38 protein-coding genes and 2 pseudogenes (2 of these 40 cut by a window edge) are annotated in these 57,671 nt (G+C 44.8%); 20 read left to right on the forward strand and 20 right to left on the reverse strand.

The window, feature by feature from the left end; all coding sequences use genetic code 11:
* From HMPREF9007_RS03935 to HMPREF9007_RS03910, 6 genes are all read left to right on the forward strand, one after another.
* Positions 1-345 carry the 3' portion of a hypothetical protein gene (locus HMPREF9007_RS03935; RefSeq protein WP_008763239.1) on the forward strand. It extends 30 nt beyond the left edge of the window, so only the last 345 of its 375 coding nucleotides appear in the window; its start codon lies off the left edge, out of view; it ends in the stop codon at positions 343-345.
* Between the two features lie 52 nt (positions 346-397).
* Positions 398-1,411, forward strand: a complete 1,014-nt coding sequence (locus tag HMPREF9007_RS03930; RefSeq protein WP_008763240.1) for a low specificity L-threonine aldolase — start codon at positions 398-400, stop codon at positions 1,409-1,411.
* Positions 1,412-1,503: 92 nt separating this feature from the next.
* Positions 1,504-2,697 (forward strand): BamA/TamA family outer membrane protein, encoded by a 1,194-nt coding sequence (locus HMPREF9007_RS03925; RefSeq protein WP_032850720.1) that lies wholly within the window; start codon positions 1,504-1,506, stop codon positions 2,695-2,697.
* The gene (locus HMPREF9007_RS03920) at positions 2,684-4,387 is read left to right on the forward strand and encodes a lipid A phosphoethanolamine transferase (protein ID WP_008763242.1); all 1,704 of its coding nucleotides are present in this window, start codon (positions 2,684-2,686) and stop codon (positions 4,385-4,387) included. The genes HMPREF9007_RS03925 and HMPREF9007_RS03920 overlap by 14 nt, the downstream gene beginning before the upstream one ends.
* Before the next feature lie 192 nt (positions 4,388-4,579).
* Positions 4,580-5,545, forward strand: coding sequence for a J domain-containing protein (locus tag HMPREF9007_RS03915; RefSeq protein WP_008763243.1), 966 nt, complete (start codon positions 4,580-4,582; stop codon positions 5,543-5,545).
* Positions 5,546-5,559: 14 nt separating this feature from the next.
* On the forward strand, positions 5,560-5,874 hold the full coding sequence (locus tag HMPREF9007_RS03910; RefSeq protein WP_008767738.1) for a chaperone modulator CbpM: 315 nt from the start codon (positions 5,560-5,562) through the stop codon (positions 5,872-5,874).
* Between the two features lie 113 nt (positions 5,875-5,987).
* Here the strand turns inward: HMPREF9007_RS03910 and HMPREF9007_RS03905 are convergent, their stop codons facing one another.
* The 15 genes from HMPREF9007_RS03905 to HMPREF9007_RS28095 form a co-directional block, all read right to left on the reverse strand.
* Positions 5,988-6,458 (reverse strand): GAF domain-containing protein, encoded by a 471-nt coding sequence (locus HMPREF9007_RS03905; protein ID WP_008763245.1) that lies wholly within the window; start codon positions 6,456-6,458, stop codon positions 5,988-5,990.
* 7 nt (positions 6,459-6,465) lie between these two features.
* Complete coding sequence (locus tag HMPREF9007_RS03900) at positions 6,466-11,496, reverse strand: DUF4132 domain-containing protein (protein WP_008763246.1); 5,031 nt, start codon at positions 11,494-11,496, stop codon at positions 6,466-6,468.
* A gap of 30 nt (positions 11,497-11,526) precedes the next feature.
* A complete protein-coding gene (locus tag HMPREF9007_RS03895; protein ID WP_008763247.1) occupies positions 11,527-11,946 on the reverse strand; it encodes a hypothetical protein in 420 nt (139 codons plus the stop codon).
* 8 nt (positions 11,947-11,954) lie between these two features.
* A complete protein-coding gene (locus tag HMPREF9007_RS27295) occupies positions 11,955-12,131 on the reverse strand; it encodes a hypothetical protein (RefSeq protein WP_008763248.1) in 177 nt (58 codons plus the stop codon).
* 220 nt (positions 12,132-12,351) lie between these two features.
* A complete protein-coding gene (locus HMPREF9007_RS03890; protein ID WP_008763249.1) occupies positions 12,352-14,058 on the reverse strand; it encodes an acyl-CoA dehydrogenase family protein in 1,707 nt (568 codons plus the stop codon).
* Between the two features lie 17 nt (positions 14,059-14,075).
* A complete protein-coding gene (locus HMPREF9007_RS03885; RefSeq protein WP_008763250.1) occupies positions 14,076-14,747 on the reverse strand; it encodes an energy transducer TonB in 672 nt (223 codons plus the stop codon).
* 12 nt (positions 14,748-14,759) lie between these two features.
* Positions 14,760-15,779: an electron transfer flavoprotein subunit alpha/FixB family protein gene (locus tag HMPREF9007_RS03880; protein WP_008763251.1), complete on the reverse strand. Its 1,020-nt coding sequence runs from the start codon at positions 15,777-15,779 to the stop codon at positions 14,760-14,762.
* 2 nt (positions 15,780-15,781) lie between these two features.
* Positions 15,782-16,654 carry an electron transfer flavoprotein subunit beta/FixA family protein gene (locus tag HMPREF9007_RS03875; RefSeq protein WP_008763252.1) on the reverse strand — a complete coding sequence of 291 codons (873 nt, stop codon included), beginning with the start codon at positions 16,652-16,654 and terminating at the stop codon, positions 15,782-15,784.
* A 664-nt stretch (positions 16,655-17,318) separates the two neighbouring features.
* Entirely contained in the window at positions 17,319-17,999 is a 681-nt protein-coding gene (locus tag HMPREF9007_RS03870; RefSeq protein WP_008763253.1) for a hypothetical protein, read from the reverse strand.
* A gap of 92 nt (positions 18,000-18,091) precedes the next feature.
* Positions 18,092-20,149: a HAMP domain-containing sensor histidine kinase gene (locus HMPREF9007_RS03865; RefSeq protein WP_008763254.1), complete on the reverse strand. Its 2,058-nt coding sequence runs from the start codon at positions 20,147-20,149 to the stop codon at positions 18,092-18,094.
* Positions 20,150-20,153: 4 nt separating this feature from the next.
* Complete coding sequence (locus HMPREF9007_RS03860; RefSeq protein ID WP_008763255.1) at positions 20,154-22,115, reverse strand: HAMP domain-containing sensor histidine kinase; 1,962 nt, start codon at positions 22,113-22,115, stop codon at positions 20,154-20,156.
* Positions 22,112-23,962, reverse strand: coding sequence for a HAMP domain-containing sensor histidine kinase (locus tag HMPREF9007_RS03855; protein ID WP_008763256.1), 1,851 nt, complete (start codon positions 23,960-23,962; stop codon positions 22,112-22,114). The genes HMPREF9007_RS03860 and HMPREF9007_RS03855 overlap by 4 nt, the downstream gene beginning before the upstream one ends.
* A 235-nt stretch (positions 23,963-24,197) precedes the next feature.
* Positions 24,198-27,047: a TonB-dependent receptor gene (locus HMPREF9007_RS03850; RefSeq protein WP_008763257.1), complete on the reverse strand. Its 2,850-nt coding sequence runs from the start codon at positions 27,045-27,047 to the stop codon at positions 24,198-24,200.
* 37 nt (positions 27,048-27,084) lie between these two features.
* On the reverse strand, positions 27,085-28,215 hold the full coding sequence (locus HMPREF9007_RS03845) for a DUF4925 domain-containing protein (RefSeq protein ID WP_346962714.1): 1,131 nt from the start codon (positions 28,213-28,215) through the stop codon (positions 27,085-27,087).
* Positions 28,212-28,430 (reverse strand): DUF4925 domain-containing protein, encoded by a 219-nt coding sequence (locus tag HMPREF9007_RS28095; RefSeq protein WP_346962715.1) that lies wholly within the window; start codon positions 28,428-28,430, stop codon positions 28,212-28,214. Before HMPREF9007_RS28095 ends, HMPREF9007_RS03845 begins: the two co-directional genes overlap by 4 nt.
* A gap of 250 nt (positions 28,431-28,680) precedes the next feature.
* On the opposite strand from HMPREF9007_RS28095, the gene HMPREF9007_RS03840 reads away from it, so the two are divergent.
* The 3 genes from HMPREF9007_RS03840 to HMPREF9007_RS03830 all read left to right on the forward strand — a co-directional run bounded on the left by HMPREF9007_RS03840 (position 28,681) and on the right by HMPREF9007_RS03830 (position 31,618).
* Positions 28,681-29,532: an AraC family transcriptional regulator gene (locus HMPREF9007_RS03840; protein ID WP_008763258.1), complete on the forward strand. Its 852-nt coding sequence runs from the start codon at positions 28,681-28,683 to the stop codon at positions 29,530-29,532.
* Between the two features lie 152 nt (positions 29,533-29,684).
* Complete coding sequence (locus HMPREF9007_RS03835) at positions 29,685-30,890, forward strand: histidine kinase (RefSeq protein WP_008763259.1); 1,206 nt, start codon at positions 29,685-29,687, stop codon at positions 30,888-30,890.
* A complete protein-coding gene (locus tag HMPREF9007_RS03830) occupies positions 30,890-31,618 on the forward strand; it encodes a LytTR family DNA-binding domain-containing protein (RefSeq protein WP_008763260.1) in 729 nt (242 codons plus the stop codon). Before HMPREF9007_RS03835 ends, HMPREF9007_RS03830 begins: the two co-directional genes overlap by 1 nt.
* 102 nt (positions 31,619-31,720) lie before the next feature.
* On the opposite strand, the gene HMPREF9007_RS03825 is transcribed toward HMPREF9007_RS03830, so the two are convergent.
* From HMPREF9007_RS03825 to HMPREF9007_RS03815, 3 genes are all read right to left on the reverse strand, one after another.
* Complete coding sequence (locus HMPREF9007_RS03825) at positions 31,721-32,905, reverse strand: C1 family peptidase (RefSeq protein WP_008763261.1); 1,185 nt, start codon at positions 32,903-32,905, stop codon at positions 31,721-31,723.
* Positions 32,906-33,084: 179 nt separating this feature from the next.
* Entirely contained in the window at positions 33,085-33,426 is a 342-nt protein-coding gene (locus tag HMPREF9007_RS03820) for a DUF4907 domain-containing protein (RefSeq protein WP_008763262.1), read from the reverse strand.
* Positions 33,419-34,507: a kelch repeat-containing protein gene (locus HMPREF9007_RS03815; protein WP_008763263.1), complete on the reverse strand. Its 1,089-nt coding sequence runs from the start codon at positions 34,505-34,507 to the stop codon at positions 33,419-33,421. The genes HMPREF9007_RS03820 and HMPREF9007_RS03815 overlap by 8 nt, the downstream gene beginning before the upstream one ends.
* A gap of 196 nt (positions 34,508-34,703) precedes the next feature.
* Here HMPREF9007_RS03815 and HMPREF9007_RS03810 point away from each other — a divergent pair, with 196 nt between their 5' ends.
* Together HMPREF9007_RS03810 and HMPREF9007_RS03805 are read left to right on the forward strand one after the other, a co-directional pair.
* The gene (locus HMPREF9007_RS03810) at positions 34,704-36,041 is read left to right on the forward strand and encodes a DUF4270 family protein (RefSeq protein ID WP_008763264.1); all 1,338 of its coding nucleotides are present in this window, start codon (positions 34,704-34,706) and stop codon (positions 36,039-36,041) included.
* The gene (locus HMPREF9007_RS03805; RefSeq protein ID WP_008763265.1) at positions 36,038-37,243 is read left to right on the forward strand and encodes a hypothetical protein; all 1,206 of its coding nucleotides are present in this window, start codon (positions 36,038-36,040) and stop codon (positions 37,241-37,243) included. Before HMPREF9007_RS03810 ends, HMPREF9007_RS03805 begins: the two co-directional genes overlap by 4 nt.
* A 133-nt stretch (positions 37,244-37,376) precedes the next feature.
* Here the strand turns inward: HMPREF9007_RS03805 and HMPREF9007_RS03800 are convergent, their stop codons facing one another.
* Positions 37,377-37,898 carry a hypothetical protein gene (locus HMPREF9007_RS03800; protein WP_008763266.1) on the reverse strand — a complete coding sequence of 174 codons (522 nt, stop codon included), beginning with the start codon at positions 37,896-37,898 and terminating at the stop codon, positions 37,377-37,379.
* A gap of 187 nt (positions 37,899-38,085) precedes the next feature.
* Here HMPREF9007_RS03800 and HMPREF9007_RS03795 point away from each other — a divergent pair.
* From HMPREF9007_RS03795 to HMPREF9007_RS03770, 9 genes and pseudogenes are all read left to right on the forward strand, one after another.
* Positions 38,086-40,311 (forward strand): annotated as a pseudogene (locus HMPREF9007_RS03795) (cation:proton antiporter).
* The gene (locus HMPREF9007_RS03790) at positions 40,289-41,134 is read left to right on the forward strand and encodes a patatin family protein (protein ID WP_008763267.1); all 846 of its coding nucleotides are present in this window, start codon (positions 40,289-40,291) and stop codon (positions 41,132-41,134) included. Before HMPREF9007_RS03795 ends, HMPREF9007_RS03790 begins: the two are co-directional and overlap by 23 nt.
* A 238-nt stretch (positions 41,135-41,372) precedes the next feature.
* Positions 41,373-42,332 (forward strand): glycoside hydrolase family 71/99-like protein, encoded by a 960-nt coding sequence (locus HMPREF9007_RS27865; protein WP_277754706.1) that lies wholly within the window; start codon positions 41,373-41,375, stop codon positions 42,330-42,332.
* Positions 42,333-42,558: 226 nt separating this feature from the next.
* Entirely contained in the window at positions 42,559-43,467 is a 909-nt protein-coding gene (locus HMPREF9007_RS27870; protein ID WP_032850723.1) for a family 43 glycosylhydrolase, read from the forward strand.
* Positions 43,468-43,533: 66 nt separating this feature from the next.
* Positions 43,534-46,398 carry a glycoside hydrolase family 3 N-terminal domain-containing protein gene (locus HMPREF9007_RS03785; protein WP_032850707.1) on the forward strand — a complete coding sequence of 955 codons (2,865 nt, stop codon included), beginning with the start codon at positions 43,534-43,536 and terminating at the stop codon, positions 46,396-46,398.
* Positions 46,399-46,428: 30 nt separating this feature from the next.
* Positions 46,429-47,598 (forward strand): sialate O-acetylesterase, encoded by a 1,170-nt coding sequence (locus tag HMPREF9007_RS03780; RefSeq protein WP_277754707.1) that lies wholly within the window; start codon positions 46,429-46,431, stop codon positions 47,596-47,598.
* Positions 47,599-47,681: 83 nt separating this feature from the next.
* Entirely contained in the window at positions 47,682-48,146 is a 465-nt protein-coding gene (locus HMPREF9007_RS27875) for a hypothetical protein (protein WP_277754708.1), read from the forward strand.
* Positions 48,147-48,196: 50 nt separating this feature from the next.
* Positions 48,197-50,758 (forward strand): glycoside hydrolase family 3 C-terminal domain-containing protein, encoded by a 2,562-nt coding sequence (locus HMPREF9007_RS03775; RefSeq protein WP_008763269.1) that lies wholly within the window; start codon positions 48,197-48,199, stop codon positions 50,756-50,758.
* 214 nt (positions 50,759-50,972) lie between these two features.
* Positions 50,973-54,032: a glycoside hydrolase family 95 protein gene (locus tag HMPREF9007_RS03770; protein WP_032850708.1), complete on the forward strand. Its 3,060-nt coding sequence runs from the start codon at positions 50,973-50,975 to the stop codon at positions 54,030-54,032.
* Between the two features lie 455 nt (positions 54,033-54,487).
* On the opposite strand, the pseudogene HMPREF9007_RS03765 reads toward HMPREF9007_RS03770, so the two are convergent.
* A pseudogene (locus HMPREF9007_RS03765) lies at positions 54,488-57,671 on the reverse strand (sugar-binding domain-containing protein); it runs 511 nt beyond the window's last position.

The raw sequence follows: 57,671 nt of genomic DNA on the forward strand, positions 1-57,671 counted from the left end.
ACGGGCAATATGCTGAAACAAGCATTGGAACGGAGGCAAACGGAACGACTGTCTTCCAATTTTTCGTATCGGATGATGGAGCGTGTTCATCAGGAGGCTGAGAAGCAGACGAAGCGGAAAACGAGAGTCGGTTGGGCAGCTTTGCTGATATCGGCTTTGGCGTTGGTAGGGCTGGGTGTCTATGTGCTGACTTTCTATCTGGAATTTAACTTTGCCGATGTGATGCCGCAAATGAATGTCCGGCAGGATTCTTCTTTGTTTGGATTTTATGTCTATATCGCACTCCTTGCATTGGTCTTGCTCGGATTAGATTATTGGCTGCGCAAGAAGTATATCTGGAAATAATTCTGTTACTTTGCATGACAATTAAAACAATGTGAAGAAACAAGAAGAAACAATGAGAAGTTTTGCCTCTGATAATAATTCCGGTGTGCATCCGTTGGTGATGGAAGCATTGAGCCGGGCCAACGCAGATCATGCGTTGGGTTATGGTGATGATCAATGGACGGAAGAAGCCGTAGCCAAGATAAAAGAAACCTTTACACCGGACTGTGTTCCCCTGTTTGTATTCAATGGCACGGGCAGCAATGTGGTGGCTTTACAAGTAATGACGCGTCCGTATCATTCAATCTTCTGTGCGGAAACTGCCCATATTTATGTAGACGAGTGCGGCTCTCCCGTGAAAATGACAGGTTGTCAGATCCGGCCGATTGCCACCTCCGACGGTAAGTTGACTCCCGAACTGATGCAGCCTTATCTGCACGGCTTCGGCGACCAGCACCATTCGCAACCCCGTGCGCTTTACATCTCCCAATGCACCGAACTCGGAACGATTTATACACCCGAAGAGCTGAAACGTCTGACTGACTTTGCCCATCTGAACGGTATGTATGTCCACATGGACGGAGCAAGGATTGCCAATGCCTGTGCCGCCCTTCATCTTTCGCTCAAAGAGCTGACTGTAGACTGTGGAATTGACATTCTTAGTTTCGGTGGAACAAAAAATGGACTGATGATGGGGGAATGTGTGATTATATTTAATAAGGACCTGCAACGGGAAGCCCGTTTTGTCCGGAAGCAATCTGCCCAACTGGCTTCCAAGATGCGTTACCTTTCTTGTCAGTTCACTGCCTATCTGACGAATGACCTGTGGCTGAAGAATGCTGCTCATGCTAATGCTATGGCAGGTAAGCTTTATCAGGCGCTTAAAGAGTTGCCGGAAGTCACCTTTACTCAGAAGCCGGAGAGTAACCAGTTATTTCTGACTATGCCCCGTCCGGCTATCGACCGAATGCTGGAATTTTATTTCTTCTATTTCTGGAATGAAGCGAATAACGAAATCCGCCTGGTGACTTCTTTTGACACTACAGAAGAAGATGTGAATCAATTTATTCGACTTTTGAGACGTTAAAGGAGAAGAATGGAACAACAAAAGCGCCTGTAATACTGTTGTAATAAAAAGTTTGGGGCTAACTTTGTCCCCGTAATATTGCTTTTATTATGATGGATGCTAGACGAAACGGACTTGTATTATTGGCGCTATTGTTGTTGACACAAACCACTATAAGTGCGCAGACTGATTCTATGGGTAAAGATGTGCCGGTAGATTCTGTCTCTGTGGCAACCTCAGACTCGCTTCAGACAAAGCGTAGTTTCTTTAAGAAGTTTCTTGATTATTTTAATGACGCCAATAAGGAAAAGAAAAATAAAAAGTTCGATTTCAGTGTGATTGGCGGTCCTCATTATTCCAGTGATACCAAGTTCGGTCTTGGATTGGTGGCGGCGGGGCTGTATCGTACAGACCGCAATGATTCGATCCTTCCCCCTTCGAATGTTTCTCTTTATGGAGATGTCTCTACTGTTGGGTTTTATCTGTTGGGAGTAAGAGGCAATCACTTGTTCCCGCAAGAGAAATACCGGTTGAATTATAATCTTTATTTTTATTCTTTCCCCAGTCTTTATTGGGGAAGGGGATATGATAATGGAGCGAACTCTGATAATGAAAGCGACTACAAACGCTTTCAGGCACAAGTGAAAGTCGACTTCATGTTCCGTGTAGCGAAAAGTTTCTATATCGGACCGATGGCTGTATTTGATTATATAGACGGGCATGACTTTGAGAAACCGGAACTTTGGGAAGGAATGTCGGCACGGACCACTAATACGAGTCTCGGCCTTTCCCTTCTTTATGACTCCCGTGATTATCTGACCAATGCCTATCAGGGATATTACTTGCGGATAGACCAACGGTTTAGCCCGGCTTTTCTCGGTAATAAATATGCGTTTAGCAGTACGGAACTGACAACCAGCTATTATCATCCGGTATGGAAAGGCGGAGTCCTTGCAGGACAGTTTCACACTTTACTGAACTATGGCAATCCTCCGTGGGGATTGATGGCAACCCTCGGAAGTTCTTACTCAATGCGTGGTTATTATGAAGGGCGTTATCGTGATAAATGTGCGATGGATGCACAGATAGAACTCCGTCAGCATGTATGGAAACGAAACGGAGTGGCTGTATGGGCAGGAGCGGGAACTGTATTTCCGCGCTTCTCCGACTTTACGCCGAAGCATATCCTTCCTAATTATGGTTTCGGCTATCGCTGGGAATTTAAGAAGAGAGTAAATGTACGTTTGGATTTAGGGTTTGGTAAGCACCAGACCGGATTTATATTTAATATCAATGAAGCTTTTTAAGAACATAAAGAAATGGTTTGAAAATCAGGAACATTTGTTTTACTTGTTTCTGATCATCCTGATAATGCCCAACATCGTTCTGTGTTTCACAGAACCCTTGCCGTTGATGGCGAAAGTAAGCAACGTCTTGTTGCCTTTAGCCTGTTACTATCTGCTGATGACTCTGTCCCGCAACTGTGGCAAGATGCTCTGGATTTTGTTCATCTTCCTGTTTTTCGGCGCCTTTCAGATTGTGCTGCTTTATCTGTTCGGACAGTCCATCATCGCTGTAGATATGTTTCTGAATCTGGTAACCACCAATTCGAGTGAAGCGATGGAGTTGCTGGACAACTTATTACCGGCCATAGTCACCGTAGTCATACTTTACATTCCTGCTCTGATATTGGGCATGATTTCAATTATCCGCAAGCGCCGGCTTTCTGTGGCATTTATTCGCAGAGAACGGAAGAGAGCCTTCATCCTGCTTGGAATCTCTCTTCTCACTCTGGGCGGAGCTTACTGGGAAGACTCCCGCTATGAACTGAAATCCGATCTTTACCCCCTCAATGTATGCTATAATGTGGGACTCGCTTTTCAACGCACGGCATTGACGCAAAATTATCATCACACCTCAAAAGATTTTACTTTCCATGCCCAAGCCACTCATCCGGCAGACAAGCGTGAAGTGTATGTAATGGTAGTGGGAGAGACTTCCCGCGCATTGAACTGGCAACTCTACGGATATGAGCGGGAGACGAATCCGCTTCTGTCCCGTCAACCGGGGATTGTTGCGTTCTCCAAAGTCCTGACGGAGTCGAATACCACCCATAAAAGCGTACCCATGCTGATGTCGGATATTACAGCCTGTAACTTCGACTCCATTTACCATCAAAAAGGAATCATCACGGCCTTTAAGGAGGCAGGTTATCAGACAGCCTTTTTCTCCAACCAGCGCTATAATCATTCCTTTATCGATTTCTTCGGAAAGGAAGCCGATACATTCGATTTTATAAAAGAAGATTCGCTGGATTCCGCCTACAATCCTTCTGATGATGAACTGCTGGCATTAGTAGCGAAAGAATTATCCAAGGGAAATCAGAAACAGTTTATCGTACTTCATACATACGGTTCACATTTCAATTATCGTGAACGTTATCCGTCAGAAGACGCTTTCTTTCTGCCCGATTATCCGGTAGAAGCGGAAGTGAAGTACCGTGATAACCTGGTGAATGCCTACGATAACACCATCCGCTATACAGATAGCTTTCTGTCACGTCTGATTCATATGCTCGAAGAACAGCACGTGGATGCTGCAATGCTCTACACTTCCGATCATGGAGAGGATATTTTTGACGATTCCCGTCATCTGTTCCTTCATGCTTCTCCGGTTCCTTCTTACTATCAGCTTCATGTTCCGTTTCTGATATGGATGTCCGACACCTATCGGGAAGCTTATCCCGAACATTGGCAAACCGTGACCGGGAATAAGGATAAAGACGTATCTTCCAGCTGTTCATTCTTTCCTACCATGCTGGAACTGGGCGGAGTGCAAACTTCTTACCGCAACGATTCCTCATCTGTAGTCAGCCCTCTTTACACCATGAAGCCGAGAGTATATCTGAATGACCATAACGAACCACGCCCCTTGGATGATCTGGGAATGAAACAGCCTGACTTCCAGAAATGTCAAGTATTAGGTATTAAGTATTAGGTAATAGGTAATAAGTAATAGGTAATAAGTAATACACCGTAGCCGTACAGGCAAGGCTATACGAAGCTACGATTATTACCTATTACTTATTACCTATTACTTATTCATTAATCCTTGTTAATTCTTATATCCAAAAGCATGATTGGCGTGTTATTTGCGATATAAAAGTATGAACGATTAAATTCATAAAACATGGCTTATATAGATTATTATAAGATTCTTGGAGTTGACAAAAGTGCTTCTCAGGATGATATAAAGAAGGCTTTTCGTAAGTTGGCCCGGAAGTATCATCCTGACCTGAACCCTAATGACCCAAGTGCGAAGGACAAGTTTCAGGAAATCAATGAAGCCAATGAAGTACTGAGTGACCCTGAGAAGCGTAAGAAGTATGACGAGTATGGGGAGCATTGGAAGCATGCCGATGAGTTTGAAGCTCAGAAAAAAGCGCGGCAGCAAGCCGGTGGCTTTGGAGGTGCCGGAGGTTTTGGCGGATTCGGTGGTGGCGGTCAGGGATTCTCTGATGGTGACGGAACGTATTGGTATTCGTCCGACGGTGGCGGTGGATTCTCCGGAGGTAATGCCGGTGGTTTCTCCGATTTCTTCGAATCGATGTTCGGGCATCGGGGCAGGGGACAAAGTTCTGCCGGATTCCGTGGACAGGACTTTAATGCGGAGCTTCATCTTTCACTTCGTGATGCTGCTCAGACGCATAAACAGATATTGACTGTCAATGGTAAACAAGTACGTATTACCATTCCCGCAGGTGTGGCCGACGGGCAGGTGATTAAACTGAAAGGTTACGGAGCTGAAGGTGTGAACGGAGGTCCGGCCGGTGACTTGTATATCACTTTCGTCATTGCCGAAGACCCTGTATTCAAGCGTTTGGGCGATGACTTGTACGTAGACGTGGAAGTAGACCTTTATACTGCTGTATTGGGTGGTGATAAAGTCGTTGATACGCTGGACGGTAAAGTGAAACTGAAGATCAAACCGGAGACTCAGAATGGAACGAAAGTGCGTCTGAAAGGCAAGGGATTCCCGGTCTATAAAAAAGAAGGACAATTCGGTGACTTGATTGTTACCTATTCCGTCAAGATTCCGACGAATCTGACAGAAGCGCAGAAGGAGTTGTTCCGCCAATTACAGAGTATGAATTAAAATGAATGAGCACTATGCAGACCGAATTAATTATTGTCAGTGAATACTGTCAAAAGTGTCATATTGAACCTTCATTCATTGAGATGTTGGAAGAAGGTGGTTTGATTAATGTACGTACCGAAGCCGGCAAGCATTATCTGCTTGTTTCTGAACTTCCGAACGTGGAACGTTATAGTCGGATGTACTATGACTTATCCATCAATATGGAAGGCATTGACGCCATTCATCATATGCTGGAAAGAATGGACGATATGAGGCGTGAAATTACTTCCCTCCGCAAGCAACTTCTGTTGTTTCGGGAAAGGGAAATAGAGGAAGCGGACTGGTAAAAAAACGAAGCCTCTGTTTGATGCAAACGAAGGCTCTATTTATAGCAAACAGAGGCTCTGTTCACGTAGATCAGAGCCTCTGTTTTATTCGGACCGTTACAGTACAAAGAAAACTATCTGATGTACGTGCAGATTTCTTCCAGATAGCGTGCGTCCGTTTCATCAAAGCTGTCCGGTGTATCACTGTCTATATCCAGCACTCCGATGACGTTTCCTTCTTTTATAATAGGTACTACTATCTCTGACCTGGAATCGGAACTGCAGGCTATGTGACCGGGAAACAGCTCTACATCAGGAACAATCAGCGTCTGCGCTTCCTTCCATGCCGTGCCGCAAACTCCTCTGCCGAAACGAATGCGTGTACAGGCGATGGGACCTTGAAACGGTGCTAATACGAGTTCGTTGCCTTCCACCATATAAAAGCCGACCCAGAAAAAGTGGAAAGTCTGCTTCAGTGCGGCGGCAATATTTGCCAGATTGGCGATACGATTCGTTTCCGAGCTTACCAATGCTTGTAGCTGTGGAAGCAGTTCACGATATTTCTCTTCTTTATTACCTGTGTGAATCAGTAAATTTTCTGCCATCTCTTTTCTATTTGATTTGGTTTAGAATACTCGGGTCTTTTATTTTATCATCCTCTGCGAAGAAAATGATTTTCGTCAGTATCTCCGCTGTTTTCGGGTCTTCATCCACAAAAGGCAGGAACAGTCGTCCGCGACTTTGCGAGTGTACCGGAAGAACGGCTATTTGTGCGCCGCCTGCTTTATGGATAACACCACTGCCTAAATGAATGTTGTATTTGCCCAGCTTGCCTTCGATGTATGCAAAGTTCCCTTTCACCCTGACGTTGCTGAAGTGGAACAGGGGCAGGGTGAGTTCTACCAATGCACGGCGCATCTCGATGGTTGAATGGCTGGTTTCCGGATCGACACTTCCGGCGTGAGCCACACTGACGGCGAGGTCTACATCCCTCATCACTTCGGAGAAGATAACAGGTGGAATCTCCGAAATCTTCATCGGTTTATAATCCTTGCGGTTATGGAAGCAGACAAATTCCAGCGTGGGAGCTTCGATGTCGGCAGGAGAGAACCAGTCCGCCATCGCATAGATCGTGGCAATAATATTCTCTTTATAGTATATTTTCTGAAGTCCGTCCTCGTAATCGGCTACCCAGCGCCGTCCTTTCAGTACGGCAACCGTTTTCTGCGGTTGAATCTGATTTCCGGCATAACGGCGGGATTGTGTAGCGCTTTCCTCTTCCGTTGTCGGGATGTACAATTCGCGGAATACCTGCTTGAAAGGCTGGCGGATAGCTTTGTCAAACAAGAACTTCTGATAAGCATGCCAGTTGCCACTCGCATACAGGTCTGTGGGATGGGCGATGCGCAGTTCCTCTTTCGGAGTGAGCGGAAGGCAGATGCCGTCAGCCGTTATCAATAGGCCGTCGGTGTAGAAGCCTGTTCTGCCGTTGCTGGTAAAGACCAGATTTCTAAGTAGCGGCCAGATAACCGGATTCTTCATCAGTTTGCGCAGTTCGTTTTCCTCAAAACGGGTACAGTCTTCCATTGCCTGTTCGAGCATGATGCGGGAACGGGCGTGCTGTTCCTTCAGTTTTTTGTGTACCGCTTTCAGTTCTTCCACGTATGGATGCTTTTTCAGTTTGGGAGGCAGGCTGTTCAGCTCTTTTCCGGCTCTTACTTGTTTGATTTCCGGTTTGCCCTCATTGTTGACTTGCACATAGACTTCCACGCCTTCTATTTCTTTGGGGGTCAGGTAAGGAGTGATTTCTTTGATCAGTTCCGTTTCCATGCTCCATGTCAGACGGGTGACGTCTCCGTAACCGGAGTTACGTGCCAGGTTTTGCAGGGCGATGGTAACGGCTTTCTTCTCACTTTCCTGTCTCTGTGCACCAAATTCCTTGCTTTCTTTCAGGAACTTTTGCAGGAACTGATAGCGTTCGAGCAATTCCTTGTCGGCTTTTCGTCCCAGCGGGATAAGGCCGTAGCTCATCAGTAAGTCTTTATTTCGCTTCGCTATGATTTCTTTCTTCGCGTCTGCCGCTTTGGTCTTGCCGTTGACGGCATCGGCAAATTTACGGGCACGGGTATGGGTGTTGCTTAATGAAATGTATTTGGCTGCATTGTACACTACTTCGAAACGTTCCTTGCCGATGGTCTTGTAGGCTTCCTTGAACCAGTCGATGTCAAAAGCACCTTCCTGAAGGTCTTCTATGGCAATCGGGGTATATCGGGCGATGATCGCTTTCTTCTTGTCGTCGAAACACTCGCTGGTATGGGCGTGGAAGTAGTAAGCGGCGCTTTCCAGTCCTTTCCATCCGGTCGCTTTTTCGGTGAGTTCCAGCCATTGCGGGGCGAACATGGCAGCTTCCACCAGTCGTATATGGCTGATGTCGGCCTGACTGGCGAGGCTTTTGAGTGTATCGCTGTCGTCGTCCGGAGACGGGTAGCAGGCATGGAGCAGGCTGCTCAATACTCCCCGTTTGGTGTTGCGCCAGTTGTAACTGTCACGTATGAAGGTGTCTTTGCCGAACGCTTGCAGGATACGGATCAGTGTTTCCGCTCCGTAGACGCGGTGAAGCTCTTCCGCCAGACGGGTGACCTGAGTCTCGGAATCTCCCCGCTGCAATTCTATTTCCAGAATTCGGTTCACAACTTTCTGGGTCAGTGAATGGAAGAGGGAGTGGTTGCGCTCGTCCAGTGCCGAAGTGATATCTTTGATGCGTGTGGGCGAGTTGACACGTCCCATCAGTTCCCGGTATATTTCTTCGGTAGGAATCAGTCCCAGCATCCATGCGTGGGCAAAGTCCATGCTTTGCAGGTAGACTTCGGTTTCTTCCAGTTCGGGAGTATGCTCCATATAGTTGGTGAGCTTGTAGAGCTGGTACCGGACGGTGAAATAACGGGTGAAGAGAGCGTCATTGATGGGATGCTGAGGCGCGTCGAGCCAGAACCGTACGAACTTGTTGTTGTGTATCGGGTAAACAATCTCCCTTGCTCCATATTCCTGCTTGTCTCTGAGCCATGTATGCTTATTGGTGTATTGACGGAAGATATTCTTCGTATTGAGCAGAGGAAGCAACTGCAAAAGCATATTGACGGAGAACTGCTGATAAGTTGCCTCGCTTCTGTATTCATGTGCCAGTCCGTCGATAATATCTTCTATCTGCCTGTAATAGGTCAGCTTGCGGAGCGACTTTTGCAGCCCGCGGTAAGTGAAGCCTGCATACATCTTATTGATAATCGGTTCGAACGTGTTGAGCGATTGGATGGCGGCTTCCTTGTCTTCCTGTTCTTCTTCGTCAAATTCATCGTCTTCGTCCTCTTCTATTTCGTTGGGTGCTCCGGTAGAGGCCAGCATGAATTTCATCATCAGCAATTTGTCGTAACTGCCGATTTCCTGTTGATAGAAATTCTGCCAGAGTTCCGGAAGTCCGAGTTCGCTCAGTCCGTCGTAGTGCTTGTACCAGTTCAGTAAGACACTGTTGCCCACCAGGCGTACTTCACCGTATTTATCCGTGAATTCGTCTTCTTTATGCTTTTCGATGTATTTGTTCAGCTTGTCGAAGATCGCTTTGGCTTTTCCTAAACGAATAAACTCAAATGCTTTCTTCACATTGAATCCGGCATCGGGAGTAATCGGAGGCAGGCTGACTTCAAGCGCAGGATTGTATAGCCCGAAGCCATTCTCTAGGGTATAGTTGCTTGTCGTGCTCTGTTCCGTACCGTCTCCGATCAGCGATTCGATCAGAACCTTCTCTTTGGCGTTCGGTTTCTGAATCTCTCTGACGGTGGACAGTAGTTCCTGATATCTGTCTTTCAGAAAATCGACATTGCGGATGCTCTTCATCATATCCAGCCCGGCAAGGCGGCGTTCGGCATTCTTGTTGCTCAGCAACCGGCGGATACTGGCTGCCAGTTGTGCTTCCGGCTGTTTCATCAGCAGATTGATGGCATTGATACGCATCTCGCTATATTTGAAACGGAGCAGTTCTTCTATATTCTGATACTGTTCGGGGGACAGGGACATTTCGGACAATACTTTGTATGCTTCGTCCCGTATGTCTGACGAACGGTCGCCGAGTGATTGCAGTACATACTCCTGCTCCACCTTGCTTTCGGTATGGGCCAGAACGATTCCGATATAGCTGGCACGGCTGTAAGATTCGAGTGCGGGAAGATACGTGCAAAGTTCCTCTCTCAGTCGGATATCGTTGGTCATCCATGCGATGTATGCCATTTTGTGAACTACATCCGAACGGGTGAGCACTACACAATCCCACGGGAACACATAAGGCGAATAAATCTCCTTGGCGGAAATAGACTGATAGACTTGTTTCAGATATCCGTAGTGACGGACCGCCTCTTCCGGTGATTCAAAATAATCGCTGAGTGTGGGAGCTTCCTTGTTATCGCTGTATCGGCTCAGATAAAGACCGTCCATATAAAGAGGAAGGATAGCCGCCACCACTTTCGGGTCGTCGTGCCATACCTCGAATGCGTCTTTGCTGATCAGATGATTCATCTGAGAGGATTGCGTGCAGCGCAGGAAGTACAGTAATGTCTGTATCTGATGCTTGGCTCCCTTTCGGAGGATGTCCGGTACGATGGCTCTGATCTCGTCCGTATCATAGAATCCGATGCTCCATAAAGCCAGATAAAGTTCGACTGTATCCTTGCTTTGCAGGGCATTGCGGGCTGTTTCCGGATGATTCAGGAAATTCCAGATCAGTTCGACATACTTGTTGGTAATCCGTTCGCTGCTGTCCTGTTCGCCGATTCCGGTGCATACGGCGATGCTTCGCTTGACGGAGGCAAAACGTTGCAGTCCGTTGTTATAGATGATGGAGAATAGGTAGAGGTAACTTTCGGGACATCCTTCGTCCATCGTTTCCACGATGGCTTGGCGCAGTCCTTCCTGTAGCTTGGCTGCTAATAGCAGTTTGCCTTCCAGCTCCAGAAGCGGGCGGTATCCGCTGATGGAGATGGCGTGGAGATACCAGCGTTGCAGGCGGTGGACGTTGTTTTCGCTGGTCAGTACCTGATTCAGGTATTCGATTACTTTTTCGTTACCTTGTGCTATTTGTGCGGCCAGCCAGTAGGAAGAGTTCATATAGCCGCTGAATTCTTCTGTATCTTCGGGTGTATTTCCTCCTTTTAAGATCGCTTCTACTGAAAATCCGGTAGCGCGTAACTTCAGAAACTGTAGCCATGCGTCTCTGGCGTGGTCCAGATGATTGGACGGATTGGCGGAACGCTGGGCGCGCCGGTCGTATCCGATGGTATGCGGACAGCGTGCTTCGAGTTGCAGATAAGTATGGAACAGTCCGGCGAATTCGTCGCCCAACATATAGCGGAACAGCGTGTTAAGTCTGCCATCCATCAGATTGGCAATGCTTTCGATGTTTTCTTCCCGGATGATCTCCTCCAGACGAGGTTCCAGTATCTCACTGAATATACCATACCGTCCTCCCATGTCCAAATCCTCCATGAACAGGTCGAATAGGGTAAGCGTTTCCGGCTCCAGGCTTGATTTTTCCTTTAGTAAACTCTCCAAATAGGGGTTTAGCAGCTTGTTCAATTTGTCGTTGTAAGTAATTCTCATGACTTTAAGCTTTTAGAGTTTATATTGCAGTTACCAAAGTCTTCCTGACAGCATTGTCAGCCGGATAAAGGTAAGTGTAGATTCTTCTTTCAGTTGGACGGAGGAGGATAATTCTCCAAGTTCCGCATCGTCCAGAAAGATGCGGAAGATTCCGTCTTCATATGATTGTAAAGCGTTGATGATAGCTTCGGTTTCCGCAGCCGGTCTGCCGTTATAGTTTGCTTCGAAGCCTACTTTGCCGGCGGCAGCCTTGTCTTCCATCTCTTCACTGGTGAGGTATTTCAGCATTTCACTTTGTTGCAGCCGTTCGTTGTACTCCTTTACTTGCCAGCAGACGACCGCTTCAATCAGTTCCTGCACACTGGCAGGAGGAGTAGGGAAATCGACCGGCATCTTTTCGATGCTGCATTTCCTTTTTCCTACTTGCTTGACTTGGATATATGCTTTCATACTTACTTTTATTTTTCGATTTGGCTCCTTTTGGGAACATAAAATATGACTTCACGAAGAGCGATTCCTTCGATATTCCATTCAAGTTTCTGAGACGCTTCGAGTGCCAGTATCAGAATTTGTGTATTTGATAAATCTGCAAAATGTAGCTTATCCTCGTGTAAAGGTCTGAGTCTAAACGCCATATTTCTCTCTTTTATTAAGTCGTAGATTGATATTACTCTCTTTTTGTACAAAAGTACAGAATAATAATGAAATAGAGGGTAAATGGGAGGGGGATATTTATGCGGACAACGAGAATACTAATACTTTGAGATTTAGTAAGTTCCTTTTGGAAAGAAGAGGACAAAAAAAGCATCCGCTTCGTTGGAAGGGATGCTTTTATCGTTAGTCACCCTTTTAGGGTTACTTTTTGTAGAAAGCAAGGTCTTCTTTATCCATATTTTTGATAAAGTTGGTATGCTTCGTAACTTCCGCTTCAGCAAAGTTCAGATATACATGTGCAGATTTGGAGAACAGGTCGGCAGCCTTGCTTGCGTCCTGAATCAGCAGGTGGCACATGATGATATCGGCAGCCATTTCCATCAGTCTGCGGGCTGTGAAGTCGAGCAGTTCCTGATCCTGAGCTTCTTTAACGGCGTTGGTGCTGGCTTCGAACAGGTCTGCCATCTTCTTCAGACGTGACATCAGCGGTTCCATTTCCGGTGAACAAGGTACTGTTTCGAATTCGCGGATCGTAGCAAGGTAAGAACCGTTGGTTACATAGCGGATAGCGGCTACAGTCTGCAACTGGGTGGTACCTTCGTAGATGCTGGTGATACGTGCGTCGCGGTAGATGCGCTGGCAGGCATATTCCATCATGAAGCCCGAGCCTCCGTGAATCTGTATACAGTCGTAAGCGTTCTGATTCGCATATTCGGAGTTCATACCTTTGGCAAGCGGAGTGAAACTGTCGGCTAACTTTGCGTATTTCTTCTGTTCCAGACGTTCTTCCGGAGTCAGCTTGCGTTCGCGTGAGATGTCGTCCAGTGCTTTGTAGATGTCTACGTAGCGGGCTGTCTGATAAAGCAGCGCACGGCCGGCATCCAGCTTACCTTTCATAATGGCGAGCATGTCATACACGGCAGGGAAGTCGATGATTGCTTTTCCGAACTGCTTGCGGTCTTTGGCATAGGCCAGTCCTTCATTGTAAGCAGCCTGGCTCAATCCTACAGATTGTGCGGCGATACCCAGACGGGCACCGTTCATCAATGCCATTACATATTTGATCAGACCGAGTTTGCGGTCACCGCAAAGTTCGGCTTTGGCATTCTTGTAAACCAATTCGCAGGTAGGAGAACCGTGGATACCCAGCTTGTGTTCGATACGGCGTACATCCACACCACCCTGCCGCTTGTCATAGATGAACATGGACAGACCGCGACCGTCTCTCGTTCCTTCTTCCGAACGGGCAAGTACCAGATGGATATCTGCATCGCCGTTGGTGATGAAACGTTTCACACCGTTCAGCAGCCAGCAACCGTCTTTTTCGCTGTAAGTAGCTTTCAGCATCACTGCCTGAAGGTCGGAACCTGCATCCGGTTCGGTCAGGTCCATAGACATGGTTTCACCCTGACATACGCGGGGGATGAAGCGGCTGTGCTGGTCGGCATTACCGAATTCATACAGTGTTTCGATACAGTCCTGCAAAGACCAGATATTTCCGAAACCTGCATCGGCGGCAGCAACGATCTCGGCACACATGGTGTACGGAGTGATCGGGAAGTTCAGTCCGCCGAAACGGCGTGGCATTGTCATTCCGTTCAGACCGGCTTTGACCATCGCATCCAGATTTTCTTTAGTGCCGGAAGCGTATTCCACCCGTCCGTTGGCGCAGTGTGGACCTTCTTCGTCAACACCTTCAGCGTTTGCATTGATAATTTCGCCTGTTATTTCTCCGGTGATCTCCAATACTTTATCGTAAGAGTCCAGTGCGTCCTCAAAATCCAGAGGAGCGTAGTCGAATTCATCTTTATCTCTGTAGTTGCGTTCTTTAAGTTCGCAAATACGTTTCATCATCGGATTGTTCAAGTGATACTTGAGTTCCGGTATTTCTGTGTAAAAATTAGCCATCTTAATAATTGTTGTTTTTAAGGTAAACGAAAATTTGCAGGAACGATATACTGAACTTGTACAGCTTCTCCTTCTATTTTTCCGGGACTCCATACATTCTTTTTAGATTTGGCTACCTGCTTGAGTGTGGTCAAAGCTGCCTCATCTAGCATGGGATGTACAGACTTCACTACTTTCGGTTGTATAATATGCCCGTCTGTATCAATGATGAATTGCAAGACTACTATGCCCTGTATTCTATTGCGTACAGCTTCTTGTGGATATTGAAGAGTAGTTGCCAGTTTTCGTGCAAAGTTCATTGGTCCTCCGGGGAAGTCAGGAGCTTCATAGTAAGGCGTAAACGGAAGTTCGCTACCGTCTTCTGCCCAAAGTTTCCCTTCTATACAGTGATCGTGTTCGTAGAATTCTTCTCTGCGTATCTTTCCATCCGGATAAAATTGCACTAATTTACCGTTTCTTATTTTTTGATTAGCGTTATAAGGAGAATAGTTTTCAATTCTTTTGGGCTTGCCGTCCAGCGTATAGAATTCAACCTTAAACTGATTTTTGTCAGTTTTGGTCATGACCGCACATTCTACTGCGTTTTCCTTATCTGTCCATTGTGCAAGCTTGTCCACATAAATCGTATCTTGTGCGAACGAAGTATGTGTAATCCCTAAGGCTGCCAATACCAAAATAAGTCCTTTCATTTTACCTTGTTTTTACTTGCTATTCTGTTTATAATACTTAATCATCTTCGGCACAACTTCTTCGATGGTTCCGTTGATTACATAGTCTGCAATCGTGTTGATCGGAGCATCCGGATCGTTGTTGATAGAGATGATAATACCACTTTCCTGCATACCGGCGATATGCTGGATTTGTCCTGAGATACCACAAGCAATGTAGAGTTTCGGACGAACCGTTACACCTGTCTGACCAATTTGGCGGTCGTGTTCTGCAAAACCTGCGTCAACAGCAGCACGGCTTGCACCTACTTCGGCGTGAAGTTCCTTTGCCAGGCTGAACAGCAGGTCGAAGTTTTCTTTCGAACCTACTCCGTAACCACCGGCAATGATGATCGGAGAGCCTTTCAGGTTGTTCTTCGCTTTTTCTACGTGGCGTTCGATTACTTTGACCACATAGTCTGTGTCGGCTACGTACTTCTTCACGTCGTGGCGGATCACTTCTCCCTGATAAGCCGGAGAAACGATTTCTTTCTTCATTACACCTTCGCGAACGGTTGCCATCTGTGGGCGGTGTTCGGGGTTGACGATGGTTGCAACGATGTTACCGCCGAATGCCGGACGGATTTGGTACAACAGGTTCTTATAAACTTTTCCTTCTTTCTTATCTTCGTGGTCACCGATTTCAAGAGATGTACAGTCGGCAGTCAAACCGCTGGTCAAAGCCGAAGAAACACGCGGGCCGAGGTCACGGCCGATAACGGTAGCGCCCATCAGACAGATTTGCGGCTGTTCTTCTTTGAAGAGGTTTACGAGGATGGAAGTGTGAGGAAGTGAAGTATAAGGATAAAGTCCTTCAGCGTCGAAAACGTGGAGTTTGTCTACTCCATAAGGAAGGATTTGCTTTTCAATTTCTTTGAGGCCGGTGCCGGCAACTACTGCTTCGAGTTGGCAGTTGAGTTCGTTAGCCAACGAACGACCTTTTGTCAGAAGTTCCAGGCTGACGTCTGCGACGATGCCTTCTTCTATTTCGCAATATACAAATAAGTTATTCATGATTATCCGATGGTATGGTTAGCTAACAGTTCAACAATCAGTTCTTCCACATCACGGTCGCTGCCGCTGATGGTTTTGCTCTCTTTGGCCTGGAACACGATGTTCTGGATGGCTTTTACTTTCGTAGGCGAACCGGACAGACCGCATTGGGCGAGGTCGCCGTTAACGTCGGCTACGCTCCATTCGGGCAGGTTGAGGTAATCGCGCTTGTCATACAGATCGGTATAGTCGAGGTTACCTTGTTGTTTTTCCGTAACGGTTTTGGCGTGTTTGTACTTCTGTACCAGCTTGGCGTTACGCGGACGGCAGGGAGCAGCCGAGCCGTTGACTGTGATAACGATGGGCAGCGGACCTTCTACCGTTTCAACGCCACCGTCGATGTGACGTTTCACTTTGATTTTGCCGTCACCTACTTCCAGAATCTCTTCAGCGTATGTGATTTGCGTCAAACCAAGTTTTTCTGCCACCTGCGGACCTACCTGTGCCGTATCACCGTCGATAGCCTGACGACCGCCGATTATAATGTCGCACTCACCGATTTTGCGGATAGCAGTTGCCAGGGCATAGCTTGTAGCCAGTGTATCTGCACCGGCAAAAGCGCGGTCAGTCAGCAAATAACCATTATCGGCACCACGGAAAAGTCCTTCACGAATAATATCAGCGGCGCGTCCCGGTCCCATTGTCAGAATGGTTACGGTAGAGCCTGGGTGAGCATCTTTCAGACGAAGAGCTTGCTCAAGGGCATTCAGGTCTTCGGGGTTGAAGATGGCAGGGAGTGCCGCACGGTTAATAGTTCCGTCGGCTTTCATGGCATCTTTCCCAACGTTACGTGTGTCGGGAACTTGTTTTGCCAATACAACAATTTTCAAACTCATGCTATTAATTTTAGTATTAGTATTTCTACACATTAGCAGCCAGTAGTCAAGTAGTAATAATCTTGCTATCCAAACTATCCGGTTAACTATCAGCGTGCAAATTTACTCAAACACTTGGTTCTGACAAGAAAACCGAGTAAAAAATGCACATTATTAAGTTTTTTGAGCAAATGAGGGGAAAGTTTATGGGTTTAGTTTAGTCCTGTGGTGGTTTGGGGGAGAAGGGGTATGGGAACGGAAAAAAGAGACACTACCATAGGAATTGTTTTTTATAAAAACATCTGTCACTGTCACCATTCAAAGGGTAACTGTCTGACTATAAATGATTCATCTGGTGACAGCAAGTGGTGACAGCAGTGTGACGGAAGAAGTTGCCGTCACAACGTGATAGGAGGGACAACGGATAAAAAGCAGGTAAAGTAACAAGGGATGGAGGCTCTTGTTTTTATTCCATATACAGGCGATTTCAGGAATGTTTTAGTCTAGTTGGTTTCCATTCGATGAAACTATAGTTCCAAAGCCTTGAAACCAATGGTTCCAAGCCGCAGAAACTTTAGTTCCAAGCTGTAGAAACTAAAGTTTCAAGCCGCAGAAACTCTGGTTCCAAGACGATGAAACTGTAGTTTCAAGCGGTAGAAACTAATGAAAGCTATATATGCTTGGGTTATAAGGTAAGGCCGACTACAAAGTAGACTTGTTCTTCATAAGGATTGGCGATCACTTTTCCGAAGATCGGCAAAGAGAAAGTAGAGGTAATCTTTAGTTCTTTAGTGGCCGAAAGTCCGATGTTGACAACGTTGAATTTATTGGAATACATGCCGTCCCAGGGGGTAAAGCCTGCTTCAAGGGCAAGGTCCACCTTCTTTATGCTGAACGGATAACTGAGTTCGCAGTAACTGGACCACGCACGTTTCCCGTTTTCGCGGTAATCATTTCCCGCAAATGTGGTGTACCAACTGACTGAAAGCGGGAACTTTTCACTGATCACATATCCGGCTCCGACTTCAAAAGTATGTCCGGTGGAGTGTGAACTGTAATTGAAGTACTTGAAAGGTTCTTCTTCCGTTTGCGTGAAGTAGTTGTTGGCGTATAAGGTCAGATTCTTGTATTCGTACTCCAATGACAAATCTATTTCATTATTCTTATGGCGAAACTCGGTCGAACCCCAGACATAGGCAGTCAGTCCTTTCCAGTTGACGCCTAATGACGGCTGTACGCTGGCGTTACCGCTGTCCATACCCCTCCATATATAGCTGCTGACGAAATCCGCTGTTACAAAAACATCCTGTGCCTGTGCTAAAACGGAACAAAATAAGAGTGCAATAAGTAAAATTCGTTTTTTCATTTTGACGACTTTATTGTATTCGGGCGGCAAAGATACGAATTGTTGACGAATCTGAAAGAACCCGTAAACAGAAAAAGCATTCGGAAAGGTGGCTAAACAGGAAGAGTAACCACCATTTTGCAGCCGGAAGTATAGCCGGTATCTATTCTGATCTGCCCTCCGAGACGTTGTATGATAATGCGGCAGATGTACAGACCGAGTCCGGTGCCCGGTTTGAAGTCGTCTACTTTGGTAAAGCGTTCGAATACCCATTCCTGTCTGTCGGCAGGGATGCCGATGCCCGTATCGGTGACGGAGATTACCAGTTGTCTTTTTTCTTTCTCGATGTTGCAGGTCACCGTGATTGTTCCGCTTTCTGTAAACTTGGCGGAGTTGCTTAGTAAATTGCCAATTACGCGGGAAAGATAAAAGGCGTTTGTTGGTGCCGTCGCTTCGTCTTTATCACCTGTGATGATACATTCGATATTCGGATTGTGCAGAGTTTCTTTAAGTTTGGCCATTTCTTCAACACATAGTCTGTATATGTCGGTAAATTCTACAGGAAGAGGTTGTTCGGAACTGACAAGTTGTGACAGTTCCAGTATATTGTCCATCAAAGAAGCTAATGCGACAGAGTTGCTTTGTATCAACTGCCGGAACTCTTGTCTGGTGGCCGTATCCAAAGATTCATCGAAGATCAGTTCGGAGAATCCGGCGATTGAATTGAGCGGCGTACGTATTTCGTGACAGATAGAATTGAGGAAAGCTGTTTTCATTTTCTCACTTTCGGTAGCTTTGATGCTTTGTTTTCTGACTTCTTCGTTTGCAATCATCAGTTCCCGATGTATTTTCTTCAGCCGTTTTACCATGATACGCTGATAGGTACTCCAACCGATTACTGCCAATAATAGGGCGAAAGTAGCAGCTAGTGCTATCTGTTTGTTTCTGTTGGACAATTTGCTTTTTTCCAGTTCCAGTTTGTTAACATCAAAACGGGTCTGCATTTCTGCCATTTGTTCCTCTTTCTTTTGTGACTTGTCTGACATCTGATACTTAATACTTTCTTTCAGGGTCAGATAAGCATTTTTGAAATCATTCAGTTCATAATAAAGACCGGCTTTTATCGAATATATGGAGACCAGATTGACCGGTTTGAATCTCCCTTGTACGATGGCGGAATCGAGATAGGCTATTGCTTTTTTATATTCACCCATTGTCTTATAGTATCTGGCACTGATTTCATAGGTGGTATTTATGATTTTCTTTTTGCGTGCCAGTTGAATATATTTCTGATAATATTTCTTGATTTCCTCATTAGAAATAATATCTTTCATAAAGATCATCTGAGCATATTTGGCCATATAATAGTGTGATTCATCAAGGAACTGCCGGTCGAAAGTGGTATTCAGGTTGTTCCACTGCTTATGCAGTTCGATCATTTTCTTGATTTCGTCCGGTGCTCTTTTATCTTCGGTGGAAGTGTACAAATCTGCTAATTCATAACGGCACAATGTTTCGAAATGAATTTTGTCCTGGAAGGGGTAAACTGATAAGTTCGTCAACGCACGCTCAACATAAGGAATGGCTTTGGAAATATCATTGTATGAATGTGTAAGTATAGCCGAATAATCCAGTGATACTCCGGTCAGATATTCCCACTGAATCTGTGCTTCGGGTGTCATTGGTCCGCGACTTTCGCTTTTCAGTTTGTTCAGTTCCTGTTCGATTGTCTCCAGAGAATTGTTCTTCCGCATTTCTGCCCAGATATTATAACAATATAAATAATACCGGAACAAGGTGTTATGTTCTTCCGGAAGGTTTTGCCGGGCGAATGATATGTATTTTTCTACTTTCTCTTTATCTTTAGGAGAGTATCGCTGTATGAGCATATCCAGTGCAAGTTTCATCATATATTCGTCTTTGGCTTTGGCGGCTTCGGTAAGCGCTTTGTCCCAATATACAGGGGCTATATTGATGCTGTCCACATAAATATCTGCCAGATGGATATAGATGATAGCTCGTTGTCTGGCATCTGTGTCGTTTTTCAGCAGAGTTTGCAGGCTGTCGACGGAAGCCGGAAGCGTAGAGGCCTTCATGGCAGAGAATGCTGACAAGAGTATACCGATGAGGAGCATGTAACGTATTCTTCGAGTTATCAGATTATTGGTCATATAATTATAGATTGTTTGTTTGAGTAAATGGATATGTGAAAAGGAGGGTAGGACCTTCCGGGGCGTTCGGTTGAATCGTGTATGTACCTTTGAAGTATTCGATTGTCAGTCGGTTGATGCTATGGCGTATTTCTGCTTTTTGTGTTTGTAAAGCCGGATCGGCTAGCGGACTGTTGACAATCTGGAATACAAATAGTTCTTTTTGGGTGTCACGGTTCAGATAGAGAGACACTGTCCTTTTCTCTTCACATGGGTCTGTGTAGACCAGTGTGCTGAGTATCAACTGGGTAAATCGGGCAGTGTCTACCTGTAATGGTTGGCTTTCTATTTCTGTATGAAAGTCTGTCTGTATCTTATCTCCGTATTTCATGCGTACCATACTGAGAACATCCGAACACAGGGAGATGATTTCGTGCTCCTGCATCTGCCATTTGGTTCTGCCTGCTTCCAGTCTGGAGAGGTCGAGTACGTCGTTAACCAGTTGTATCAGTTCAGCGGAATTGGTCTGGATGATTTCCGAATATTCTTTCCATTGGGCGGCATCCATGCTTTCCGGGTCTGTAGTCATGAGTTGTGAAAAACCTAAGACGTTATTCAACGGGATACGTATATTGTAGCTCATGTTAACAAGGAAACGGCTTTTTACTTCGTTTGCTTCTTCCGCTATCCGGCTCATTTTGCGGATTTCCTCTTCTTCTTTTTTTAGTTTTTTGCGTACATAATAGATGCGTATGACGGATGGGGTTAAGATTAATAATGCGATGGCTATCAAACCTAGTCCGGCGTAATGAACCATTGCTTTGTATTGTTCCTTTTCGAGAAGCAGATTGTCCATGTTACGCATCTGATAAATTTCGTTCGTTTGGGAGATGGATAATGCCCGGTAGAATGAATCTTTCTTTGCCAGTAAACTTTGGAACAGTGGTATTGCCTTATCTGCTTGCCCCGCATCTGTGAGAATACCTGCATGTGCTATTTTATTTCTTAATCCCTCATCGTCTGTAACTGCTGATAGAAGTTCGATTGCGTTTTGAGAACATGCCAAGGCCTTATCGTATTCTTTGATTATCCGATAATAATGGGCATACACATTATAATACAGTCCGCGACATGGAATATAAGTGGTTGGTGAGAAGTACTCATCCATCTTTTTCAGATGAAGACGGGCTTCTTCCAGTTTGCCTTCGTTCAGAAAATAATCGGCATATAAGCTCTCCAGCAGTAAGTAGCTGTAGCTTTCCGGTCTGTTTTTCCGGTCTGACAGGGTATCAAGTACTTTTTGGTATTCCTGTAAGTAGGCTAGGAAATCTTTGTTTTTTATACCGTAACATGCCAGAGCTATCTCTTGCAGCACGCTTTTGCGTGATTCCAGCGTGGCAGTTGGCGGCAGAAGGCGATAAGCTTCGAAACCGGCTTCTTCCCCTTCTTTAAAGCGTGCAGTAGACAAGTAGGCTGTCATCAGGCATAGTTTTGCTGACGACATTCCTTTGGCACTATTTAATTTTTGTGCCAGCTTAAACATCTCTTCGGCTTGGGTGATGCTGTATTCTATCTGGTGTTTTATGATATAGATAGTTATTTCAGCCCTTTTTCCTTCGAAATACAAGTCATACTGTTTGTTTTCTATAGCTGTTTCAGCAAGCTTGTCCATCCAGCTTGCTGTATTTTCTTCATCTTGGTGGTTGTAATAATAAACGACATGAGCATATAGGGCGAGACATTGATAGTATTTGTTGCCATGTTGGGTGGCTTCATCCAGCAATTTTCCCAGATAATAGACGCAGGAAGGCGACATCGGGTCCAGATATGCTAATGAATAAAGCGTAGCGAAACGGGATTCGCCGACCGGCAAAGTGTCCAGGACCTGGAGTAAACTATCTTTGGCCGATGCGGTATTGTAGGCAAAAGTTCTGGTTGTACCTCCTGCCAGTGCCGCTATAATAAAGAGAATCAATAATCGCTTCATGACTGTGCTTCCTTTCCTTGCTTTGTGGGATTGATGGGGTGAGTAAAGTAAAATCGGCATCCGGTGGTGTAGTTCGGATCTATCCAAATCTTGCCGCCGATTCGTTCAATAATCAGTTGGCAGATAGAAAGTCCGAGTCCGGTGCCCTGCGCCCCTTCGTTCAACTTCTCGAAACGATTGAAAATCGAGCTTTGCTTTTCCAATGGGATTCCGCAACCGGTATCGGTGACGGAGAACAAGGCGAAATCTTTTGATTCCTGCTGAACTTCGAGAGTTATATTTCCCTGTGGGGTGAATTTGGTAGCGTTAATCAATAAGTTGATCAGTAATTGTTGCAAGCGTGAATCATCGGTATATAACTTTAGAGATGGTAATGATGTGTTGAATCGGAGTTCTGCCTGCGTTTGCTTCACTTTATTGACGGTATCAATTACATTATTACAAATGGCTATGGCGTCACAATAGTTGAAATTAAACTTCATATTTCCGATTTCCAGGTTGGAAAGGTCGATGACATCGTTGATCAGTTTTAACAATAAGTCGGAGTTCTGCTGTATGATATCACCGCACTGGCGGCGTGTTTCTTCGTCGAGTGCCTGTTCGGTGAGCAGGCTGGAGAAGCCGGAGAGAGCACTAAGCGGAGTCCTGATTTCATGACTCATATTGGACAGGAAAAGACTTTTGCTCTGCATGGCATTCTCTGCATTGAGCCGCGACTGCTCCATGCGGATTTTGGATTCGGCTATTTTTTTGTTTTGTTTTACTATGTGTATCACCAGATAAATCATGACACCCAGAACGATGATTCCGATAACAATGCCACCCAGGAAAATTCGGTTGAACTCAGCTTTATTCTCCACTTTCATCCGGTTCTCCTCATAAGAAGCCCGAAGATTGTTGATGCGGTGGGCATAACTGGGAGCTATTACGGAATCGGTGATCATACTGATTTCTTCATACAGGCGTGCCGCTTCCTTTTTATGGTCCATCTCTATCAGTAAGTTTGCTTTTATATAAGCTATTTGCAAGTAAATGATGGATTGCATCTTTTGTCGGATATCTGTCAGAATATTGTCATAGTATTGCAGGGCAAGTGTATGTTTTCCTATGGCTGCGTTATATCGTCCCTGCATATAATTGTACGTAGTACTGTAATAGGGTTGCTTGTCCGACAGGTAGATTTGCTCTGCTTGTAGAAGGCAGTTGTGAGCGTTTGGTAATTCGTTCTTTTGGATATAATAGGACACATCTGTAGCAAGTGTCAGGAATTGTAGCGTTTGATTGCTGTGTATGGATTTTGATTCGGAAAGCATTTTTCTGTATTTTTCTGCTTCCTGTGTCCTTTCTTTCAGTATGAGCGTCTGAATAAGTTTCAGAATAGTCATTTCTTTATAGTAATTGTTTTCCGGAGAGGCGGCAGGGTGGCGAATCGCTTCTTTATAAGACGCGATGGCTTCTTCAGGCATATTGGAGCAGAAATAGGCATCTCCGATAGCTGCACTTGAAAGAGCCATTCCAAAATCATACTTTATGGTTTCTGCCTTTTCATACATTTCTCTGGCTTCGTCGATGGCATTTCCGATATCTCCACGCAGGGAATAGAGATATACAACTAATTGCCTGATGCTGAAAGATAATTCCATCTTATTATCTTTTTCCAGTATAGGGCTTATTTGCTGTCCCCAAACGATGACACTGTCCATCGGCGCCAGGGAATCATATGCTATGTTACTGTCTATTAATCGTTTTAATGTGGACAGATGCTCAGTGTCTGAATTGGCGGAATGTAATGGGAGCATTCGGATAAGCAGACTTATAGCAAATAATATATAGATATTCCTCTTCATTAAAGGTGGTGTTTTGTTGTATGTGTTATACTAGTTGCCAAAAATAAACAAAAATCACACAGGAATGCAGAATCGGTAACAAATAATTCGTTTTTAGTGTTAATATACGTTGCTGGTTGTTGGAGGAAGTTTTTCTTTGTATGGAGATGGAATGATTGTTTTGTTTGACGGAAATGAATAAACCTGTCGGGGAGATTTCCCCGACAGGTTCAACCAGTCATTTTAGTGAGTTCTTTCAGAATGTGATATCCATTTTCACTACAAAAGTACGGGGTGCAGCAACTGCCATCGGGCGATAGCTGTATTCTTTATTCAACAGATTATTGACCATGAACTGGAAGGCGACTTCTTTGGTGGCTTTTACCCCAAAGCGTAAATCGACAGTCGCATAGTCAGTATTATGTTTTTTCCAGTATGTAGCCAGTGTTTCTCCTCTCGATTTTCCGAAGAGAACCGTGCGTACATAGTCCATTAGGTCTTGTTGTTGCTTTTCACGTTCATCCATCATGAGATAGTCCACTGCCAGTATCTTGCTCTTCCATGCAAAATTGGCGCCCAAGTTGATGCGTTTCCATTGAAAATCGACCGTTGCTTTAAAGCTGTGCTTCGGACGGTATTTCAGATACTTGCCTGTATTCGATTTTTCTTTCATCTGAAGAGCATCAGTGTATAAATCTTCTATTTCATTACGTTCTTTGTAGTCGGCATCGCGGGGTTCGGTATATACGTATCCCAGATTATAGAACAGTTTCGTGTTCTTGTTGAAGTCATAAACACCGTTTGTCGAAATTTCCATACCGTAGATTTGCGCTTTTGATACGTTGTGGAACTGTGCTCCGATGCCAAAGCCTTTGCCGTCCGTCAGCATCTGGATAGCATCGCTGATGCTGTTGATCATGCTGTAGTCTGCATTATTGAACAGGCCGAACTGAAATTCAACCATGTCTCTGTATTCGGTATAGAATCCCGCTACGTCTACAAACCCTTGAAAGTTGCCTATCTTATATCCTTGCTTGAATCCCAATTCAGCATTGTAACCTTTTTCCGGCTTGATGCCGAGGTTCGGATAGATACCCACTCCTCCGATATCCTTGCGAAGATATTTCTCGTTGATGGACGGGTTGCGGTAACCTTGTCCGGCACTGGCGCGGATAAAGCTGTAATCGGCTAACTGATAGTTCAGTCCGGCACGGAACACCGGACGGAACGGGACTTTGGCCCCGAATATTTTCGTTTCGGCTTCACGGTGATGATTGTTCACACGATAATATTCGGCACGTACACCTGCCGATACGCTCAGGCGGTCCCAGAAGCGTTGGTCGTACTGGAAAAAGGCGGCTACATTATCGCTTTTGTAAACTTGATCCATGATGGAGGAATTGTAGCGGACATGTTCATAAGTCATTCCGGTAGTGATCTGTGCGCCGCCGTCCCATTTCTTGTTGAACTGGTAGTCGAGATAATAATTGTAGTTCTTGTCCGTTTTCGTCTGGACGTTGTTTCGGGTCGGATTCATTACGTTGGACAGCCAGGGAATGAGATCACTGGGAACTTGTCCGTTTTGTATGCTGCTCATCAGGTCACTTGGCAGTCCGTTGTCCATCACCCATGAGATGAGGTCACAATAATCGGCGGTGGTGGCGTTAGGGAAGATGTTGCCCAAGGAAGTGAATACCCCATTCATGGCATCTTCCAGATTATTATTGATCAGGCCGGAGCCGATGCCGACCAATGCTGGGTAGAGCGAACTGTAATCGCCGCCTGCTATATTCTGTATAGTCTGGGCGTTCGTTCCCATATTCCCAAGGATATCAGTGATGGATGCTCCCTGACTGGGCTTGACTATGTTGTCGGCACTATGGTAGAAACGTCCTTTGATCTTGTGTGACGTTCCGTTTTCCGGATTCACATAGTTGATGAACGGGTCGATGTGGAAGTTGTTCTCTTCGCGTCCCATGTTGGTGAAAGGAGAAGGTTTGTAAACTTCTGTTGGTGATCTCCAGATGAAGAAATCTCCGTATTGATTAGAAAGAAAGTCAACATTCAGACCATAGTTCAATATCTTCATACCCATGTCCGGTTGATGATAAGTCAGATTGCCGCCCATGCGGAAACGTTTGTTGTATCCTTGCTGCCGGTATCCTTCATCGGTAAAGAGGTTTATGCTGCCGCTGACATCGAAGTTACCGATACGGCGGGAGTGGGAGAGATCAAAGCCCTCATAAATAGGATTTCGTATACCACTGAGAAGGTTTCCGCGCAGGATGGGTTTGACGGAATATTTGTCGTCCTTCCAGAAACTCTTGTCACTCCATTGGTATTCGTCATTCTCGGCATCGCCATATATGCCGATATAGGCACTGAAGCGGGTTTTTGGTGTCAACCTCGGACGGGCGGTACGGATATTGATAATACCGTTGAGAGCAGACGAACCGTACAAAACGGATGAGGCTCCCTTGATGACTTCTATCTGTTCGATGTTTTCTAGAGGTACGGTATTCCAGTTGATTTCTCCGGTCTTGGGATTCAGTGTGCTCATTCCGTCTACCAGAATCTGGCTGCGGGCACCTACTCCGTAAGTCCATCCGCTGCCGCCACGCATGGAAGGCTGTTTGTCCACTATATCCACACCGGGCAGCGTGCGGAGAGTAGAAGTGATATCCGTCGGGGCCTGACGGGCGATATCGCCCGCTTTCACCAAGTCCATGGATACGGTGACATTACTGAGCTTTTGCTCAAAGCGTCCGGCGCTTACCACTACCTCTTCCAGCAGCTTGGTACTTTCTTTCATGTACACGTCTTTAGTGATTACTTCACGTTTGCCGATAACAATGGGCATCAGAACGTCTTCATAACCGATATAGCTGAACACAAGGTCGACACCTCCCTCCGGAAGTTTGATTTCATACGCTCCGTTTATGTCGGACACGGTTCCTTGATTGCCGTGTAATTTGTACGTTACCGCTGCGCCAACCAAAGGTTCATTGGTATTGGCGTCATATATATGCCCTTTCAACGTTTGGGCAAAACTAGTCCCGAATCCGGCAAGGCAGATGAATAATGTCAGAATATATAGTTTCTTCATTGTTTCTGTAATTTATGTTTTTTTCTGGTGGAAAGTCTCATTCGTTTTTGTCTGTCAGGTCGAGTCCCAAGTCCAGTTGGGTGATGATAGACCAGTTATCATACAGTGGACCTATATAGGAATTGTACAACATCGGACCGAAGTTAGGAATACCTTCCATCGCTGGCTGAAGATTGGGGATGAAGGCTATGAGAGGGCTCAGTGCTTCCCTGTTCAGATAGATATGCGTATGTCCGTTCTCCTTTTCTATCTGCATGGGGATGCCTTCCTTTATCCACGAGAAGAACATCTGAAAACTTTGGTGATCCATATTGGCGATCATAGATAATAAAGAGTTATCCAATGATTCGCTCACAATTCCCAGTAGAGTCTTCAGTAAGAAAGGATTAGATTTCAGGATAGCATCTGCAATGCCTGCTATCAGATGAGCATCGACCGTCTGTCCCTGCCCTTGCATGGTCAGGCTGATAATACCCGGAAGGTTTAGTTTGACATAGAGAAGGTCATTTTTCAGATACCAGAAAGCCAGTCCCCGGGGAGACTTTGCATAATTGCGTCCCTGAGTTGCGTCAGTAATGTCATCGGCAGACAATGTATTGAACATTAACTTCATCATGATGAAATTAATGAGTTGTTGCTGGGATGCGGGATTATCCATGTCGATTTCGCTGAACTTCTGTTCCCCCAATTGCAGTTCGTCCGATGTATATTCGGCCGTAATGTTTCCGTCGGATTCCAAAGTGACACTTTTGAGTAATTGCGGTAAGAGGTATCCTCCCATGCCTTTTATAATAACGGATACGGTTGCGTACAAACTTCCCGCATCCTTTACCATCTCTAAATCCATGTCGGTATAGAGGGCTGCTGTCAGTATCTGATTGTCCGACTCTCCCCATTCATATTCGCCGGTTGTCTGATTGCGTACGACATCTTTTCCTCTGCCGCGTGTCAGTTCGCTCATCTGATAAGTTTTTATCCATTGATTTTGCGGCATCGTTACATTCAAATCCAGTTTCATCGTTTTCGGAGTAATGGAGCCGGCGTATTTCACGGTTGCTCCCGCGCACGAAACTGTTTCTCCGCTGAACGTATAGTTGTCTTCCTGCTCTGATAAGTTTATCCGGAATGATGTCTCTTTTTCTCCCGGAATGATATCGTTTAATGTCAATGTTCCTTTTTACTGTCTTCCGTCTGAAAGTTGACGGTTTTTCCGATTAACTTTTCTCCGCTGTAGGTCAGGTCCAGAGTGGATGGTTTGATATACGAGCCATATTCCTGGCTGAGTTCTCCCGGCCAGAACAGCTTGTCATTGTAGGTTTCTTCGCAAGATGCAAGGAAGAATGTTGTACAAGCTACATAAAATAGTTTTCGTAATGTTTTCATTCTCTTTTTTGTTTTTATTTCAACGTATTTATTAAAACATTGCAAATGTCGGTTAATATTGTTTCTACATCAAGCTCTATTCTTGGTATTCGATGTTCTATTTTAACTATTTTATATGCACGTGTATTTGAATAGATAATTGTAATGTTCTCTTTTAAATAATAGATGTTCTGTTTTTCATATTTTAATAAAGGACTTGGAGGAAATTCGAATGGAAAAAGATATCTTTGTGGAACTAAATTTCTTAATTATGATCATAGATGATGCTCTTCCCAAGTTTGACCTTCCGGTCGATTTTGTTACAGATGACAGCATAACCGGCGATATTCTGAATCAATACGGTCGTTTTCCCTGCCATATAAAGGCGGGAGTCTTTGTTCTTTGCACGCGGGGAACTGTACGTGCCACTATCAACCTGTCCGAGTATACCATTACCCATAATGACTTTGTGACTGTCCTCCCCGGATCATTCATACAGATTCACGAAGTATCTTCGGATACCCGTGTTTGCTTTGCGGGCTTTTCTTCGGAATTTATCTCCCGTGTGAGCTATGTAGAGACTTATCTGGATTTTCTTCCTATGATTTTGGACAACCCTATTATGACATTACAGGAGGAGGTAGCGCAATTATACCGAAACGCTTTCAGCCTGCTTATCCGTGCCTATTCTTTACCGAACACACTGGATAACAAAGAGATATTAATGTCTATTTTTACTATATTCTTTCAGGGGGTGGGTGAGTTGTATAAACGCTGTAAGCCGACTACCAACGAACCTATCAAGCGGGAACATGAACTTTATCGCCAGTTTATCCAGTTGCTGATGACTCACTATACGCAGGAACACGAAGTTTCTTTTTATGCGAAGAAGTGCGGAGTGACTCCGGCTCACTTTTCCGGTGCTATCCGTAAAGCCAGCGGGCATAGCCCTTTGGCGATTATCACGGGAATTATTATCATGAATGCCAAGGCACAATTGAAGTCAACCCGATTGCCTGTAAAGGAAATTGCTTTTTCATTAGGATTTAATAATCTTTCCTTTTTCAATAAATATTTTCGTAAACATGTGGAAATGACTCCACAGGAATATCGGGAATGCTAATGGATGACGGTAGTCAGACCGATGATGAATGGGGATGCTCCGGAGGATGGTAAAACAGCAGTTTACCGTTGAAATAAGTCCTTTGGTCGATTATATTTGTGGAGATGAAGCAGCGATTCTATCTTTGTATCAGTAATTTGGAACAATGAAGCATGGAAAGACTGCGTAAACAACAATTGCTGGAGCAGAGCATTTATGGGGCTATTTGGATTGTTATTTTTCTCCTCCCATTGATAGGAGGATACTTTGCCGTCAGTGGTGGACTTGAAAAAGAAGAAATCCGTGTAATTGTTTATGATTCGTGGTTGAGCATTCTTCCTTTTTTCGTATTGTTTCTGTTGAATAATTATGGATTAGTTCCGTATTTCCTGTTTAAGAAAAAGTACTGGTGTTATATTATTTCTTTGGTTTTTCTAATCTCTACTGCTTGTTGGGTTATTCCTGATCCCTCTATGGAGCGTTTTCCAAAGGAATTCAGATATGGCGATCTTCGCAAGGGTGAAGGAAAAATCCAGAGAGACCAGATTATTAAGATGAGAGAGAAGGCTCGGCAGGAAGAGTCTGTTCATTGGGAAACGCCTAGGGCAAACGATCCGGCTTTGGAAAAAATGCAACGACCGGGCGGCTTCCCTAAACCGACTCTTTATCCCATTCCTCCCTTCACCATCCGTTACCTTATTCATTGTGTAATTGCCTTTTTGATGGTAGGGTTTAATATTGCTGTCAAGCTGTTTTTTAAATCCTTTCGTGATGAGGAAATGCTGAAAGAACTGGAGCACCAGCGTTTACAGTCGGAATTGCAGTATCTGAAGTATCAGATAAATCCGCATTTCTTTATGAATACACTGAATAATATCCATGCACTAGTGGATATTGATACGGGAAAGGCTAAGAGTACGATTGTAGAACTTTCTAAACTTATGCGCTATGTGCTTTACGAGGCCAGTAATAAAACTATTCTGCTATTGCGCGAGGTTCAGTTTCTGGAGAATTATGTCACTTTGATGAGCTTGCGTTATCCAGAGAAAGTTTCTATTGAAAAGAATTTCCCTCTCGAAGTGCCCGAAGTTCAAATTCCTCCTTTACTTTTTATTTCTTTTGTGGAGAATGCCTTTAAACATGGAGTGAGCTACAGGAAAGAGTCATTTGTCCATGTTGTAATGCAACTGGAAGAAGGAAACCGTCTTGCTTTCAGATGTACCAATAGCACGGGGACTTCGTCTGACGAGCAGCATCACGGCATCGGTTTGGAGAATATACGCAAACGGTTGCGGCTGTTGTTTGGCAATGACTACACCCTCTCCATTACTGAGGAAGATGATAAATTTGATGTATTACTTATTATACCTTTATTATAATGAAATGTATAGCGATTGATGACGAGCCTTTAGCATTGAAGCAATTAACGGATTATATATCCCGTGTCCCTTTTCTATCTTTAGTCAAGTCCTGTCAGGATGCTTTTGAGGCGATGAAGGTGTTGGCAGACGAAGAGATAGACTTGATATTTGTGGATATCAATATGCCCGATTTGAATGGACTGGATTTTATCCGCTCTTTAATCAGCCGTCCGATGGTGATCTTTACTACTGCTTATTCTGAATATGCGGTAGACGGTTTCAAACTGGATGCTGTCGATTATCTGTTGAAGCCGTTTGAATTTCAGGATTTGCTGAAAGCAGCGGATAAGGCGCGAAAACAGTACGAATACCGGCTATTGGAACAGCAGGGAGAACTGGGAAATAGTTCGCAGATCAAAGGAGATTCCTTGTTTGTAAAGAGTGACTACAAAGTGGTGCGCATTGATGTGAAAAACATCCGGTATATTGAAGGGATGAGCGAATACGTGCGTATCTGTATAGAAGGAGAGGATAAACCGGTCATAACCCTTGCCAGTCTTCAAAAAATGGAAGAACGGCTTCCAACGTATTTTATGCGGGTACATCGTTCTTACATTGTCAATCTGCGTAAGATAACCGAAGTTTCCCGGCTTCGTATCATCTTTGATAAAAATACATATATTCCTGTTGGTGATAATTATAAGGAGAGATTTTCGGAACATATCAGCAAGTTGAGTTTCTCTTAAGTATTTGGCTATTTACAGTATACAAGAGAACATCATTAAACATAAAAGCTCCGGAAGTTAAGATTACTTCCGGAGCTTTTATGTTTAAATAAGAGTGAATCTTTATTTGATACCTAGTTTCTTTGCAATTTCTTTAGGAAGTGCATCTTTGTGTACCAGGATATTCATTGTTTTGTAAGCAACGAATGCTTTGGATGCATACCAGATGCCTTTGTACTTACCACTTGTACCCCAAGAGTTCTTTACCATGAAGTATTCTTTTCCGTTCTGATCTTTGGCGATACCGTAGATTACCATTCCGTGGTCATCTGTAGTTTCCCAGTTGTCGAAAGCAGTCTGGCGCATTTCCTGAGTGATTTCCATTTCCGGAAGCGGTTTGGAAGTCAGTTCTTTGCGTTTATCGGCAGCAGTCAGACCTGTCCAGCGAGCCATATCCGAGCCGGTAAGTTCTGCTCCTTTGGCAGCATCCGGCATTACGGCAACACCGTCACGGGTGAAACCTTGTTCGCTGACGTCACTTCCCCATGCGAATGTATATCCTTGCTTTACAGCGTTGTCCATTACAGCCATGAGCTCGTCAAGCGGAAGATTGTAGGACAGACCATTACGCCAGTTGTCCTGAATCTCGATAGCGAATTGAGAATAGAAAGGATGGTGTGTATATGAAGTTAGTGACACATAATCTTCAGCTTTCAGTCCGAGCGATTCAGCGAAAGTCTTCGGAGTATATTCCTTGCCGTTGTAAGTGAAGTTCTCCGGGCACGTTCCCAAATAAGTATCGTAGATGGCGCTAAGACCTTTCTTCCATACCGGAGTCAGTTTAGTGAGTTTACCTTTGGCGATCGCATTGATGTATCCTTCTGCAACAGCGTCCAGTTCATTGTGTACCGGCAGTGTATCACCATACATGATACCCGGCATTGCTTCTTGCGGAACCAGTCCGTAATTCTTCATACAATAGATGATGTCATAGAAACTTCCGCCGGGAGAGAAAGAACTGTCGCCATGATAGCGTACATAGTTTGTTCCGCGGTCTTCCATTGTTTTGTGTACAACGAACATTTCCGAAAGGTCGTATTCACCTTTACCCAAACGTAGTAGTTCTGATTCCAGGAATCCCAAAGCAGAGAAACTCCAGCAAGTACTTGAACGATTCTGGTTCTTGATAGAAGTAATCGGATTTTCTTTCACTGTTGTGAAAACGAAGCCCTCTTCGGGTTTTGCGTCTTGTGCCATTGCGCTCAGGCTGAACAAGCCTAAGGCAGCGATAAGGATACTCTTTTTCATTCTGATGAAATTAATATTAAATTGTTTTGGTTACAAAGATATGGATTCCTTGGGGGAATTCCATATTCTTGCATAGATTTTGCATAAAAAAAGAGTAGAAAATGCTGTATCCCACCTTCTCTACTATACAAAAAGAGGAAAAGGCAATCGTATGTGATCACCTTTTCCTCTTTCTACATTTATTTTATTTTGATTCCGAGACTTTCTAAATCATCGAGAGTAACAGTATAATTCTCTCTGCTTTTCATTCGTTTCATTACTAACTGTCCGACTTGTTCGGCATCCCTTTTCTCCATGAAAGGTTTTTTACCGGAAATACAGGGTATGAAAGGCTGAAAAATCGTTATATGATTGTTGTGAGATATTTGATAGCCATATCCTCCGTTTACCTCAATCACTTCCATTGAAAAAGAAGGATCAGAAGAATCTGTATTAGAAAAAGATGCTTTGGAAAAAGACAGACAAGCGATTACTGTCAATATTCCTGCAACAGAGCATCCGAGTATCTTTTTCTTAGTCATTCTCTTCCCATTCATATGGATGTAACTCCCATGTATCGTCATAATAATAGCTGCTACTGCCTCCGGTAGTGATAATACCTCGTCTGCCGGTAGCGAAACAAACCGCTTTGATGCGTGAACTTCCTTTGAAAGGAGTGTAGTCAAAACCATCTTCCGTTTCACTGCTGCGCCATAAGTCTTTAGCAGGATCGTATATCCAGTAATTACTTCGGAAGCTACCGGAGGCTGTTTGTCCTAAAGTGATATATGCCTGATCGTCTATAATAAAAGCACAGCCGTAGGTGCGGGTGATTGATTTGTAATCGTCATCGTAGTCGTCACTGCTCTGGTCTGTAATGTCACGGAGACGTACCCATTTGTTCTCTTCACTTTTGCTGGGATCGAACTTCCAGAAGTCATCGACATCCTTACCATTGTTTGTTCCTCCGACAATGTAGGCGACATTATCGATAATAAAGGAGAGTCCGCCGGTTCTTTTCTGACCGCCGAATCCGTTGACGATAGTCCATTGGCTGCCGGAAGCGGCTGTCGGATCAAAGCGGTAAAAGTCCTTGGTCTGTTTATCATCTTTAGACTGACCGGTGCCTACATAACCGTAATTACCGATAGCGAAGGCTATGGCGTTGATTCGGGCATCTCCGGGGTAGTCATCCATCTGTTTCCAGGTGTCCGTTGCCGGTTCATATTCCCATGTATCTTTTAAATATGCATATCCTCCGGTATGTAGTGGATCGTCATCTCTGTATACGGTATATCCCGTAGTCACATATCCTTTGGAGTTGATCGCAAATCCGACAGCCCCGTTCCGGGCCGCCGCCTCTTCGGGAAGGTCGGCACATTGCGTCCACCAGTCGTTATCGATATTATATTCCCAACAGTCTCTTTCCCGCTGGTCTTTTCCCCGATATCCACCGCACAAATATCCCCGGTTATCTATCACAAATCCGGCTGCGTCCTCCCTTGCCCTTCCGTCGAAATCAGAACGGCGATACCACACACCTAATGTGTCGTCATCATCATCTGAACATGAGAACATGGATAGCATAGCTATTGATACTAATAACAGTTGTAGTTTTTTCATTATTTCCATTCGTTTTATTACGTTTTAAACTTGGGGCAAATGTAGCTATCAATGCGGTTGAAGAAAAAAGATATCGACAAATAGCCCTATTTTCTCTATCGAACAAAACCGAGTCTATAAATAGCGGGAAATAGTCGATTAATTTTGGGGATGCTTTCCTAAAGGGGTTCCTTTGCAACTCAAAATAATATTCATTATGAGACTATTAATTACACTTTTTTATTCATTACTCTTATTTTGTACAATATTCTCCTGTAGGGATGAATCTTCTTCCATTGGAAGTAAATGGGTAGAGAGTTCTTTTATAAATGTAGTGACAGATACGTGTATGGTGACTCTGAGCACATTATTAGCCGACTCGCTGGCAACTTCGGGAGATACGATCTGCCAGATCGGGCGATTTAAGGATGCTCTTTACGGAGAAATAAAAACTTCGTTTTATGCAGAATATCAAGTACCTTCTCACTCACTTAATGAGACTACTGACTATCAGTTTGACTCTATCACGTTCAAATGGTATACTTCCGGGGATTATCTGGGGGATACGCTGGTCTATCATCGTATTGACTTATATAGTTTATCGCAAGGACTCTCTCTGGAAGATAACGGTTACCTGTTTAATAAGACCAACGTTAGCTATAATCAGAATAATCATCTTGGTTCTGTCTCTATACGTCCTACACCCGGCTATCGGAACGAGTTGCATGAAACGCGCCTGCCTGACGAATGGGGAAAGAAGTGGTTTAATTTAATGCTGGAAGATGATGAATGTATGGAGTCTCAGGAGCGTTTCCGGGCTTTCTTCAAAGGAATAGCTTTTATTCCCGATGAAAACGGGACGTGCATCAACGGCTTTCAGGTGAACGATTCGAGTTTTTGTATTACCCTTTATTATCATGAACTGAAAGAGAAGCCTACGGAACAGACCTTAGTGTTCAATGCCAGCACTTCACTGAACTACACCAAGGTGGAACATGACCGTACTAATACTCCTTTGGAGAATCTCAAGGCAGGAACAGATTATGAACTGCCTTCTTCCGAGAGCGAACATCAGGTGTATCTGCAAGGACTGACTGGTATGTATATCAATGTCGAATTTCCCTATCTGAATAATCTGAATCAGGCCGGAAGGCTTGTTTCCATTGAAAGTGCAGTACTCAAGCTATATCCTATCAAGGGTACGTATAACGGCAAGTATCCATTGCCGAAATCGTTGTCTCTCTATACGGCAGACCAGAATAACGCCACTCAGAGTGTCATTACTGATATCTCGGGAAATACCGTACAAACGGGAAGCCTGGTGGAAGATAATGTCTATTATGAAGATACTCACTATTCGTTTGATATCACCTCGTTTATTCAGAATAATCTGGGGACAGCGGGGGAGAGCCGTGAGAAACTGCAAATATTCCTCTCTGACAATGCTTTTTATAATACCGTTCAGGGAGTAGTGCTGGGAGATAGCAAACACCCTGTGAATGACCATGATAATAATGTATCACTCACTATTTATTATAAGACATATACGAAATGAAAAGAAGAGTTTTATCTATCCTTATACTAGGTGCGAACTTATTGAATGTGGCTGCCCAAAATATGACGAGTTCGCCGGTTTCCATGTTCGGACTCGGCGAATTGTCTACCGGAGAAGGCGGAATTTATTCAGGCTTGTGGGGAGTTGGTATTGCATTGCGTGGAGAAAATGTGATTAATGATGCCAATCCGGCTTCTTTAACGGGATTATTGCCGCAGTATTTCTTTTTCGATTTGGGTGTCAGCGGGTCTTATCTGAAATATTCACAGTCAGGAGCGAGCAATCATTCTCTTAATGGCAATCTTAATAATTTGGCTGTTGGATTCCGTATAGCTCCCCGTTGGTATGGAGCTATTTTTATGGCTCCTGTCAGTAGTGTAGGGTATGCCATATCGCTTGATCAGGATGTGGCGGGTACGGACGGAAGTACGGTGACTTCACTTTTTCAAGGTGAGGGAGGGGTATCCAAAATGGGCATCAGTGTTGCGTACGAACTGTGGAAAGGGCTTTCACTGGGTACAAACTTTTCTTATGTGGGAGGAAGTATTTCACAAACAGAAACTCAAGGGAGTGCAACTGAAAGTAATAGTTCGCATAAACATACGATTTATGCTGATTTCGGATTGCAGTATACCTATAAGCTGGATTATTACCGTTCGGCAGTGGCGGGAGTCGTATATGGATATTCTCAAGACTTGATGCAGGATAATGATCATGCGGTGAGTAGTAGCAGTTCCAGCGGAAACATTGAAGAAAAAGGAAAAAAGTATCGCACTTGTTTGCCGCAGTTTATCGGCTTCGGAGCGTCTTATACTACGTTGCGCTGGATGGCTTCCATCGACTATAAATTTGTTGACTGGAGCCGGCTGGAGTCTTCGCATTTCAGTATAAGTTTTCGTAATCAACATCGTTTGATGCTGGGAGGCAGCTATACATTGGGAAATCCTTATAGTAAACCGGTACGTTTATTGCTAGGAGCAGGTATGGGCAACTCATATATTTCAGTGCATGATAAGACGACAACGAATTATTATCTGAGTACCGGACTTAATTTTGAGTTTCGTAGCCGCAGTACGCTTTCTTTAGGAGTGAAATATACAGATCAACTGAAGGTGAATTCGGGGAGATTTAAAGAGCAGAAACTTTCTTTTTTTCTGAATCTGACTTTCTCGGAAAAGACTTATAAGGCAAAATTGAAGTAACTGGCGGGGTACTTTCTTTATTTGGCGGATAGGGAGATCATTTATAATATAGAGGTAGGTGTGTCAAAAGTAACTAAATTCCCCTCCTTCCCGAAGGAGGAGAGTTTAGTTACTTTTGACACACCTACCTCTATTATTTATTGCCTTTCGGTGTCACTACATAGTCTTCTTTTATAAACTCATCATAAACCCGTTTAGGATGATCGAATGCTGCGGTTCCATTCCTCTGTTCGTTGAAGTTTTCCCGGCGGAATTGTTTCAGCTTCAGGTTGTCTTCGGCATATTCTCTTAACTTCTTATGTTCACGTCCATAAAGTGAACTTTCAGTAACATCAGAATCAAGCAGGCTTTCTTTAGGAGTGATGGTGGGCAGGAGCACTTGTTCCAATAGTCCACGATAGGCACCGTTATATTCACACCAGACAAGATCGTTGGCAACGAATATACGATAGAAGTACTTTGACCATGCGGTTTTGATTTCGATGGATTGAGCGTAAATCTCAATCGTTGCTTCTGAACCATACGCTTGGTCACGGATCACGACGGTCGTCCGACCGCTGATTTCTTCCTTCACGGAAGTTTGCCATTTGTCGGAATGCAGGATTTCCTCAATGAGTTCCGGCAACTTTTCTTTAATTTCAAACTGTATTCTCATGGTGCTTGCCTGCGGGCAGGACTTTTTTTTGAATTTCCTACTTAAAACAATTAAGCTAGCCTAAAGTTACATAGATTGAAGCAAAAAAACAAGATTTTGTTTGAATATTTACTATTTTTGCCAAACTATCTGCCTTTTTCGTTTGTTTTTATTATAATTATGCAACAAATAGCAAAAAAACAAGTTTATGCAGAATAAAGCCCGGAAGAATTATATTATTTATGTACTTATGCTCCTTCTGTTTGGAGGGTTGATTTATGTTGCTATTGAAGAGGGCGACAGGTTTTCACATCATGCTGCGAACACGTTAAACACGGTACAAGATGGGCCTTTTGCCATGTTTCTACAATTTATGCAAGATAATCTGCATCATCCGCTGACGACGTTACTTATTCAGATTATTGCCGTATTGTTGATGGTACGTCTTTTCGGTTATTTGTTTAGTCTTATTGGGCAACCGGGAGTGATTGGAGAAATCGTAGCAGGTATTGTCTTGGGGCCTTCTGTTTTGGGACTTTTTTTTCCCGGAAGCTTTTCATTTTCTGTTCCCTGTCCATTCGCTGACCAATCTTGAATTGCTGAGTCAGGTCGGGCTGATCCTTTTCATGTTCGTTATCGGTATGGAACTGGACTTCAGTGTGCTGAAAAATAAGATAAATGAAACGCTGGTGATCAGTCATGCCGGTATTTTAGTACCTTTCTTTTTGGGTATCCTGTCTTCTTATTGGATTTACGAAACGTATGCCGCCGATCATACTCCTTTTCTGCCTTTTGCCTTGTTTATAGGCATCTCCATGAGTATTACCGCTTTCCCCGTGCTGGCGCGTATCATTCAGGAACGAAATATGACCAAAACTCCTTTGGGGACTCTTGCGATTGCTTCTGCAGCTAATGATGATGTGACTGCATGGTGTTTGCTGGCTGTTGTTATTGCTATTTCAAAGGCGGGTAGCTTTGCCAGTGCTCTCTATTCTGTGGGATTGGCTGTGGCGTATATTGCAGTCATGTTTTTGGTTGTGCGTCCGTTTCTGAAAAAGGTGGGAGAGGTGTATGCCAATAAGGAGGCGATCAATAAAACGTTTGTGGCATTTATCCTGCTGATTCTGATCATTTCTTCCTGCCTGACAGAGATTATCGGTATTCATGCTTTGTTCGGAGCGTTCATGGCAGGAGTGGTGATGCCGTCGAATCTGGGTTTCCGAAAAGTGATGATGGAAAAGGTGGAAGACATTTCTTTGGTTTTCTTCCTGCCGTTATTCTTTGCTTTCACAGGTTTGCGTACGGAGATAGGTCTAATCAACAGTCCGGAGTTGTGGATGGTGTGTTTGCTGCTGGTGACAGTGGCCATAGTCGGTAAGCTCGGTGGCTGTGCCATAGCTGCCCGTCTGGTAGGTGAGTCATGGAAGGATAGTCTGACAGTGGGTACCTTAATGAATACGCGCGGATTGATGGAGCTGGTGGCATTGAATATTGGTTACGAAATGGGAGTTCTTCCCCCGTCTATTTCGTAATTTTGGTCATTATGGCGCTAGTTACAACCTTTATGACCACTCCGCTGCTACATTTGGTCGAACGTTTCTTTGTACATCGGGAAGAAAAGTTATCTTTGAAGCGCAAACTTATATTTTGCTTTGGTCGTCCGGAGTCTGGGCGCAGTCTGCTTTCCATTTATGATTTGTTATTCGGGAAGCAGTTGAAGAAAGAACATGTGATTGCAGCGCATTATACAGTGGGTACGGATTTGAATCCGTTGGATGCACAGCATTATGAAAGCGAAAGCTTTGCTTTACTTAATCAAAGAGCTGTCGAACTGAATATTCAGGTAGACAATCACTATCGGGTGACGGATAAGCTGGTACAGGAAATGATTCATTTTATTCGCAAAGAGCATCCTGATATGTTGCTTTTAGGAGCCGGTAGCCATTACCGTCCCGAAATGCCGGGAACTCCGGGAGCTATTTTATGGCTGACGCTCTTCCGTGATAAGATTGACGACATAATGGAACAGGTGAAATGTCCTGTTGCCGTATTTGTGAATCGTAGTTATCGGGAAGGAGCACTGGTTAGTTTTGTTCTGGGAGGAATGATTGATGTATTCCTGCTTTCGTATCTGAATATAATGTTGCAAAACGGTCATTCGGTGCGCCTTTTCCTTTTTGAAACGGACGATGAAGAGTTTCATCAGTGCATAGATGACTTGTTGGCTCATTATGCTGATCAGATAGTAGTGGTATGGTTTGCAGGAGTGGAAGAATTAGTAACCAAAGAGAAAGATGGATTGCTGGTAATGAGCCATCTTTCCTATACAAAATTATCCGAGGATGAGCTTGTGATGCGGGAATTGTCATCGTTGCTGGTTATTCGTCGGAATAAGAATAAGGGAGAAAAAAATGAAAGACTTGAAATTGGATGAGCATACAGGTTTAGTACTTGAAGGAGGCGGAATGCGGGGAGTATTCACTTGTGGGGTACTTGACTATTTAATGGATCATGATATTCGTTTTCCTTATGTGATCGGGGTATCGGCAGGAGCCTGTAACGGCTTGTCGTATGCATCCCGTCAGCGTGGTCGTGCCAAGTTCAGTAATATTGACCTGCTGGAGAAATACAATTATATCGGCCTGAAGCATCTGCTCAGGAAGCGTAACATTCTCGACTTTGATTTACTTTTCAACGAATTTCCCGAACATATTCTTCCTTATGATTATGATACATACTTTGCTTCTCCCGAACGTTTCGTGATGGTAACCACGAATTGTATGACAGGAGAAGCTAACTATTTTGAAGAGAAACGGGATAAAAGCCGTGTGATTGATATTGTCCGGGCGTCCAGTAGCCTGCCTTTTGTTTGTCCTGTCACTTACGTGGATGATGTTCCGATGCTTGATGGAGGAATTGTTGATTCTATTCCCTTGCAGAGAGCTATTGCGGACGGTTACACCCGTAATGTGGTTGTACTTACCCGTAATCGCGGTTACCGGAAAGACACGAAAGATATCCGTATTCCATCCTTTGTCTACCGGAAATATCCGAAGTTGCGCAAGGCATTGAGTCGTCGGTGTGCAGTCTACAATAAACAGCTGGAAATGGTGGAACAGATGGAAGATGAAGGAAAGATCATCGTCATCCGTCCGCAGAAACCGGTAATGGTGGACCGGATTGAACGGGATGTACAGAAACTGACAGAATTTTATGAGGAAGGATACGACTGTGCAAGAAACCTGTTCGAATTTTAAGTAAATAATAAATGACCTGTTTTGTTGATAGTCTGCATGAAGAATGCGGACTATATCTGTGATATTTATATATTTCTGTATAATATTTCTACAAATACTCTTCTTTTTCTTCAATTAATCCGATTTTAAGTCATTATTAATTCGTTTTTGTGGTATTTATTAAGGGATGCCCCTTTACTTTGCTGAAAAATATTTTTGGGCAGACTTAATAACATAACATGAAAAATAAAAGAATAACATGGTAAAAAGGTTTGATTGGTTGTTGGTGTGTTTATTGTTTTCAATAGGGGTGATGGCACAATCCGGCGGGAAACAGTATAATTCTTACAAGGGATTGGTCATGGCAGGTTATCAGGGGTGGTTCAACACCCCTGGTGACGGCTCGGGCCGTGGTTGGCATCATTATAATGGGCGCAATGGGTTTCGTCCGGGGTCATGTTCGGTGGACCTTTGGCCGGAAGTATCGGAGTATAAGAAGCTCTATAAGACTGAATTTTCCTTTGCTGATGGTAAACCAGCTTATGTTTTTTCTTCTCATGATGAATCTACGGTAGATGTACATTTTAAATGGATGCAGGAGTATGGACTGGACGGAGTATTTATGCAGCGTTTTATCACGGAAATACGGAACGAAAGCGGATTGAAACATTTTAATAAGGTGTTGAATTCAGCGATGAAATCTGCCAATAAATACGAACGGGCTATCTGTGTGATGTACGACCTGAGCGGCATGCAACCGGGAGAAGAACAGTTGTTGCTGAAAGACATAGCAGAAATAGCAGAGCGCTATTCTTTAAAAGACCATGCAAAGAACCCCTCTTATCTGTATCACAACGGTAAACCGCTGGTTACGGTTTGGGGAGTCGGATTTAATGATAATCGTCGCTATGGACTGAAAGAAGCCGCTCATATTATTGACGGCTTGAAGTCACAGGGATTCAGTGTGATGCTTGGAGTACCTACGCAGTGGCGGACACTGAATGGGGACACAGAATCAGATCCCCGTCTGCATGAGCTTATCCGAAAATGTGATATCATGATGCCTTGGTTTGTAGGGCGTTATAATGAAAACGACTTATCCCAAGTATCAGAAACTGGTGGAAGAAGATATTCAGTGGGCAAAGAAGAATCAGGTAGATTATGCTCCACTGGTTTTCCCCGGTTTCTCATGGGGAAATCTGAAGGGGAAAGATCATAATTCGTTTATTCCCCGCAATAAAGGTTCTTTCCTTTGGACACAATTGATGGGAGCCATTCGGGCGGGTGCTGAAATGATCTACGTGGCTATGTTTGATGAAATAGATGAAGGGACGGCCATCTTTAAATGTGCAAAGAAGGTGCCCGTAGGTAAAAGTACATTTGTGCCCCTTGAAGAAGGCGTGGAAAGCGATCATTATTTGAAATTGGTGGGAGAAGCCACAAAGATTTTAAGAAAGGAGAAAGCTGTGGTATTTAGTACAAAGTTGGATACGAAAAGTCCGAACCCTTTTATCCGGCATATGTATACCGCTGACCCGTCAGCGCATGTCTGGAAAGATGGCAGATTGTATGTGTACGCTTCTCATGACATTGCTCCTCCGCGTGGATGTGACTTGATGGACCGCTATCATGTATTCTCGACTAATGATATGATTAACTGGACGGATCATGGAGAAATCCTGAGTTCCGACCAGGTGCCGTGGGGACGGAAAGAAGGAGGTTTTATGTGGGCTCCGGATTGTGCTTACAGAAACGGCACCTACTATTTCTACTTCCCTCATCCCAGCGAAACAGACTGGAATGATAGCTGGAAGATCGGTGTAGCTACCAGTGACAAGCCTGCGGAAGGATTCAAAGTACAGGGATATATTGAGGGAATGGACCCGATGATCGATCCTTGTGTATTTGTGGACGATGACGGACAGGCCTATATCTACAATGGTGGCGGTGGCACCTGCAAAGGTGGCAAACTGAAAGATAATATGATAGAACTGGATGGCCCCATGCGGACTATGGAGGGACTCTCAGACTTCCACGAAGCGACTTGGATACATAAGTATAACGGAAAATATTACTTGTCTTATTCTGATAATCACGACGACGGAGAAAAACATAACCGAATGTGTTATGCCATCAGTGATTCACCTCTGGGGCCTTGGGAATACAAGGGTATTTATATGGAACCCACCGATAGTTATACCAATCACGGCTCTATTGTCGAATTCAAGGGGCAATGGTATTCTTTCTATCACAACAGTGCATTGTCCGGTCATGATTGGCTGCGCTCTATCTGTGTGGACAAACTGTACTACAATCCGGACGGCACTATAAAAATGGTGAAGCAGACTAAATAACAGATAGATCGATACACAGGCAATTAATAAATAGAATCCTTATAATAGTTGAAAAACGAATATAGCATGAAAAACAAAATGAAATGGATATTGGCAGTAGGATTATTGTCATGTTCGGTAGCAATGGCACAGCAACAGAGTGATATATTATCGGTATCTGCTTCTGCAAATGCAGAAAATGCTGCTTTAGCCTTTGACAGGAATGTAAAAACGATGTGGACAATCCCTTCTCAGGCACTAAAGGCTGAACAATGGCTGATGTTTACCATTCAGCAGCCCGGAGATGTTTGTGAACTGGACCTTCAGATGCAGGGTATCAATAAGAATGAACTGAAAGAAGTACTGGATATCTTTGTCACTTATGACCCCATGAATCTGGGAACTCCCGTGAACTACCGGATCGAAGGGAGCGACAAACAGATGAAAGTCAAATTCACTCCTAAATACGGTGCACACGTCAAGCTGAATTTTAAGCCGGGAAAGCTGGATAAGCCTTTCTCTCTGAAAGAAATTTCAGTTCTTGTGGCAGAAAAGGTATTGACGGACAGTCAGGGAAAAGTAACTGACCGTCGGTATATGGACGCGTCACTGCCGGTAGAAGAACGGGTGGAAAGTTTGTTGGCAGTGATGACTCCGGAGGATAAAATGGAACTGATCCGTGAAGGATGGGGTATTCCCGGTATTCCTCATTTGTACGTGCCTCCTATCACAAAGGTAGAAGCGGTGCATGGTTTCTCTTATGGTAGCGGTGCTACTATCTTCCCCCAGGCTTTGGCGATGGGAGCTACCTGGAACAGGAAGCTGACGGAAGAAGTGGCTATGGTGATCGGAGACGAGACAGTGGCTGCCAATACCAAACAGGCATGGTCGCCGGTGTTGGACGTTGCACAGGATGCACGTTGGGGGCGCTGTGAAGAAACCTTTGGAGAAGACCCTGTATTGGTGTCACAAATAGGAGGTGCATGGATCAAAGGATACCAGTCCAGAGGATTGTTTACTACTCCCAAGCATTTCGGCGGACATGGTGCCCCGTTGGGCGGACGTGATTCACATGATATAGGCTTGTCCGAACGTGAAATGCGCGAGATTCATCTGGTTCCGTTCCGTCATGCGATCCGTAATTATGACTGCCAGTCTTTGATGATGGCCTATTCCGACTATATGGGAGTTCCGGTTGCCAAGAGCAAAGAACTGCTGCAACAGATATTGCGTCAGGAATGGGGATTCAATGGATTCATTGTCAGTGACTGTGGCGCTATCGGAAATCTGACAGCCCGTAAACATTACACGGCAAAAGATAAGATTGAAGCTGCCAATCAGGCATTGGCTGCCGGCATTGCGACCAATTGCGGTGATACTTACAATAATAAAGAAGTGATTCAGGCGGCAAAAGACGGTCGTATCAATATGGAAGATCTGGACAATGTATGCCGTACGATGCTGGGTACGATGTTCCGCAACGAACTCTTTGAAAAGAATCCTTGCAAACCACTGGACTGGAAGAAAATATATCCGGGATGGAACTCGGACAGCCATAAGGAAATGGCACGTCAGGCGGCACGTGAATCAATTGTAATGCTGGAAAACAAAGAGAATCTTCTTCCTTTGTCAAAGACACTGTGTACGATTGCGGTACTGGGTCCCGGTGCAGATGACCTGCAGCCGGGCGATTACACTCCGAAATTGCTTCCGGGACAACTGAAATCGGTATTGACAGGTATCAAAGGCGCAGTGGGCAAGCAGACCAAAGTTCTTTATGAACAGGGATGTGACTTTACCAATCCGGACGAAACCAATATTCCGAAAGCTGTGAAGGCGGCTTCCCAATCAGATGTCGTGATTATGGTACTGGGTGACTGCTCTACCAGTGAAGCGACCAATGATGTCCGTAAGACATGTGGAGAAAATAATGACTGGGCGACTTTAATCCTTCCGGGCAAACAGCAGGAATTGCTGGAAGCAGTCTGCGCAACCGGAAAGCCGGTGATACTGATTCTTCAGGCAGGCCGTCCTTATGATATTCTGAAAGCATCCGAAATGTGCAAGGCTATCTTGGTAAACTGGTTGCCGGGACAAGAAGGTGGTCCGGCTATGGCAGATGTACTGTTTGGTGATTACAATCCTGCCGGTCGCCTGCCGATGACATTCCCGCGTCACGTAGGACAACTTCCTTTGTATTATAACTTCAAGACTTCAGGACGCCGTTACGAATATGTAGATATGGAATATTATCCTCTTTACCGTTTCGGATTCGGACTTAGCTACACTTCATTCGAATATTCTAATCTGAAGATACAGGAAAAGGCGAATGGCAATGTGGAAGTTCAGGCTACAGTGAAGAACGTAGGAAGCCGTGCGGGTGATGAAGTCGCTCAGCTATATGTGACGGATATGTATGCCAGTGTGAAAACCCGTGTTATGGAATTGAAAGACTTTGCCCGTATTCATTTGCAGCCGGGAGAATCGAAGACTGTTTCGTTTGAAATGACTCCGTATGATATTTCATTGCTCAATGACCGGATGGACAGAGTCGTGGAAAAAGGAGAGTTCAAAATCATGGTAGGCGGAATGAGTCCCGATTACGTAGCTAAAAATGAGATCAAACATAGTGTAGGCTATAGTGATAACAAGAAAGGTGTCATGGGAATGCTTAATTATACACATGAGTTTGGTGCCAATTTCGATCTTACTGTGTCCAAGATAGAAGAGAACCTTGTCAAGAACCAGAAGACAGTGTGGGTGAGTGTGAAAAATACAGGTACGTTGATGGATATCGGTAAGGTGGAAATGTTTGTGGATGGTAAGAAGGTGGGAGATGCCATTCATTATGAACTGGGAGCGGGCGAAGAAAAACTGATTCCGTTCAAGCTGGCAAAAGAGAATAAGCAGCCTGTAGCGTTTACGACCAAATACAAGATGGTATCTATGTAATACTAATTTGTTTCCCTAACTTTTAATACAATGAAACGACTTCTTTTCATATCATGGATATTCTTGTTGTCCGTAAGCTTTGGGCTGACAAAGGTGAAAGCCGATATACGGATGCCGCTGATCTTCGGTGATCACATGGTATTGCAGCAAGACACAAAGATTGCCATCTTTGGATGGGCTGATGCCGGAGAAACCGTAGAGGTAGTCTTTGCCGGACAGAAAGTGAAAACGACTGCTGACACTGACGGAACATGGAAAGTGAACCTGAAACCGATAAAAACGAAGAAAGAGGGTCAGCTCCTGACAATTGCCGGTAAGAACAAACTTGTCTACTCGGATGTGTTGGTAGGCGATGTATGGGTTGCTTCCGGACAATCGAATATGGAATGGGGAATAAAGGTAAGAAAAGAATATGCTGACGATATAGCCGCTTCGGAAGATCCTTTGCTGCGTTTGTTCTTTGTTCCCAAGAATACGTCGTTGCAGCCATTGACCGATATTGAAGTTCCTCAGGGAACATCTAACCCCGAACGGGCTGCCAGATGGGTGCTTTGTACACCGGAAATGTTGGCTAAGATCAATGGACAGGGCTTTTCGGCAACAGCATATTACTTTGCACGTGATATGCGTGCTGCAAACGGACGCCCGTTGGGAGTTATCCAGTCTGCATGGGGAGGTACACGTGCAGAAGCCTGGACCAGCCTTTCCGGATTGAAACAGGAACCGGCTTTGGCTCACTATGTAGCTGCGTATGAGAAGAATGTGAAAGATAATCCGGAAATACTCGCCACTTATCCACAGAAGCAGAAAGAATTTGATGAAGCGGTAAGGGAATGGGATAAAACGGTAGGAAAAGAATGGAATCAGGCACAAAAAGAATGGGCGATAGCTGTGCAGGCGGCACAAGCAGATGGAAAGCCGGCTCCGCCCAAACCGCAGCCCAGAGTTCCCCGTCCACCCAATCCGCGTAAACCGAATGGGGGAAATAACGGTCCGTCCAATCTGTTTAACGCAATGATTTCTCCTTTAATCCCTTTGAGTATAAAGGGAGTCATCTGGTATCAGGGAGAATTTAACTCCGGCGGCTCTGGAAAAGAATATGCTACCTTGTTCTCCCGGATGATTACGGATTGGAGAGAGAAATGGGGAATCGGTGATTTTCCTTTTGTATATGTGCAGCTTCCAATTTCGAACCGGTAGATCCCGAACCGTCCGTTGAAGGAAACGGCTGGCGCTGGGTACGGGAAGGACAGCTGAAGGCCTTGAATCTGCCCAACACGGCAATGGCTGTGACAATCGATGTAGGAGATCCTTTCGATTTGCATCCGGTAGATAAATATGATGTCGGACACCGGCTGGCTCTTGCTGCCCGGAAACTGGCATACGGAGAGAAAATTGTCGGCATGGGGCCTCTTTATAAAAAGATGTCTGTGAAAGGAAATAAGATCATTCTGGAGTTTACCAATCAGGGTAAAAAGTTGGTGATGGGAACTTCTCCGTACATCCCGGCAGGAAAACCGCCTCATCCGAAACCGACGAAGCTGACAGGCTTCGGCATTGCAGGAGCGGACCGTAAGTTTGTATGGGCAGATGCGGTGATTGAAGGAAATAAGGTGATTGTGTCCAGCAGTGAAGTGGCTGTACCTCTTGCCGTACGTTACGGATTTTCCAATAGCCCCCGTTGTAACCTGTACAATGAGAAAGGCTTGCCGGCATCTCCTTTCCGCACGGACAGCTGGGATAAATGATGGGGGAGAGTACGGGGCTTACCATGTTTGTTATTAAATAGGATAGAAAAATGATCATGATGAAAAGGTATAAAAAGATTTTGTTGACAGGTGTGTTGTCAGCCTTGTCTTGTTCGTTCGTTCACGCACAGGAGCTATACAAGAATGAAAATGCGCCTGTACATGAACGGGTTATGGATTTGATTTCCCGTTTGACGGTGGAAGAGAAGATCAGTTTGCTTCGTGCCACTTCTCCCGGCATTCCCCGTTTGGGTATCGATAAGTACTATCATGGCAATGAAGCATTGCATGGAGTAGTACGTCCCGGACGTTTCACCGTATTTCCACAAGCCATCGGACTGGCAGCTACCTGGAATCCGGAGTTGCAGAAAAGGGTCGCTACAGTAATCTCGGATGAGGCACGTGCCCGTTGGAACGAGCTGGATCAGGGAAGAGAACAGAAAGAACAATTCAGCGATGTGCTGACTTTCTGGTCGCCTACTGTGAACATGGCACGTGACCCGCGTTGGGGACGGACACCGGAAACGTATGGAGAAGACCCTTTCCTGAGTGGAATAATGGGAACAGCCTTTGTGAACGGACTGCAAGGAGATGATCCGCATTACCTGAAAATCGTTTCTACTCCCAAGCATTTTGCCGCCAACAACGAAGAGCATAATCGCTTTGTCTGCAATCCACAGATATCGGAGAAACAATTGCGTGAATATTACTTTCCTGCTTTCGAAATGTGTGTGAAGGAAGGAAAAGCCGCTTCCATCATGTCCGCCTATAATGCGCTGAATGATGTGCCCTGTACGCTGAATTCGTGGCTGCTGCAAAAGGTGTTGCGTCAAGACTGGGGATTTCAGGGATATGTCGTTTCCGATTGTGGCGGACCTGCCTTGCTGGTCAATGCCCATAAATATGTAAAGACGAAGGAGGCGGCTGCCACTTTATCTATCAAGGCGGGACTCGACCTTGAATGCGGTGACGATGTGTATGACGGCCCCTTATTGAATGCTTACAAACAATATATGGTATCGGATGCCGATATTGACTCCGCCGCCTGTCATGTGCTGACGGCCCGCATGAAACTGGGACTTTTTGATAGCGGGGAGCGAAATCCGTATACTAAAATCTCTCCGTCAGTGATCGGTTCGAAAGAACATCAGCAGATAGCTCTGGACGCTGCCCGCCAATGTATCGTTTTACTGAAGAATCAGAAAAACAGACTTCCGCTGAATGCTGACAAACTGAAATCAATCGCAGTAGTCGGCATCAATGCCGGCAAATGTGAATTTGGCGATTACAGCGGCGCTCCGGTAGTAGAACCAGTTTCCATACTACAAGGTATCAGAAACAGGGTGGGCGATCGGGTGAAAGTCGTCTATGCTCCCTGGAAATCGGCTGCCGATGGGCTGGAACTTATTCAGGGAGAGAACTTCCCGGAAGGACTGCAAGCTGAGTATTTTGACAATACCCGCCTCGAAGGCACCCCGAGAGTGCGTAAAGAGAGTTGGATCAACTTTGAACCTGCCAATCAGGCTCCCGATCCGTTCCTGCCCAAATCTCCGTTGTCTGTCCGTTGGACGGGAAAGTTGAAACCGACCGTTTCCGGTCGCTATACTTTCAGCTTTACATCCGATGACGGTTGCCGCCTGAGCATTGATAATCAGATGCTGATTGATGCGTGGCAGGCACATGCCGTATCTACGGATTCCGCTTCCATTTATCTCGAAGCGGGAAAAGAATACCAGTTGAAAGCGGAATATTATGATAACCGGGATTATGCCATTGCAAAGTTGCAATGGAAAGTTCCGCAGATAGGCAAGGCAACTCGTCTCGATTTGTACGGAGAAGCCGGGAAAGCGGTTCGCGAATGTGAAACGGTAGTTGCTGTGATGGGTATCAATAAATCGATAGAGCGTGAAGGACAGGACCGGTATGATATTCAGCTTCCGGCAGATCAGAGAGAGTTTCTGCAGGAAATCTATAAAGTGAATCCCAACATAATTGTTGTTTTGGTAGCAGGCAGTTCATTGGCTGTTAACTGGATGGACGAGCATGTTCCTGCCATTGTGAATGCCTGGTATCCGGGTGAACAGGGAGGAACCGCCGTTGCCGAAGTATTGTTCGGTGATTATAATCCTGCCGGACGTCTGCCGCTCACCTACTACAAGTCTTTGGATGAACTGCCTCCGTTTGATGATTATGATATAACCAAAGGGCGTACTTATAAATATTTCAAAGGAGATGTCCTTTATCCGTTCGGCTATGGTCTGAGTTACTCTTCTTTTACATACAGCGATCTGCAAGTAAAAGACGGGGGCGATGAAGTCACCGTTTCATTCCGGTTAAAAAATACCGGTAAGAGAAATGGCGATGAGGTTGCTCAGGTTTATGTGCGGATACCGGAGACCGGAGGAATTGTTCCTTTGAAAGAATTGAAGGGATTCCGTCGTGTTCCTTTGAAATCGGGAGAAAGCCGTCGGGTAGAGATTAAGTTGGACAAAGAGCAACTTCGCTATTGGGATGTAGAAAAAGGACAGTTTGTAGTACCGAAAGGGGCATTTGACGTTATGGTTGGTGCTTCTTCCAAAGATATTCGTCTGCAAACAGTCATTGATTTATAGACTTTATTTAAATTTGAACCAGAAAGAAGATTAAGATTACATTCACTGAGGTAATGCCTTCTGATTGCACAGTCTGTGCCACCCTATTGGCACAGTTGTGCCACCGCACTGGCACTGTTATGCCAAGCCTTTGGCACAGTTGTGCCAATAGGGTGGCACAAGCGTGACACAGTATGGGGCAATCTTAAGACATTACTTCTTAAAATTTAGTATTATGAGAAACAAGTATTTGCGTTTTGCAGATGTATTATTTCTACTTAGCTTTGTGGCAGGAACTACGATGATGGCTTGCTCCGAACAGCCTTATCAGCCGACCTTGAAGGCAACTTATAATAAGCCTGCCAAAAACTGGGAAAGTGAAGCCCTGCCCATCGGTAATGGTTATATGGGAGCCATGATTTTTGGTGACGTCTACGTAGATGTCATCCAGACAAACGAACATACTTTGTGGTCGGGAGGCCCCGGTGAAGATCCGTCTTACAATGGAGGACATCTGAGAACTCCGGAAGTGAACAAGGATTATCTCCACAAGGCGCGGGTGATGTTGCAACAGAAGATGAACGACTTTACGGCAAACCGTTCTGCATATATAGATGAAAATGGAAAGCTGATTACCCATAACTACGATGGAGACGGTGACGGCACAGAATTGCGGAATCTGATTGATAATCTGGCAGGAACAAAGGAGCATTTCGGTTCTTTCCAGACATTGAGCAATATCATTGTAGAAACTGTCAATCCTCCCATTCCCGTCTTGATAAAAGAAGCAGTGCAGACCAATTATGACAATACAAAGAATCAAAGTCAGTCGATAGGCAGCCTTTTCGATCAGAGCACTACCAGCAAATGGTTTGCCGATAACGATCGGTTCTCTGGTGCGGGAAGCCTGCCATGCGTTATCAAGTGGGCATATACCCATGCTCCCAAGGCTGTTTCCTATAGTCTGACCTCGGCCAATGATATGCCGGGCAGAGATCCGAAATCATGGAAACTCTACGGTTCGACAGACGGAAAATCATACGACTTGCTGGATCAGCAGTCCGGCACTTTTTGGGGGGATGATAAGGACGGAAAGGGGAGCCGCAATAAGACCCTGTCTTTTCCTTTGAAGGCGGACAAGTACACCTTCTTCAAACTCGAAATCACAGAATTAATCGATAACAAACAGAAACCCCAATTGGCGGAACTCTCGATAGATGCTTCTACCGAACTGCCTTATTCCGACTATACCCGTACGCTCGATATAGATAATGCGATTCATACGGTGATGTATAAGGAGAATGGAATCACCTTTAAGCGCGAATACTTTATGAGTTATCCGGATAATGTAATGGTGATGCGTCTCACCTCAGATTCGAAGAAGGGAAAACTTTCACGCATCATTTCTCTTGAATCGCTGCATACCGATAAAACCATTACGGCAGACAGTCATACCATTACCATGACGGGATATCCGACTCCGGTCAGCGGAGACAAGCGGATAGGGGATGCCTGGAAGAATGGACTGAAATATGCGCAGCAACTGGTCGTGAAGAATAAAGGAGGAAAGGTTTCGGTAGTGGACGGAACGAAGCTGAAAGTAGAGGATGCCGATGAAATAATCGTTCTGATGTCTGCCGCCACAAACTATGTACAGTGCATGGACGACTCCTACAATTATTTCTCTCAAGAAGATCCGTTGGAAAAAGTGCAGGCTACGCTGCATAAAGTAGCTGATAAGAAGTACACGGCTCTGTTGGCTACCCACCAGAAAGACTATCATTCGTTATACGACAGAATGCGACTGAATCTCGGTAACTTGCCGGAGGCACCCGTTGCTCCTACGGACAGTTTGCTGAAAGGTATGGACGAGAATACCAACTCGGAACAGGAAAACCAGTATCTTGAAATGCTGTATTTCCAGTTCGGCCGTTATCTTTTGATATCTTCTTCACGAGAAGGTTCTTTGCCCGCCAACTTGCAAGGAGTATGGGGTGAAAGACTTTCCAATCCGTGGAATGCCGATTACCATACGAATATCAATATACAGATGAATTATTGGCCGACACAGTCTACCAATCTGAGTCCGTGTCATCTGCCTATGGTAGAGTATGTCAGAAGTCTGGTGCCTCGTGGAAAGTATACAGCGCAACAATATTATTGCAAACCCGATGGTGGCAATGTTCGCGGCTGGGTGACGCATCATGAGAATAATATCTGGGGCAATACGGCACCAGCCAAGAAAAGCACGCCTCATCATTTTCCGGCAGGGGCAATATGGATGTGTCAGGATATTTGGGAGTATTATCAGTTCAACCTTGATAAAGACTTCTTGAAAAAGTATTATGATACAATGCTCGATGCTGTTCTTTTCTGGGTAGACAATCTTTGGACAGACGAACGCGACGGTACACTGGTAGCAAATCCGTCTCACTCTCCCGAACATGGCGAGTTCTCACTGGGCTGTTCAACTTCGCAGGCTATGATTTGTGAAATGTTCGACATGATGATCAAAGCCAGCAAAGAACTGGGAAGGGACAAAGACCCTGAAATCATAGAGATAGCAACAGCTATGAGCAAACTCTCCGGACCGAAAATCGGTTTGGGCGGGCAGTTTATGGAATGGAAAGATGAAGTGACGAAGGATGTTACCGGAGATGGTGGGCACCGGCATACGAATCATCTTTTCTGGTTGCATCCGGGTTCGCAGATTGTAATCGGAAGAAGCGAACAGGACGATAAATATGCAGATGCCATGAAAGTGACGCTGAATACACGCGGCGACGAAGGAACCGGGTGGAGCAAAGCATGGAAACTGAACTTTTGGGCACGTCTGCATGACGGCAATCGTTCTCATAAACTGTTGAGAAGTGCCATGAAACTGACTGTTCCCGGAAGCCATGTAGGCGGTGTATATACTAATTTGTTTGATGCGCATCCGCCTTTCCAGATTGATGGAAACTTTGGTTGTACGGCTGGTATCGCAGAAATGCTGCTGCAAAGTCAGGGCGGATATATCGAACTGCTTCCTGCTTTGCCCGATGCGTGGAAAGATGGCTCATTCAAAGGAATGAAAGCGAGAGGAAACTTTGAAGTAGACGCGGCATGGACTGACGGGAAGATAACAGCTGTAGAGATTCTTTCTAATTCCGGTGCGGAATGTGTGATTAAATATCCGAATGCAAAGGAGCTGAAAGTTTCCGGAGCAAAGGTAAAGGTATTTGCTGATGATCAAATCTCTTTTGCTACTGTGAAGGGTAAAACGTATATTATTAAAAACGTATCTTCTTTATAAAGAGAAAACTAAGTGTATAAGGAGGTAATGTAGTCTGTCCAGAGACAACTATTAACGACTGAAACCAAAAGGCAATTGATTCGCAATGAATCAGTTGCCTTTTGGTTTGAATCTATGTTCAATAGAATAAAAAAGATGTGAATAGTTTGGATAAGGCTTGTTCTTGGGTTTGATTAAAAGTCGAAACTATCTTCATTGAGGTTGACTAAAAAAGCGGTAGTATCTACAATGGAGGTGACTAAAAGTCGGTTCTCAATGAAGACACTAAGAATTCTACTGAATTGGGAAGTTTTTATTATTTCTTATCTTTTGTGAATTAACTCAGGGATTGCAATTGTAAGAACATCTTTGCTAATTACTTCGATTATAATCAAAAACAAAACTGCCCGTCTCCTCTAATGGGAAGACGGGCAGGAAGAATGGAAAAACTCCACTCAATGATATTAATTACATACCTATTTCAATAATTCATTCACCATGTTTACCAGCAGTTTACCTGCTATCGGATCAGTGGTTGCCTTTTCTGTACATAGAGTTGAAACGAGAGACTTTCCTTTATTGTCGGCTATCTGTAGCAGTGTCAGTCCGCGCATAGATTCGATACGTGCGATACGTTCCTCCGGCTTACCACCGTCGATATAAGCATGGATCTTCATTTGGGCGGCGAGTTCCTTCACATTCTCGTGGCGGATAGCTTTCAATGTAGCGGTGCAAGCTAGTGGAATTTCACGCTTGTTGTTATTGAAATAGCGTAATTCCAGTGCACCGATTCCATCGAATACAGGGGCATCATTCCGTTCCATCACCACGATGTCTCCCTCAGTGGGAATAATCCATCCGGTGATATATTCGGGATAGACTTTTTGTGCTGCCTCTTTGCTGTTCAGGAAGAGAATCCGACCGCCTTTTGACTGATATTCACGCAGTAATCTTGCTTCTTCATCGGTACATTCTTTCAAGCCCGATATAATGCAGAGATTAGCTTTTTGCTTGGCATTCAGTAGTTCCTTGATAGACGGTACTGTCTGGCAGGCGATGTCCAGGAAGTCAAGGGTAACTTTCATATGATCTTTATCCAGTAAAAGAATCTTCTTGCTGGCAGTTACTTGACCGATATTCCATTCCTTGCGTGCCACTAATAATCCGTATTCATTCTGGGATAAAGTGACTCCGCTTTCGGTGAGAGTGAGTTTCAGTTTTACATTAACCTTGTCTGCCGGTAAATTGGAAGGCATATGGATGTTCGGTTCGATGTATTTACGACCATAATATTCCACTGCCGGAAATTGTTCCGTGCCGGAAGCCAGTACCTTATTGGTTTCGTCTACAATGCTCCATGCCAGTGACGTAGGCTTTAAGTCACGTCCTTCTTCATTATCATTTACTACATAGATACGTGTATGTAACTTCTCACCTGCATAAAGATTGCGTCCCCACAGTTCCGCACTGACAAGTACGGGCTGCATAGCACGTTGCATAGCGTAGTAAGTGGGATACGGTTGTATATTCTGGTGATCATAGCATTGGCGGAACCAAGTCATATAGGCAAAGTGCATGATGCCCGAAGCCTGTTCGTTGGTGCGACGGAGGGTTTCGGCCAACTCTCCCGTGATGAACGATTGTGTATTAAGGAAACTGGCGGGATCTCCCCAGTCATATGCTTCATATCCAATTAATGAATAGGGATTCTGATGGATCAGCTGATAAGAGCGGGTCGGATGACCGGTTTCAGCATTCGGATAACCTGTACTCATTTCCTGGCTGATCAACGGGCGTCCGGGACTCTTGAATTGTTTCTGGAATTCTCCGTTGAAGAAGCGGAATACCGAATAGTCATACCAATTATAGTAGGCATGGTTGTCATCAATATCTCCGTCATCAACTGTTTTCAGAAAGTTATCACCAAAGCGTTTGCTGGCTTTGTTGTGTAGGTAGTTGGAGTCGAAGCATACTGGGCGCGTAGGGTCGGTCTTTCTCATATCTTTCACCACATCGGATACGATGCGGAATTTTTGCTTGGCACGTTCCGTGTCGGCATCCAGATCGTAGAATTTCATTTCATTGTTCACAGTCCAGAAGAATACGGAAGGATGATTTCTGTACTTTTTCATCACACGCAGCCATTCACTGCTCCAAAGATCCAGCACACCTTTGTCCGGTATCGGGGTGGAGTGTATCATGAGCCACGACCAAGTACCCTCAAAGCTGATAGCGATACCGTTGCGGTCTGCTGCCGACACCCAAAGTTCGTTCCAGGGGGTGGTATGTGTTCGGGTAGACTGTACATTACCTTCTTTCATCAATTTCATGAACTTGTCTGCAAGGAGCGAATCATTGGGACAGAGAGCGAAAGGAATATGGTTACCTCCACGCAGCCAATATTTGCGGCCGTTCAGATAAAGGAATCCATCTTTGCTTTCAAACGTGCGGAACCCCGAAGTTACGGTGATGCAGTCCGTCACTTTGTTTTTCCTTCCGTCAGGCTCACGCGAAAATCATAAAGATTAGGAGTGGCAGGTTCCCAAAGTTTGGGTTTCAGCCCTTTGATATCACAGGTAAATGTTTCTTGTGCGCTTGTCGCTAATGAGAGTTTGCTACGTACAGGTGCACCGTACAACGTTTCCCCTGTCTGTTTATCTATAATATCTATGCGGATATCGAAGTTTTTCTTTTTGGGCGCATGATTTTTGATGGTGACATCTATTGATGCACCGTCCAGAGCCGGCTTGATAAAGATATCTTCTACTTTAAGCGGGTTGCTGACAATGAGTTTCACCGGTTGCCATATACCGGCAGGGTTATCACCATAGAATCCATGAGGGATGTCTGTCAATACGGCTTTGTTGGCCTGCTGGTCGTTCTGGTTATCCTCTACTTCCTTGCGTACTGATGAATAGTAGTTTTCCATGGCGTCACTGGTTTGTGCGGCTTTTCCGTTGATGTCACGTGTCACTTTTACTGCGATCAGGTTGCGTCCCGGACGCAGGAATCGGGTGGCATCTACTTGGAAATCACCGAACATACCGATGTTGGAACCAGCCGCTTCGCCATTAATATACACTTCCGCCATTTTGGATACGGCGTCGAATGAAAGAGTCAGCTGTTTTCCCTTCACGTCGGCTGGCAGTTCCAACCATTGGCGATACCAGGCAGCACCGGTTTTCCGGTAGTTGAACGTATAGTTCTCGCATCGGTCGGTTTCTTGTTGGTAGTAGGTGTCCGATACCCCTTTATGTTGTGGCCCGGTGGGTGATGGCATGGTTTCTCCGTGCAGCCAGATGCGGATAGGGTTCCAGAAAGCGGGAACGGGCATTATATGCCAGTCGTTGTCGTTTGTCTGGATGGAGATGGCCTTTGTCTTATCGTTTAGTTGGTAGTCGGGCATGAACAGCCAGTTTCCGTCCAGTGATAGCTCGGTGCGGTCGGCAGTTAGTTTATCCAGTTTGACGGAGGTGTATTGCGCCCGTTCTTCGCTGCGTTTCTTCTCCTTTTCCTGTGTGGTGAGTGCCATGCGATACTCCTCAACTCTGACACCTTTGAGAGCGTCTTCTGCCAATGGGGTGACAGTGAGGTCATCAAATTCCGTATCTATCCATCCGCCTCCCAGTGCTACTTCACCGGTGGGAGCCAGATTGCTGT

Origin of the sequence: Bacteroides sp. 1_1_14, assembly GCF_000162515.1 — a bacterium.
In the GTDB taxonomy this organism is placed as follows: domain Bacteria; phylum Bacteroidota; class Bacteroidia; order Bacteroidales; family Bacteroidaceae; genus Bacteroides; species Bacteroides thetaiotaomicron.

Excerpts from the sequence above, each read along its gene's own strand:
- HMPREF9007_RS03930 (WP_008763240.1), top strand. The coding sequence starts at position 398 with ATGAGAAGTTTTGCCTCTGATAATAATTCCGGTGTGCATCCGTTGGTG.
- HMPREF9007_RS03925 (WP_032850720.1), top strand. The coding sequence starts at position 1,504 with ATGGATGCTAGACGAAACGGACTTGTATTATTGGCGCTATTGTTGTTG.
- HMPREF9007_RS03920 (WP_008763242.1), top strand. The coding sequence starts at position 2,684 with ATGAAGCTTTTTAAGAACATAAAGAAATGGTTTGAAAATCAGGAACAT.
- HMPREF9007_RS03915 (WP_008763243.1), top strand. The coding sequence starts at position 4,580 with ATGGCTTATATAGATTATTATAAGATTCTTGGAGTTGACAAAAGTGCT.
- HMPREF9007_RS03910 (WP_008767738.1), top strand. The coding sequence starts at position 5,560 with ATGCAGACCGAATTAATTATTGTCAGTGAATACTGTCAAAAGTGTCAT.
- HMPREF9007_RS03905 (WP_008763245.1), bottom strand. The coding sequence starts at position 6,458 with ATGGCAGAAAATTTACTGATTCACACAGGTAATAAAGAAGAGAAATAT.
- HMPREF9007_RS03900 (WP_008763246.1), bottom strand. The coding sequence starts at position 11,496 with ATGAGAATTACTTACAACGACAAATTGAACAAGCTGCTAAACCCCTAT.
- HMPREF9007_RS03895 (WP_008763247.1), bottom strand. The coding sequence starts at position 11,946 with ATGAAAGCATATATCCAAGTCAAGCAAGTAGGAAAAAGGAAATGCAGC.
- HMPREF9007_RS27295 (WP_008763248.1), bottom strand. The coding sequence starts at position 12,131 with ATGGCGTTTAGACTCAGACCTTTACACGAGGATAAGCTACATTTTGCA.
- HMPREF9007_RS03890 (WP_008763249.1), bottom strand. The coding sequence starts at position 14,058 with ATGGCTAATTTTTACACAGAAATACCGGAACTCAAGTATCACTTGAAC.
- HMPREF9007_RS03885 (WP_008763250.1), bottom strand. The coding sequence starts at position 14,747 with ATGAAAGGACTTATTTTGGTATTGGCAGCCTTAGGGATTACACATACT.
- HMPREF9007_RS03880 (WP_008763251.1), bottom strand. The coding sequence starts at position 15,779 with ATGAATAACTTATTTGTATATTGCGAAATAGAAGAAGGCATCGTCGCA.
- HMPREF9007_RS03875 (WP_008763252.1), bottom strand. The coding sequence starts at position 16,654 with ATGAGTTTGAAAATTGTTGTATTGGCAAAACAAGTTCCCGACACACGT.
- HMPREF9007_RS03870 (WP_008763253.1), bottom strand. The coding sequence starts at position 17,999 with ATGAAAAAACGAATTTTACTTATTGCACTCTTATTTTGTTCCGTTTTA.
- HMPREF9007_RS03865 (WP_008763254.1), bottom strand. The coding sequence starts at position 20,149 with ATGACCAATAATCTGATAACTCGAAGAATACGTTACATGCTCCTCATC.
- HMPREF9007_RS03860 (WP_008763255.1), bottom strand. The coding sequence starts at position 22,115 with ATGAAGCGATTATTGATTCTCTTTATTATAGCGGCACTGGCAGGAGGT.
- HMPREF9007_RS03855 (WP_008763256.1), bottom strand. The coding sequence starts at position 23,962 with ATGAAGAGGAATATCTATATATTATTTGCTATAAGTCTGCTTATCCGA.
- HMPREF9007_RS03850 (WP_008763257.1), bottom strand. The coding sequence starts at position 27,047 with ATGAAGAAACTATATATTCTGACATTATTCATCTGCCTTGCCGGATTC.
- HMPREF9007_RS28095 (WP_346962715.1), bottom strand. The coding sequence starts at position 28,430 with ATGAAAACATTACGAAAACTATTTTATGTAGCTTGTACAACATTCTTC.
- HMPREF9007_RS03840 (WP_008763258.1), top strand. The coding sequence starts at position 28,681 with ATGATCATAGATGATGCTCTTCCCAAGTTTGACCTTCCGGTCGATTTT.
- HMPREF9007_RS03835 (WP_008763259.1), top strand. The coding sequence starts at position 29,685 with ATGGAAAGACTGCGTAAACAACAATTGCTGGAGCAGAGCATTTATGGG.
- HMPREF9007_RS03830 (WP_008763260.1), top strand. The coding sequence starts at position 30,890 with ATGAAATGTATAGCGATTGATGACGAGCCTTTAGCATTGAAGCAATTA.
- HMPREF9007_RS03825 (WP_008763261.1), bottom strand. The coding sequence starts at position 32,905 with ATGAAAAAGAGTATCCTTATCGCTGCCTTAGGCTTGTTCAGCCTGAGC.
- HMPREF9007_RS03820 (WP_008763262.1), bottom strand. The coding sequence starts at position 33,426 with ATGACTAAGAAAAAGATACTCGGATGCTCTGTTGCAGGAATATTGACA.
- HMPREF9007_RS03815 (WP_008763263.1), bottom strand. The coding sequence starts at position 34,507 with ATGAAAAAACTACAACTGTTATTAGTATCAATAGCTATGCTATCCATG.
- HMPREF9007_RS03810 (WP_008763264.1), top strand. The coding sequence starts at position 34,704 with ATGAGACTATTAATTACACTTTTTTATTCATTACTCTTATTTTGTACA.
- HMPREF9007_RS03805 (WP_008763265.1), top strand. The coding sequence starts at position 36,038 with ATGAAAAGAAGAGTTTTATCTATCCTTATACTAGGTGCGAACTTATTG.
- HMPREF9007_RS03800 (WP_008763266.1), bottom strand. The coding sequence starts at position 37,898 with ATGAGAATACAGTTTGAAATTAAAGAAAAGTTGCCGGAACTCATTGAG.
- HMPREF9007_RS03790 (WP_008763267.1), top strand. The coding sequence starts at position 40,289 with ATGAAAGACTTGAAATTGGATGAGCATACAGGTTTAGTACTTGAAGGA.
- HMPREF9007_RS27865 (WP_277754706.1), top strand. The coding sequence starts at position 41,373 with ATGGTAAAAAGGTTTGATTGGTTGTTGGTGTGTTTATTGTTTTCAATA.
- HMPREF9007_RS03785 (WP_032850707.1), top strand. The coding sequence starts at position 43,534 with ATGAAAAACAAAATGAAATGGATATTGGCAGTAGGATTATTGTCATGT.
- HMPREF9007_RS03780 (WP_277754707.1), top strand. The coding sequence starts at position 46,429 with ATGAAACGACTTCTTTTCATATCATGGATATTCTTGTTGTCCGTAAGC.
- HMPREF9007_RS27875 (WP_277754708.1), top strand. The coding sequence starts at position 47,682 with ATGGCTGTGACAATCGATGTAGGAGATCCTTTCGATTTGCATCCGGTA.
- HMPREF9007_RS03775 (WP_008763269.1), top strand. The coding sequence starts at position 48,197 with ATGATCATGATGAAAAGGTATAAAAAGATTTTGTTGACAGGTGTGTTG.
- HMPREF9007_RS03770 (WP_032850708.1), top strand. The coding sequence starts at position 50,973 with ATGAGAAACAAGTATTTGCGTTTTGCAGATGTATTATTTCTACTTAGC.